Origin of the sequence: Brevibacillus sp. IT-7CA2 (assembly GCF_949767855.1) — a bacterium.
Lineage (GTDB): Bacteria > Bacillota > Bacilli > Brevibacillales > Brevibacillaceae > Brevibacillus.
In genome coordinates, this window is record NZ_CATKQT010000044.1 from 287,481 (window position 1) to 345,151 (window position 57,671).

Genomic DNA, 57,671 nt, shown 5'->3' on the forward strand with positions numbered 1-57,671 from the left:
TTGTCTCGCAAGGACGAGATTTTTTACTCCAAAAGCGGACTGATTACGATCGCAGGTGGAAAATTGACGGGCTTCCGCAAGATGGCCGAGCGCATTGTGGATGTGGTGGTCAAGCAGTTGAGCGAAGAAGAGGGCAGAGCATTTGAGGCTTGCCGGACAGACAAAATCGTTCTCGCTGGCGGAAAATTTGAATCCGCAGCCAAGATTCCTGTATTTGTGAAAGCACAGGCAGAGCGACTTCGCCAATGGGGAATCACCGAGGAACAAATCCGCGTTCTGGTCGGGAAATATGGAAGCAACAGTGAGCAAATCGTAACGATCTGCCAGGAGCTTTTGACACAAAATGCTCAAAATGTGTCTCCGATCGAAGCACTGCTGAAAGCAGAACTGCGCTACGCTGTAAAGGAAGAAATGGTCATGACCATGAGCGATTTTCTGATTCGTCGCAGTGGCAGACTATTCTTCGAGAGGGATACATTGGAGCCCGTGTATCGATTGGTGGGAGAAGAGCTCGCTCAAGAGCTGCAATGGTCGGATGAGAGAAAAGAACATGAAATAAAAGCGTTTGAAGAGGAATATCATCTTGCGAAAACATTTCAATAGGGGTGATTCGTGATTGGCAAACCAGATCAATCAAGTCATACTTCCTGCAGCCCGGACATTAAAAGAATTTGATGAACTCATGGAAAGCTGCTACGAGCGCATTATTTTGCTGAATGCTCATGTAGCGCAAGTAAAGCCACTGGGAAAACGGGCCAGAGCGTTCGGGAAAAAACTGCTGATCCATGCTGATCTCATAGACGGCTTGAAGTCTGATGAATATGCGATGGAGTTTCTTGCGCAAGAAGTACAGCCCGAAGGAATCATTACCACACGGAACAGTGCCATTCTTGCCGCCAAGAAAAAAGGGCTCATTTCTATCCAACGACTTTTTCTCATTGATACGATGGCATTAGATAGCAGCCTTACCCAGCTTGCGAGAACCAAACCGGATTACGTCGAGGTTTTGCCAGGAATCATTCCCCACCTGATCGAAGAAATCACTGTACGAACCAATATTCCGGTTATCGCTGGAGGATTTATTCGTACAAAAGAAGATGTGGATCGTGCTATTCTTGCCGGTGCGACATCTGTAACCACTTCTCGCAGAGAGCTGTGGACGAAATCATAAGGGTATATCAGGGTAGTCAAAAGCCGGTCATTCCTGTTCGTAGGAATACCGGTTTTTTGGTGTTTGTCCGTAAAGAAAATAGGTAGATGACGATGATAGAGGAGGTAGGTAGATACCCTTTTATTTGTATGAAGGTCAGTAGTCTATGCGGATGAACGTCACCGTGCATATACACATATAGTCAGCAAAAATAAGAGGAAAGAAGGCGGTTGCGTGAATTATCAAAGCTCTCAATGGCAATCATCGTATTCTTCGAGGGAAGGGCAGTCTTCTTATTACCCTTGGCAAAGAGATCGGGAACGGCCACCAGGATGGGATCGTGGAGGAGAATGGCAGAGACCTTTCAGGAGTTGGGAGTTTGACCACAGACGGAGATGCCCGGATCATTGTCGTTGGTGCCCTCCTGGCTGCTGCGGACGCTTTCGCTAACAGATAAATAGTAGAACGAGAGCCAAATCTTGAGATGTACTCGAGAGATTTGGCTCTTCTTTTGGGCAAATTGAGAAGGAAAGCGACACTTTATTACAGAAGATTTGACTGTGCTTATATTGTTCTCTCCAGCGGAATATTCGTTAAAACAGCCTTGATCCTCCTGACCCCTTCTTCGATCTGTGCCTCATTGGTATTGCCGTATCCGAGAATGATTTTATCCGTATGATTGCCTTTGACAATGGCGTGTTCCTCGACCGGGTAGACACGCACTCCGGCTTGCTCCAGTGCAGCCAGGACGTCAGGTGTGAAGCAAACCGTTGGAAAAGCAGCTACGATGTGCAGACCAGCAGCCTCCCCCCAAATGTGCATACGATCACCAAAAGCCAGTTGAAGAGCATCAATCAAGCATTGTCGGCGTTTTTTGTACAGCTTTTTTACGCGATTCACGTATTTCTCTAGGTGCCCCTCCTCGATAAAAACCCCTAGGGCAAGCTGATCAATCGAAGGGGCGTGCAAATCGGATAGCCATTTCGCTTGCTGATAGGAAGCTACCAATGCTTTTGGCAGGACGAGGTATCCCTGGCGCAGACCGGGAGAAAGGATTTTGCTAAAGGAACCGATGTAGATGACACGCTCTGAGGCGAGTCCCTGAATGGAACTGATGGGAGCTGTCTCGTAGCGAAACTCGCTGTCGTAATCATCCTCGACAATGTAGCAGTCAGCTTCCCTTGCATAACGAATGAGTTGAAGTCTTCGCTGGATGGGCATGGTGCCGCCGAGCGGGAACTGATGAGAAGGCGTGACAAATACGAAACGGGGGCGATGGGCAGATAATGACGGTAGCTGTTCCATATCCATCCCGTGGGCATCTGTCGGAACAGGCAGTAAGCGAGTGCCTGTCCTGGTGAAAATACTCTGGATATCGTGTGTGATCGGGTCCTCGATGACTACTTGACTATCAGGACGCAGAAGCACGTTGGCAATCAGGGTGAGCGCCTGAGTAGCCCCGGATGTCATAATGATTTGCTCAGGTTCGCATTGCACGCCGCGCGTTCGATACAAATAGCGACACAAAATCGTGCGCAGCTCCGTGCGTCCCTCGGGACGATTATAGCCAAAGACTGACAGTGGCGCTTCCTGACAAACGCGCTGGACGGTTTTGCCCCAGAGGCTGCGAGGAAAGTGCTCCAGAGCAGGAACACCGGAACGAAAATCGATCAGCTTGCTCTCGGCTTCGTTGAGGTGCTGATCCACTTTTGGCAACCCAGTCTCTGTCACCCGGGCGTGCTGTTCCAAATAAATGCCCGAAGCAATAAAATACCCAGAGCCACGTCTGCTCTCGATGTAGCCCTCGGCTAATAGCTGTTCGTACGCCTCTAGCACCACATTGCGAGAGAGGTGCAGTTCACTGGCTACTTTTCGGGTAGAAGGAAGCTTGAAGCCGGCTGTCAGTTCTCCACTCAAAATCTTTGTGCGCAATTCAGAATAGATTTGTCTGATTAACGGAATGGGTTTCTCTCGGTCAATGGTCATCCAGAGCAAGGCGTGTGAGCCTCCTTACGTAACTGGTCCTCTCGAAATAGTGGAAAACTGGACCTAATCCACACAAGCGTACCATGGTAGGGTGATGGAAGAGAAGAGATATGCCACTGCCAAAGGAGAGAGAAGGATGACGCCAGAAGAGAGAAGAACCGCAGAGATTTTGCGTACAATCGCCCGTGATGAACGAATCAAGGAAGCGGTCAGAACATCGCCCTTGCTATATCCGTTGCTTTTGACTGCTGCGAAACGTTATGTGACAGGCGAGACGCGTGCGGATGCAATGAAAATAGCCCAGCGTTTGGAAAAAATGGGCTACCGTCTATCAGTTGAACACATTGGTGAAAATACGCTGGATTTGCAGGTAGTACATGAAGCACAGAGGGAATTTCTGGCGCTAACTGCGGATTGCTCCCAACTACATACCTCAGTCGGAATCTCCTTTGATCTGTCCCATCTCGGCTTGTTACTGGATCAAGAGCTGGCGTTTGCTCACATAGAAGAGTTGGCAGAGCGGGCGAGGCTTAACGGACAGTACTTGATGATCAGCATGGAGGAATCTACGAAAACAGAGGCGATCATCAGCATGTATGAGCGTTTGGCACAGCGACATGAAAATGTGGGCATTACGATTCAAGCGCAGTTGCACCGCTCGTTGGATGATGTGAAACGGGTGCTCGGACTCCCGGGAAAAATTCGCTTGGTCAAAGGCGCATTCAAGGAACCCCAGGAAATCGCTTTGGCGCGTTCAGTGGAGTTGAACGAACGATACCTGGAGCTGGCTGACATGTGTGTGCAAGCTGGGCGCGAATGCTCACTCGCTACCCACGACCAAGCGATTGTAGACGAGCTAGCCCGCCGAGACTATTTGCACCGACCAAATGTAGAAGTCGAGTTGTTATACGGGGTTCGCCCTGAGCTGGCTCATGCCTTGCAAGTAAAAGGGGTTCCGGTGCGCTTGTACCTCACATATGGGACAGAGTGGTACTTGTACTTGTGTCATCGACTGGCGGAGCACCCGCCTCATGTGCATCAGGCGATAGCCGATATGTTTGATCCGGCGAGACTTCAGGATGTAGGGTATGGCATAGGAAATCGTTCAATTTGATGTGGGATGCTGCAAAGGTACGGTAAACCAAAAGGAATGCTGCTTCCCTTGTGACTGCAACCCAACTTTTCCGTTCTGTTGCTCGATAATTTCCTTTACGAGAGATAAGCCTAATCCCGATCCACCTGTATCCCTGCTCCGGGACGAATCTAACCGATAGAATCTCTCGAAAATGAGAGATTCTTTTTCTTTCGGAATCGGCTGGCCGATATTCGTGACGGTAACCTGGTAGGCAGACTCAGTGTGCCCTCCTGTAATAGTCACCCAACCACCCTCGTCATATTGCAGCGCATTCGTCAGGAGATTATGCAACACTTGTTTTAACCCGTCTTCATCTCCGATTACTTTCGCTGTCTCTATATCGGAGGATATCGCTATTTCTTTGTTCCTGAACTCCAAAGAAAAATGCTCGAGACAAGATTTCATTATCTTATCGATAGCGAGTACACTCCTCTTATTATCATTCGATATTTTCTTTCCTTGCCAGACATTTAATTGGTGCAACTGCTCTACCAAACGGGTAATGCGTATGGATTCTTCGTGAAGGGATTGGAACAGCTCGACCGAGCCTTGAATAATTCCAGAGCTTAGTGCTTCCAAATACCCGTTAATATTGGTTAATGGGGTACGCAGTTCATGGGCAATATCAGCCAGCATTTTTTTTCGTAGCTCTTCGACTTGCTTCAATTTCAGGCTTAACTGATTAAAATCATCCGTCAACTGACCGATTTCATCGCGAACACGAATGGTGAGGGGATCAGGCATGTCTCCTTGAGCCATTTGTCGTGTAGCACTTCCTAATTTCTTGAGTGGTTGAAGCAGCTTCTTGACGAAAAAGTAGTGGAAAATCCCAGCAATCACTGCGGTTGCCAAGCTGGCTTTGATCAAAAATGTCTGCATCGTCTGCGTAAATGCAGCACTCTCTGCTGGACTTACAGAGGGGGAGGTTGCAAATAACAAGCAGGCATAGTCTTTTACAGTAACGCCAGCGAGCCAGATCGCGATACCAATCACAGCTGCGTTGATCAAAATAAGCTTCCATAAAATATTGATTCGAACTGGATTATTTTTGATAAGCAACAAAGCGATACCCCATTCCCCGGATGGTTTCAATGAGTTCGCTGTCACCATCCCACTTCAGTTTTTCTCTCAGCTTGCCGATGTGCACATCAATCGTTCTTTCCGTCACGACCTTTTCATTGTGGGGATACAGTTCATCAATGATCTGTTCCCTAGTCAGTATTTGATTGGGGTGCATCATCAAAAAATACAACAGGCGAAATTCATGCTGTGTTAGCGAGATGCTCTCTCCTAGGTAGTGAACTTCCCCGCGTAATGCTTTTATCGTCAAGCCCCGATACGTAATTTTGCTGCATCGTTGGTTTGTCCTGCGCAAAATGGATTCTACCCGTGCTACGAGTTCACCCGGGCTAAATGGCTTCGTCACATAATCATCTGCGCCTGATTTTAAGCCTTCAATCCGGCTTTGTTCCTCGACCTTTGCCGTTAACATGATGATAGGGATATCTTCCTTCCAATCTGCCCGGATGCTTTTGCAAACTTCTTCTCCACTTACTTTTGGGAGCATTAAGTCCAGAATAACAAGGCAAGGGTCGTATTTTCGAAAGGCAACGAGTGCTTCCTCTCCGTCTCCGGCTTCATATACCTCATATCCTTCCTTTTCGAGGTACAGGACAATGAGTTTACGAATCTTCACGTCATCCTCTACTACTAATATTCCGGTCCCCTTGACTGCCATTTTGCATACCTCCCGACTCACTAACGTGTCTGTGCAACCATATTTTCCATCATCTCATAATTCATCGGACCGATTACTTTCTGCTGAATGACGCCATTCGAATCAATGATATAGCTGGAAGGAAGTGCTACGACTTGATAGATATCCGCTACCTCATTTTGTTCATCCAGTACGACCGGGAATGTAATCCCGAATTCATCTAAAAATGCGGGGATACTGTCTACATTTTTCTCTGATGTGGTCATATTTACAGCAAGAATCGTGACATTTTCATCTTTGTATTTCTCGTAAAACTTTTGCATGTCCGGCATTTCTGCTCGACACGGTGGACACCAGGTTGCCCACATATTTACGATGACCTTTTTTCCTCGCAAATCGGAAAGCTTGATACTCTCTCCATCCAGAGTATTTAGCTCGAAGTCAGGCGCTAGGTTGCCTTGGTTAATCCCAACAGTCAGGGAAGAGTCAGTCGTCGCTTGCTCACTGCTCGTTAGTCTTGCTTCACGGACATCATTTTTCTGTATGGTATCGTAAGCTCCCCATCCAACCAATCCGAGCAGGAGTACAATCACGATTATATTTTTCTTCATAGAAAATCATCCTTTCATTATAACACTGGAGCGAATTGCGCCAGCCAGGCACTTAATTTTTGTAATTGCCCCGTAAACAGCAGCAAGCCCATCACAATCAAAATCCAACCATTTATCAGAGACAGCCGTGGCAGCCATTTATTTACTTTTTTCATGACACCTAATGATCTTGTAATCAGTAAAGAAATCAAGAGAAAAGGCACTCCTAAGCCGAGGGAGTAAAACAGCAGCAAAAAGATCCCACTGTACATCGTTTCAGCAGATCCGGCCAAGAGCAGAATCGAAGATAAAGCGAGGCCAACGCAAGGTGTCCAGCCTGTCCCAAAAGCGAGACCGACGACAAATGAATGCCATCCGTTCTTGGGCCCTTTGGTTTCCCACTGCTTTTGAAACATGAGAAAACGTAGGTTTAATAGCCCAGCTGTCTGTAGACCGAATATGATAATGAGCAAGCCTGCGACCTTTTCTAATACCCCTCGATTGGCAGCAAAAAATTGTCCGATCATACTGGCAGAGGCGCCCATCATCATGAAAACTACAGTAAAGCCAAGGATGAAAAGGAGAGAACGAACCATCAGCACTTTTTTGGAAACACTTATCTTGTCGCCGCTCACATAGGAACCCGTAAGATTGGCCACATAAGCGGGCAAAAGCGGAAAAATACAAGGGGAGAAAAACGATAGCATTCCTGCCGCTATAGCAAATAAGATTGAAATTTGATCCATTGAAAAATCCTCCATGCTTACGATTCTTGCAAGCTTCTTTCTTTGCTGAGATTTTGAAAAAACAAACAGCACAGGGTAATGGCTAAAAAGAATAGCTGCTCACTGGATAAACCCAAAAACACCGCGACAGAATGAACTTTCAGAAAGCCGTTAAAAATTTGTCCCATGCTGTACCAAAGGATGAGTTGATTAATGTCACGGGGGTTCCCAACTCTCTCTCTTTTGCGGTACATCCAGATAAGCAGTACGATCGCAAGGACAATTTGGCTGAGATCATACAGGCGTAATTGCAGCGGTTGGTTGAACAAAAGTAGGAACAGAGAATAGACGAATTGATAGGTGAACAAGCCCACCGCCATGACTGCGGCATACAACCAAAAGGAGATGGCGCGCCTTTTGGATTGAATGTACAGAAAAGAAAGGACGACGATTGCAGCTAGCCAAATTCCTCGCTCGCCCCCTGAAAAATAAAGAAGGTAGTAAGGATTGTTCAGCACACTAACGGGATTGAAAAGAATGACACTAAACTTCCAAATCAAGAAAGCCCAGAAAAGCACATTGGATATATCCTCCATAATCGGCTTGCTTACATCGATCTGGTTCTTCACCCAATACTTCATGGCTATATAAGCTGTCAGTGCAGAAAGGGCAATTGCGATCCATTCGTACTTGATAATCAACGGGCCCCAGACGATAGCGTCTTGCATGATGTTCCGCCTCCTTTCTCCCATACAGTAGAACCTGATTGTTAAGATTCATTAAAGAAGCGAAAAAAGCTAAGCTCTCGGTTACGAGAAGGATTTTCCTCAGCCGTGTAAAATCCACTTGTACTTAGTGACCAATCGACTTCATTTTGAAAAAAAATGTAGCTATTTGTCTGGAAATAACGTCAATAACTGTATGAGATGAAAAGATAGGAAGAAAAAAGAATGGTCCGTGGAGGTTTTGAACGAATGAAAACGGCGCAGTGCAAGCGGTGGCTCCTGGCCTTCTGTGCGTTCCTCCTGTTGGTAGCAGGTGTTCCTGTAGAATTAACGGGGACAGCCTTGGCAGAGGGAAACATTCAGCTAGGAGTAACGGTCGGAATTGAAGGGAAGTACAGGCAAACGGGGATGGTTCCCGTTGTCGTCACGGTGAAAAATGGAGGGGCGGATATCGAAGGGGAGCTGTTTGTCGCCACTGGGGAACAGGGAGACAGTCGCTTTGCAGTTGCCAATTATCAGCCGGTTTCGATTGCAAGCGGAGTGACCAAGCAGGTAACGATTCTCGTTCCTGGACCAGAGCTGCATGGCAGTTCTTTTGTGGCCTTGATGCAAAATAACAAAGTGATCGCGCAAACGCCGATAACAGGCCTTTCATACAGCGAAGATACGCTGATGATCGGTGTTTTGGCAGAAAACCCCGACACAGCTAACTTTCTTGGAGTTCTGCCGAAAGGCTCTATTCATAACCCTGTCCAGCTCTTGACGATGAAGGCAGACAATATGCCAGTGACAGGTACACAGCTCCAGATGATGAATATGCTCGTCATCAACAATTTTGCTTTGGATTCATTGAATGAACAGCAGATCAAAGCGATTCGGGATTGGACGAAATCTGGCGGGATGCTGATTTTAGCTGGAGGAGCACAGTACAAGAAATCCGGAGGCGTTTTGGGTGACTTGTCACCAGTAGAAGTGACAGGAGTGACGAGTGTACAGACACTTTCTGGTTTAAAAGTGGATAAGACCAATCCGATCGCACTGACATCCCCCTTTACTGTAAGCAATGGGACAATAAAGGCAGGGAAAGTTCTGTATAGCGAAGGAAATATTCCGCTGATGGCTGTACATAACGTGGGAGCCGGAAAAGTATTGTACGTCGCCTATGATTTGGCGGCGGAACCAGTAGCCAGCTGGGCAGGAAACAGCCGCTTTTGGGCAGATACATTAGTAAAGGCTTTTGGTTCTTCCATCAACGCTTCAAATAGGAGCATGATCGACAACGTATGGCCGCTTCGGGATGCTGCTGATCGCGTCCCATCCTTGAAAATTCCGGAGGTTGGCTGGTTCGCAGTATTTTTCGGAATTTATGCCCTGGTTGTCGGGCCAGTCCTTTTCTATATTTTGCGGAGAGGCCGCAAGCAAAGTTACATGTGGGTGATCGTCCCTGCCCTTTCGGTGTTGGCGGGAATCGGAATCTTCTCGATTGGTGCCATCCAGCGGGGTGTGGGTGTAAAGCTGCACCAGGTAGGTTATGTTGAGCTGCAAAACAACGGACAGGCGAATGCGGTGAGCGTTACCGCATTATTTGTACCGAGTAATGACGACTATCGTTTGACTTTAAAGGGAGAGGGCATGACCCAGCCTGTCATTGAAAGAAATTATACCGATCAAGTTCCGAAAACGTGGATTTCCATACAGCCAGATCAGACCCATATTGATTTCCGTGATGTAGAATTCTGGTCGATGCGCAAGGTTACGACGGAGCAAACCTTATCAGACGTAGGAAAAATAGAATCGAATCTGTCGTATGAGAACGGGGCACTAAAAGGAACTGTGACGAACCATACGAAGTACTCGCTGCGAGATGTGACGATCTCGACAGGTATAACGGTACAAGAGTTTCCGCAGTTGGCGGCTGGTAGCAGTATCGAAGTGAACTTGCCGTTTGCCTCTCAACATCAAGCAAGGCGGAATCAACATCGGATGAATATGGGGAATGCGCTGCCGCAGCACATGCAATCGAATGGCTATGACACAGAAACGCGTGAACAACTCATCGTGGAAATGCTGGACATGCTGGACAGACGTAGCGGTCCGTCTGAAGTGGTAAAACTCGTGGGCTGGACCGATGAGCAAGTTGTTGAGGCTGTCGTACCAAACGAAAATACGGATAACAGCAGCATTGCTATGGTCACTTCGACGCTGCAAGTGAATCCATCCAAGGACGGACACATTTATTATCCGACGGGATCGTTTGATGTGACGATGTCGGGCAGCTCTGTTCCGGTAGATGATTTCGGAGATGGCTTTAGACTTCCTGCCGGGGATATTACGTTTGATATCAATCTGAATCAGGAAGGACAGGAGCTTACCATCAGCAATTTGTATCTGTATACCTGGTCAGAGGACAATACGACATTTGGAAAAGAGGTTTACAACTGGAAGACAAAAGCTTTCGAACCATTTGAAAAAGCATTCATGAACAACGTCATGTCAAGCGACAAGACCACCACTTATGTTTCGGGCGACGGCATTGTCCGCATCAAATTTGCCCACCAGTTTGAGGACGAACGCCACATTGGGGTTCCAAGTGTCAGTGTGGAAGGGAAGGTGAGCAAGAAGTGATCCAGATCCAAAATTTACGCAAGCGCTACGGCAAAATGGAAGCGTTAAAAGGACTTTCGCTCGAAATTGACAAGGGTACCGTTTTTGGTTTCGTCGGTCCGAACGGAGCAGGAAAATCGACGACAATGTCCATTTTGGCGACTTTATTGGAGCCGACCAGTGGGAAAGCATACGTAGGCGGCTACGAAGTGACCAAGCATCCAAAGGAAGTGCGCAAGCTGATCGGCTTCATGCCAGACTTTTTTGGTGTCTACGACAATTTGACAGCAGAAGAGTATCTGGATTTTTATGGCGCGAACTACGATATTCCAGCAGCTGAACGAAAACAAATCATTCCGCAGTTATTAGAGCTGGTGAATCTCACGCACAAGCGGGATGCCTACGTTGACTCGTTGTCGCGGGGGATGAAGCAGCGCCTCGGACTGGCTCGCTCGCTGGTTCACAATCCGGAAGTGCTCATTTTGGACGAACCGGCTTCTGGCTTGGACCCGCGTGCGCGCATCGAGCTGCGGGAGATTCTGAAGGAACTGCGGGATATGGGCAAGACGATTATCATTAGCTCGCACATATTGCCTGAGCTGGCGGAGATGTGCGACGTCATCGGGATTGTGGAGGAAGGCAATCTGGTTGCCTTTGGACGAGTCGATGAGATTTACTCGAAAATGCAAGAACAGCGGGTATTGCGCATTCGCCTCTTAGATCGGGTTGAGGAAGCAATGACGCGCCTGCGTGAGATGCCCGTCATTACCAGGGTGACACGTGAAGGGAACTGGGTCGTTGCAGGCTTTTCAGGCAATGACGAAGAACAGGTTGAGCTGCTACGGGAGCTTGCGGTGTCAGGCTATCCTGTTGCCGCGTTTAATGAGGCAGTTGGTGATTTGGAAGAAATCTTCCTGGAAATTACGAAAGGGGTGGGCTCATGAGCGACTTGAGACGATTTCGCAATCCTGTCTTGTTCAATGAATGGAAAATGCGGATGCGGACCAATCGGTCACCGTGGATCATCCTGCTCTATTTGCTCGTTTTGGGCGCAATGACGCTCACGCTGATTTTCTTTATGACAAACGGCGGCAGCTACTACAATCCGAATGATACACGCGAGCTGTTCATGATGCTGTCTGTGTTTCAGCTCGGGATGATCTGCTTCGTCGTGCCGGGACTAACCTCAGGTGTGATTTCTGGTGAGCGCGAACGCCAGACGTTGAGTGTACTGTTGACCACGAATGTCAGCGCCACACGATTGATTTTAGGTAAATGGCTGGCGTCGCTCAGCTTCATGACCTTCCTGGTCATTGCGACCATCCCGCTCTATGCCATCGTCTTTTTGTACGGAGGAATTTCACCTGCACAAGTGATCAAGGTGTTTGGCTTTTACGTTATTACGATGTTTGGTATCGGCAGTATTGGTGTGCTCATGTCCACGCTGATCAAACGGACAGGTATCGCGACGGTCGTCACTTATGCCGTGGTGTTCGGATATGCGATTGGATCGAGCATACTGGCGGAAATAATCAAAGAGTTCATTCGGTACCAGCGCCGGTCGGGTGGCATGTCCTCCGCGACGATGCCAGACTGGCCAGATCTCCTGCATAATCTCAACCCATTGTTTGCGATGTTAAACATTTTTGAAGAAGGGCCACAGATCAGGATTGGGAATGTAGACCCGTACGCGGTTTACTGCCTGTTTTTCGGGATCATTACCCTGCTCTGCCTTTTACTCTCCATTTATCTCATTCAGCCAGTGAAACCGAGATTTCGCAAAGTAAAAGAGGAGCAATAAGCCATGTTTACCGCTAAATCGAACGACGAGCTGAAGTCACTGCTTGCGCCCATTCGAAAGCAACTGGGCTTGCGTGTATGGATACAGCAGCTAACGGTCTATGGTTTGTGGGGAATGGTGGCGAGTCTGGTGCTCCTCCTCCTTGCCCGCATCTGGCCGATTCCGTTTTACCAATGGATCGCGATCGTGATGCCAGTACTTGTTGTCATTACAGGTCTGGTGCGTGCGCTTTGGTTGCGCCCTACCTGGCTCCAATGTGCACAAGTGGCAGATGGCAATGGTTTGGCCCAGCGAGTCGTCACAGCATGGGAGAATCAAGAGAATCAGTCGATGGTAGCGGGTATGCAGAGGGAAGACGCCCTGCAGCATCTGCGTAAAAATTTGCCGCAAATCGTTGAGCGCGTCCGCATCTGGTCGCTGGTCCAAAAAAAGGTGTATGTCACAAGCAGCTTTCTATTGGTGTGCCTGGTGCTGTTTCTTTGGCCGAATCCGCAAGACTTGCGACTGGCCCAGATGGCTGAGGAAAAGAAAGCAATCGAGCAGGTCGAGGAAGAAGTAGAGGCAATCAAGCAGGACGTGAAAAAGAATACAGGCTTAACTGACGCGCAGAAAAAGCAGCTGGAGGAAATGCTGGAGCAGGCAAAAAAGGCTTTGGCGAAAGCAGACGACCCGGCAGAACGTCAAAATGCACTGCGCGCTGCGGAAAAACAATTGGAGAAGGTCAGAGATGCAGAGCAGCGCAAAGAAAAAGCGCTGCAAGCACTCCAGCGCAGCTTGGGTAATCAAGAAGGGACAAAAGCCGTGGCTGGCGCGATGGAAGCGAAAGATCGACAAGCGATGACTGAGGCCTTGGCACAAATGGCAAAAGCCATGGAAAGCATGCCGCAAAAAGAGCGGGAAGAGATCGCCCGCGAACTCGCAAGTGCAGCAGAGCAATTGAAAAAAGAGGCAGAGTCTGCCGGCTCGAAGGAGCTGGAGGATATCGCTAAACAACTGGCGGAGGCAGCCCAGCAAACAGCCCAAGGACAAGTGCCTCAAGCGATGACTGCGCTCGAGAACAGCTTGATGCAAGCCATGACGGGCATCCAACAATCTCAGCAAGCCATGCTCGCAGCTATACATGCCGCTGCTTCGCTCAATCAGTCGCAAATGACGCTTGCCAGTGCAGGCGCACAAGCTGGAAATGCTGGAGTGAGTGGAGCTGAGGCAGGTACGGCAGCAACAGGCCAGGCGACTCCAGCATCGGGGTCACCCGGGAATCAGCCAACTGCGGCAACACCGGGAACAGGTACCAACCCAAATCAAGGGGCGAACCCGGCAAACCAGCCTGGGAATGGAAATAATGGCTCGGGGCAAGGGAATGGCAACGGCAATGGCAATGGCAATGGCAATGGCAACGGTAATGGCTCTGGCGGTCAAGGTGGCGGGGCCGGGTTAGGAAAAGGCAAACACGAGCTCGTTACCGTCCCGGCAGATCGCATAGGTGGAGACAACGGACCTGTTGATACAGTCGGAGGCCAACTCGGGTCTGGACCTTCGCAGTCGCAGCAAAGCGGAAACACACAAGTTTCCTCAGGTGGCACGCTACCGTACGAGGAAGTGTACGGCCAGTATGAGCAATTTGCCCGCGAGAGTATGGAAAAAGGCAGTATTCCCGGCGATTATCAAGAGATCGTGAAGGATTATTTCAGCAAAATAGAGCCTTAGATCATTCAACAACAGGAAGGAGACACGGCGATGGCGCAGCAAACGCTAGAAGATTGCTTGCAGCGAGTAGAGCTTGTCAGGCAGGAAATTGGAAAGGTATTGGTAGGACAAAAAGAGGTGGTCGAGCAACTTCTGTGGGCCGTGTTTGCAGGTGGACATGCGCTTTTGGAAGGCGTACCCGGATTGGGCAAAACGCTGCTTGTTCGGACACTGTCCCAAGCCTTCGAGCTGTCGTTTCAGCGGATTCAGTTCACACCGGACCTGATGCCGACAGACATTACTGGAACGAACATCCTGTTGGTCGACGAGAAGGGACAGCAGTCTTTCCAATTCCAACATGGTCCGATCTTCGCTCATGTTGTGCTGGCTGACGAGATCAACCGGGCGACGCCAAAAACGCAAAGCGCCCTGTTGGAGGCCATGCAGGAGCGAACCGTTTCAGCCGGGGGAGTGACTCGTCTGCTGCCAGAGCCGTTCTTCGTTCTCGCGACACAGAACCCGCTAGAGCAGGAAGGGACATACCCGTTGCCAGAAGCGCAAATGGACCGCTTTTTATTGAAGATCGATGTGCCGTATCCGACGGAAGAAGAACTGAAAATGATCGTGCGGCAAACGACCACGAGCCAGGTGATCACCGTGGAAAAAGTGGCTTCGGCCGAGCAAATTGCTGAGATTCAGCAGGCAGCGCGTGAAGTGCTGGTGGCTGATGCGGTACTGGATTACGCGGTGAAGCTGCTTTTAGCGACGCATCCGGGCGAACAGGCGATTGCTTCGGTGAACAAATATGTGCGCAACGGCGCAGGTCCGCGTGGCGTGCAGGCGATTGTCTCCTTGGCAAAGGTACGTGCGTTATTGGCTGGCCGATACAATCTGGCGTACGAGGACGTGACAGCAGTTGCTCTGCCAGCGTTGCGCCACCGCATTTTCCTCAATTTTGAAGGAGAGGCAAACGGCATCCGACCAGACCGCGTCATTATGGACATTTTGGACGAACTGGGGACGCAGAAGGTATGAATCAACACCTGCTTGATCCGTCATGGCTCGCCAGACTGGAGCGAATGCAGATGGCTAGTCGCAAAGCGGTCAGCGGCAGCCAGGCAGGAAAGCGAAGGTCGAGACAGCTGGGCAGCTCCATGGAGTTCGCAGACTTTCGGGCGTATGTTCCCGGCGATGATTTGCGGCAGCTCGATTGGAACGCGTATGCCCGTTCAGGCAAGCTGTTTTTGAAAAAGTACTTGGATGAAACAGAGCTTCATGTGAATTTGTATATCGATTGCAGTCGTTCGATGAGCTACGGGCAACCGAACAAAATGGCCCGAGCTGTCGAGATTGCCGCGGCCCTTGGCTATTTGTCCCTGTGCCATCTCGATCATGTGTCGGTCTATGCATTTGACAGCCGCATTACGGCAGCGCTTACCGGGCTGCAAGGAAAGAACCAGGCGCATCGCTTGCTCAGCTTCTTATCTTCCCTGCAAGAAGGGGGAGCAGGTGATATTCAAACGGCAATGCGCCAGCCCGGGGCTGTCAGCGGCAAAGCTAGTACCTCCATCGTGCTGTCGGACTTTTTGTTCGAATCAGGCTATACGGAAGGCATCGCGTATTTGCAGGCGGCCAGACAAGAGGTCACGCTGGTTCAGGTGCTTTCCAAAGAAGAGCTTACGCCCGAGTATGTGGGGGAGCTGCGGTTGATCGATTCAGAGACCGGGCAAGCAAAAGAAGTATCCCTGACCAGCCCTTTGATGGAAGAGTACCACAAGAGCTTGCGAGATTATCAACAAGAACTGTCCGTGTTTGCTTATGGAAGAGGGATCGCCTACGTGTCTGTAGAGGCGGAACAATCGCTGGAATCGATTGTCTTCCATGTCTTTCGTCAGGCCGGCTTGATTCGCTAGAGAGGAGAGAGACAACATGCAGTGGATGGGTTTGGGCAACTTGTGGTTTGCGCTAATTATCCCGGCCATCATCGTCCTCTACCTGCTCAAGCGAAAAGTAGAGGATCGTGTCATACCAAGTACACTCCTGTGGCAGCGCACGATGCAAAACTGGGAAGCAGTGAAACCGTGGGAAAGGCTACGGCGCAACCTGTTGTTGCTGCTGCAATTGCTCGCTGCCTGCTTGCTCGTGCTGGCTTTGATACGACCGGCCGTGCCCACTGAGGGAATCACATCCGACCATACGATTTTGGTCGTGGATACATCAGGGAGCATGATGGCGAAGGAAGGGAACGAGACGCGGCTGGAACGAGCCGTTTCACAGGCAAAAGCACTCGTAGAGAAGCTGGGAAGCAGCCAGACGATGACCCTCATCGAGGCAGGGCGTGAGCCGAATGTTTTGGTCTCCAAAAGTGCTGACAAAGAGCCGCTCTTGCAAGCCATCGAAAAGCTTGCGCCTTTTTCCGGGACATCCGATCAAATCGCAGCCTTGTCATTAGCGGGAGCTATAGCAGAGAATGAGCCAGGCAGTGGAGTGGTTTGGATGGGGGACGGAAGCGGGGAACGCAAGTTGGATGGAGGCTCAGTCCCTGCTTTTTCCGGGAGCTTTCAGTTCATGCAGATGGGGAGCACCCGTGAGAATACTGCAATCGGTGTTTTTGTGACTCAGCCTACGGAAAAAGGGGTAGAGGGACTGCTGCGGGTGGACAATCACGGCAGTATACCTGCGAAAGGAAAAGTCACTGTTTTTGATGAGCAAGACAAGCTGCTGGATACAGATTCTTTTGCGATTGGAGCAGGTAGCTCCCAGACATTTTCGTTTCAGAAGCTGGCGGTGTCTAGCGTCTATCGTGCAGTCATCGAACCGGAGCAGGACTTCCTTTCTCAGGATAATGTCATGTGGAGTGTTCCATTCGCTACAGGGAAAGGAAAAGCTGCGTTGTATTCGCCAGAGGGAAACCGTTTCCTCCATCAAGTATTCCAGACAGTCGGAAGTCTTGAGGTGGAAACGATTCAGCAGGCACCGGATGCTGCGGCGGCTGCGCGTGATCTGTGGGTTTTTGACGGAGTCGTGCCAGACCAGCTGCCAAAAGGAAATATTTTGTTGATTGCTCCGAACAAGAAAACAGAGTGGTTGCCGCTTGCTGGAGAAAAAGAACTGGATCAACAGCCAAGGCCAGTTTCCCCGGATGAACCGCTGCTCAAGCACGTAGATTGGCGGGATGTGCACGTCGCCAAAGGATACGTATTGGATGAGATGCCTGGTATGAAGCCATTGGTACGCGCAGGCGATGTCGATCTGGTCAGAGCCGGGATCATAGACGGTCGACGAATGGTCATCATCGGATTTGATTTGCATGCATCGGACTTCCCGCTGCGTCCTGCTTTTCCGATTTTCATGCAAAATGTCGTCAACTGGCTGTCACCTGGTCAAACAGCCCCAATCCCCACAGCACATCCGGGAGAGGTCTTGACTATCCCACTCTCACCAGGAGCGACGACACGTACCTTGACGTATCCGAATGGACACCAGCAGTCCCTTACGGAGAATGCCACGTCGAAAACGATGCAGCTACCGGAGCTGACCGGATTGTATCGTCTTGACGAAGGGGTAGATACAGGGACCAAAAGTACGTATTTTACTGTCCAAATGAATGAGGAAGAATCGAATATTACACCAAAGTCTGTGAGTGTTGCCCGGAAGAATGCCGAAGAACAAAAGGAGAGTGAGGAAGCAACAGCGACTGACACAACAGGAGCACTGGGAACGAAGGAGTTGACCTATTGGTTGGCGGCGTTTGCTCTCTTGGTGTTATTGGTGGAATGGAGGGTGTATCAGCGTGGGTATTAACTTTATACAGCCGCTATTCCTGTTGCTATTGCTTCCCGTTGCGTACGTCATCATCAGCTGGTGGCGACATCAACAGCAAATGCCAATCGGCAGAAAAGCGACAATTGCAACCATTCGCTCGCTCTTGTTCCTCCTTCTAGTTTTGGCGTTGGCAGGGACACAGCTGTTGACACCTGTTCAGGCGAAAACGATTGTGTTTGTTGTAGATCGATCCGCTTCCATGAAGGACGATCCGCGTGTTCTCTCTTTTTTGCGCGAGGCGATCGGGCAAAAGCAAGAAGCGGATAAGTATGCTGTCATTGCAGTAGGTGCAGAGGCAGCGGTCGATCAACCGTTGACGATACGCCAAGAGGTACAGCCCTTGGGCGTGGATGTCAACCGGAATGCAACCAATTTGGCAGAAGGAATCCGATTGGCGTCTGCCATGATCCCTACCAATGCCAGAGGAAAAGTCGTCTTGCTGACAGATGGTCTGGAAACAAACGGAGATGCGGCACGGCAGACGAGACTGGCGAGGGAGCGAGGAATCGCTGTAGAGGCTGTTTCCTTGCAGCAGCCACACGGGGATGAGGTCGTTCTTACATCTGTACAGGTACCGCAAAGACTGTATGCGGGAGAGGAATACGGCATTACCGTTGATGTGGAGAGTACGATAGCGACCGAGGCAACCCTACGCCTGTATGAAGGCAATCGCGAGGCGGGCCAGCAAACAGTACAGATCGGCAAGGGCAACAACCGATTCGTTTTTTCGCAAAAAGCGATGCAGCAAGGTTTCCATCGCTATCGTGTGGAAATCGAGCCGCGACAAGATACCGTAGCGGCGAACAATCAGGCTACAGCCTATACACAGGTAGCCGGGGCACCAGTCGTACTCGTAGCCGAAGGGCATCCAGGTGCCGCTAGTAACCTCATTCAAGCGCTGGAAGCGGGCAATATCAAGGTGGAGCTGCGCGATCTCGCACTGCTGCCCAAGGAGCTTGAGGGCTACAAGCAATTTGCCTCCATCGTACTGGCAGATGTGCCCGCTACCAGCATGACTGATGCGGATATGGAACGCATGCGGACCGCTGTACGTGATTTGGGTATTGGTTTGATCATGACAGGCGGTAAAGATAGCTTTGGCATGGGTGGCTGGTTCCAGACACCAATCGAAGAGGCATTACCTGTTCACATGGATTTAAAAGGGAAGGAACAGCTCCCTTCGCTCGGACTTCAGCTGGTCATCGACAAGTCGGGTAGTATGAGCTCCGATGCCAGAGGTGCGGATAAGATGGCATTGGCTAGGGAAGCCGCGATTCGAGCGACAACCATGATGAATGCACAGGACCACATCGGAGTGATCGCATTTGACGATGCGCCATGGGATGTCGTAGCTCCACAGTCTGTCACGAAGCTGGATGAAATCCAACAGCAGATCAGCAGAATCCAAGCGGATGGCGGGACCGATATTTTCCCTGCCTTACAACTGGGCTACGAACGTGTAAAGGCGATGAACACGCAGCGTAAGCACGTTATTTTGCTCACAGATGGGCAGTCTGCGCTCGACGACGATTACGAGGGCCTGCTACAACAAATGACGGCTGAAAATATTACCGTTTCAACAGTGGCGCTGGGTGATGATTCGGATAGATCGCTGCTGGAGATGATTGCCGAGTTAGGAAAAGGCAGATATTACTTTGCAAACGATGCCGAATCCATCCCGAAAATCTTCAGTAAAGAAACAGCATTAGCCAGTCGCACGTTTATTGTGGAGAAGCCCCAAGTACCAGGCTATACAGGGGTGGGAGCTTGGCCTACGCTGAAGCAGAATTTGCCTCCGGTGCGTGCGTATATAGCAACGACACCGAAGCAAACAGCAGAATCATCCTTGATGAGTGCTGACGATGATCCGATTCTCACCCGTTGGCAGTACGGTCTGGGGCGTTCTGTCGCCTGGACGAGTGATCTGGAAGGGAAGTGGTCACCGGACTGGGTGGCTTGGGGAGGAAACAGCCGTCTGTGGAACGAAATCGTGGCATGGTCTTTCCCACAAATTACAGAAGGCGCTTGGAAGACGACCACGAGCGTGAACGGCGCAAAAGGCAATGTGAGGGTTACGATGCCAGCTGGTGGAAGCATGCCTCAAGAGATGGAGGCAGTCGTTCTCAATCAAGAGATGAAGCGAGAAGTTATCAAGCTTAAGCCGGTTGCGCCAGGCATCATGGAGGGTGAATTCGAAACAGCCGATCCGGGTACTTACATGATTCAGATCTCACAAAAAAATCAAGGCCGAGTCATGGCGAGCCAAACGACAGGATTGACCGTTTCCTATTCACCGGAATACGGAATACATGCCGATGGAGAGAAAGAACTTCAAGAGTGGCTAAGTGCCGGTGGAGGGAATCAGATCAGCAAACCGGAAGAGGCTTTTGGCGGCAGGCTTCCTGAGAAATGGGACACACAGTCAATCAGTGAGTGGTTGCTGATGTTGGCGGCTTTGCTGCTGCCGATCGATATCGCCGTTCGCCGTCTGCAGTTGCCGGATCAATGGTGGGCAAGGCTATCTAGTTTATGGAGATTGCTCAAGTCCACGTCTGCTGATTCTGAACAACAGGCAGTATTGTCTCGCCTCGGCGAGAAGCGCTCTGCGACAAGACGGACACGCGAAGAGCGGACAGATGACCAGAAAGTCGTATCTGCTCCCCTTATTCATTCCGTAGGGACTGCTGAAAATCGGGTGAAGCCAGCAACAGTCAAGAACGAGCAAACGCAGGCGCAGCCAGACGAAACACTAAACAGACTATTGGCGGCCAAGAACCGGAAAAAGTCTCAGTAACAAATAAAAAGAAAACAGCAGCCTGGCGAAAATCGCTACGGACTGCTGTTTTCTTTTTGGAGATGTTCTTCATACACGAGCGGGATTGCTAGACCAAAAGCAGTTTGACTTTTAGTTAGGCTCTCTTCCATTGATGCACCAGGATTATTCGCGCGGAATGCAACTTCATAGGTTTCACCTGGCGCTACCTGGAGAGTGTCCGTCCACCATGGACTTCCTGTAACCTTTTTGCCGTCCCGACTCAAGATGAGCATGTGGTGACCGTGCAGATACATCGATTGATCCTGGAAGCTGCGGTTGACGAAGGTCAGCTTTATGAGATCACCCTCTTCAATCATCATCCGTGTCTCAGGAAGTAAGTCGCCATTTACGGTCGACAAACGTTCGAATTGACCGTCATAAAATCCGTACTGACTATCAATGAGCAGTTGATATTCCCGATCAAAATGGGAAGAGAGATCAAAAGGAAGCGCAATCGGACTGCCGTAACGTGCAGGGTCAAAGACAGAAAGCTCTGCATCTAAAAAGGGCACAGCATCTTCGGACCCGTCTGGACTTAAGAGCAGCCCTTTGTCATGCTGGTTTGCAGCGGGAGCAAATAGCACGGGACGATTAGGCATCGTAAATTGAATGTCGTATCGACCGCCTGCCCCCGGCTGCAAGGCTTGATTGGCAATCAAATTCGGTTCGTTTACCTCGGTTCCGTCAATCGCTACTACCTGAAAAGGAGTTCCTTGTAGCAAATAAGTGACAGGAGCCTTTTCGGCGTTTATAAAGCGAAGGCGAACCGTTGTGCCAGGAGCAATCGTTTCGATTTTTCGCGTATGTGAGCCGTTTAACGTCGCGCCTGTCTTTTCGTCCTCGTGATGAATCATGGCGATGTCGCGTATAGGTACGCCTGTAGTCGTAGCCTCGGCTGGCTCGATCACAAAGGCGCCGAACAGCCCGTTCACTACTTGCTCAGGAATTTGCTGATGAGAATGATACCAATACGTTCCTGTTTGTTCTGCGCGAAAACGATAAACAGATTTTTCTCCTTTTTCAATGCGATCATAACTAGCGGGAGTCTGCATGCCATGCCAGTGGATGTCTATCCCTTCGGAAATATCCTTGTTCAGAAGGATGATTTCGACGAGTTCACCTTGCTTCATACGCAGCTCAGGTCCGGGATATTGTCCATTCAGGGTCCATGCTTCTACGGTTTTGCCTGATGCTTGACGGATAGTTGTTTTCTGTGCGTTCAGCGAAAACGTTCGATCAGGTGTTTCTTGTTTTAGTTCTGTTGGTCCATCGACACTTCTAAGTTTCCCTGCGGAAGGCATCGAATGGGCACTTGCTTTTACAGGGAAAACAAAATCGGGGAGAGCGTGATCGTCCTGATTCTGACCTCCCAAAGGTGAATGATCGGGCAGTCGACTCGCTATCATCGCTTGATTTCCCCAGATCGTCGCAAGTAAAGCAGTCATAAGGAGAAACGCGGCAAAACGGATAAAGCGGTGCAGGCGGCGTGGTTTCACCCAATTTTCCGCAGTGGAGTGGTATTGATGCTTCCACGATTGCCGAATCCAGAGCAGGGAGACCGCGGCTAATAATACGCCCCAAGCGAGAAACAAAATGGACGGTTCCAGCGTAACAGCTGGAAAAAAGACTTGAAGGAAGAGTGCAATCAGACAGCCCAAGAAGCTTGCTTGCAGTGGAACGAGCAATTCGGGGCAAGATGCGTCTCCTCGCCACTCTGGATCTAATGCGTCGTCTAGATCCGGCGAGTTTGCTTTTGCAGACCTAACATTTTTCTCTTGTAACAAAATGCGGGTATCATCCGTATCTACTTGTGACTGCCTTGACTCTCTGCCGCCTTTCCCGGTCAACTCCCACAATCGTGGAAAAGTAGAGAGAAGGCAAAAGAGTGATGGAACAAAAATAAAAGGTAAAAAGCCAAGCAACGTATCCTTTATGTAAAGCCAACCAAAGGATTCAAACAAAACCCACGTCATCACCAAATGCCCCGCAAATACAAAAAGGGCCGACCAAGAAAAACTTAAAGTGATGCGAGCACTGCTTATGAAAGCCCGTTTCGTTGGACGGTAAACGAGCTGGTTTGCCATGAGTGTCGGGACCAGCATGACGATGAGAAGGACCAGAAACAATCCTTGATGAATCCCGGCAAGCACTTCAAAATCAGCCATGATCAGTTCCTCCTGTTTACTAGTTCGATACTAATGATATAGAGAAACGGCTGAGTACCAAACGTACCGAGGCAGTATTTTCACTCCGCCTTAAGTCGGAGAAGTGCACTTGATCTACATACAGGATATACGTTACAATTTTGGTATTATTTTTTGGTTTATCAGAATATTGGGAAGGGGACTTTTTCTCATGTCCTTTGATTTTGTACAAACATAACAACGTGCTCGAGCTCCTCCTGCCTCGTCTGGTTTGGAAGTGAACAGACTGGTATAAACGAGAGGAGAAGCAGATATGGAAAATAAGGATTGGATCAAAAGCCTTCAAGAGGAAGTGGAGGCACCATTCGCTGGGTGGGATTTTGCCAGATTGACTGCGACAGGCAGGATGCAGGATGCACCACTTGGCTGGAACTACGTCAATATCGTGAAAAAGAACATGCTTGGGATTCGCTCTATGCTGGAAATGGGAACAGGTGGTGGAGAACTGTTTTCTATGCTTGCGCCGTTCCCTTTGGAGACGTATGCCACAGAAGGCTATGCGCCGAATGTAGCGGTGGCAAAAGCCAATCTGGAGCCCTTGGGTGTTCGTGTGTTTCCAGTAGACGGGGAAGAAATATTGCCTTTTGAGGATCAGTCACTCGACTTGATCATCAATCGCCATGAAGCTTATTTGCCGTCTGAAATGAAGCGCCTGTTGAAGCCGGGGGGCACATTTGTTACCCAGCAAGTAGGCGGTCAAGACAATCTCGAGCTGAATCGATTGCTGGACGCTCCGATTCCGCCAGACTACCTGCACTGGAATCTTGCCTATGCAGTGAACGAACTGGAGGAAGCCGGTCTTACGATTGTGGAGCAAAGAGAGGAAATGAGCTTTTCGCGTTTCTACGACATAGGTGCCATTGTTTACTACTTGAAGGCTATCGAATGGCAGATTCGCGACTTTACTGTAGAAAAGTACGCCGATGCCTTGCTCGATCTGCACCAGAAAATCGAAGCGGTTGGGTATATCGATATTCCTACCCATCGATTTCTCACGATTGCCCAACAAAAGTCCTAATTAAATCACTACCGATTGTCGATAAGACTGGTAGGGAGTGTTTAGGAAAAGCACCCTTTTTGGGTGCTTTTTTTATCGAGTAACACCGTGTGAGAACAGCACTGCTGATCCTTTTACGAAAAGGCAAACCCTCCCGAAACAATGCGTCCGCTCCCCGGTGGGGGGTCCGCAGTACACATATCGTAACCGGCGAAGGAGAAGTGAAACAGGATGAGTAAGAGCTTGGCAACACGGGTCGTTGCTCTTGTAGCGGTGATCATTGCCGTCATGATGGCAATCAATATTATCATGATTTACGAAAACAGCGTAACTACTGTTGAAAAGACACTCTCGCGCTCAAGCATCAACACAGCATTGCATATCTCCCAAGGGCTTGACTCAGAGAAGATAGCGAAATTTATATCTCAGCCACAAGAAACCGACGACTATTGGACTATCCGAAATACGTTGCTTGAGTATACCGAAAAAACAGGTGCCCTTTATATTTATATTCTTCATACAGACGGTGAAAAGGTAAAGATTATGGTGGATGGAATGGCGAAAGGAGCAGAGGGAGCTTCTACAATCGGTCAAGAGACGAGCTCTACCGGCATGGATGATATTGCTCCTGCTCTAGAAGGCGGATCGAACAGTACGCCAATCGTCAAAGACCCTGTGTTTGGGGACTACCTAAGTGCATTCGCACCGATTGAAGATCCATCTGGTCAAGTGATTGCGGTGCTGGGTGTGGATACTGCGGCAGACAAAGTGGAGCTGATTAATGATCAGGTTTTGGATGAAACCATGCCACGCATCATTATCGCTATGATCATCGTAACGATTATTGCTTTGGTTGCTGTATTCTTCTTGATCAAGAAGATGTTGCGTCCACTGCAAGTTGTACAAGAGGCGTCTATGCGCATTGCTTCTGGTGATCTCACGTCTACAGAGATTTCTGTTTCCAACAAAAAAGACGAGATTGGCCGAATTGTCGTTGCTTTTGGTGAGATGACGACACAGCTGCGTCAAATCATTGGCGGTGTAAAAGAGACAACCGAGCATATCGACAGCATGGCGAATTCCATTCGGGAAGGTGCCAACTCTGTCCGCGAGCAAAACAAAAATATCGTGGTCACCAGCCAAGAGATTGCGCAGGGAAATGAGCAGACAGCAACTGCGATGGAGATGACGGTGCAAACGGTTCAAGAATTCTTGAGCGAGCTGTCTGAATTGAATACGGCGATTGACGAGATGGATGCAGTATCCAATCAGGTGTCCGATATCGGAGAGAGCAGCTACAAAGTATTGCAAGAGTTTTTGGCAGATGGAACAGAGACGAACAAACAATTTCATGAAGTGCAAAATACAATGGCGATTCTCGAAGAAAAATCAAGCCGAATTAACGACGTGATTGAAACGATTCAGCAAATCGCCGGACAAACCAATCTGTTGGCGTTGAATGCAGCCATCGAGAGTGCGCGTGCTGGCGAAGCGGGCAGAGGCTTCGCTGTGGTAGCGGGAGAAGTTCGCAAGCTGGCTGAACAGACGGGTGCGGCAACCCACGTCATTCAGGAGAGCATCAAAGACATTCAAGATCAGGTAAGACAAGCTACGGAAAAGACAAATGCGACGCTGGATCGCTACAATGCGGGTACAGAGCGTTTGGATTCCGTTACACAAGGCATTACGGCTCTGTCTGACATGACGCATACGTTGAAGACGTCGCTTTCGAATGTCATGGCAAGTGTAGAGACGATGAAGCAAGGTCAGAACAAGGTGAATGAATCCGTGTTGACGGTTACTGCCATCTCGGAACAAACAGCTGCGGCTACCGAAGAAGTATCTGCTACGATGCATGAGGTCAGTGGAAACGTTGATCAGTTCGTGTCTGAAACGGAGCAGGTGACAGACAGCATTCAGGAGCTGCGCAGCAAGGTGGATACGTTCAGACTGTAGACAAATTACTTTATCTATAAATGAAAAACAGCTCTTCTATTGGCAGGATGATGCCGAGAAGAGCTGTTTTTTTGTGGCTGTAGTGGAGGGAAGAAGCGCATTTCCAGTCTACGCTTCGGCCTCCGCCCCGCTGAGGGATGGGACTGGCCGCTCCGGGCTCCAGAGGCGCTTGGACTGGAAATGCGCTTCTTCCAAGCAGCTTTTGATATTAACTACAATAGCCCAATGAGCACAAGCACTACACCGTGCAAACCCAACAGAACCATACGCAGCCAGTTAAAAGCCTGTCTCATATGACTATCCCGAATCGGAAAGATCGAATACCCGTTGCGCTTTTGCTGGTGGCGCCAGATGCTGCCGATCTGGCTGGCTGTCATGAAGAGAAAGAGCAGGCCAGCAATGATTTTTGCATAGGGGCCGGGCAAGATGAGAACGACGAAGCCTGACAGCAGGATGAGTCTGAAATAAATGCCGGCAAAGTCACCAGAGCGAATGAATTTTTTGGTAAACAAATGACGTCCTGCTGTTGATTGACGGTAAGGCAGAGGCTTCGTCAGGGCAATGAGCCATGAGCGTGACTTCACCTGGTGCTGCATGGCAGGGACATCCCTGAAGTTGTTCACGAACTGATAAAAGCGGTGACGCAAGCCGCTTTCGATGGCCAGCAGGCGATACCATTGTATGGAATGTTTTTTCTTATAGGTCAACATTCGTGAATGGAGCCAGATCAAAAGCGCAGCGCATATCAGAACACCAAATGGGATAATACCCAAGCGCAAGAATTGTCCTTCACTCAATACCCAAGCGAGGAGGATATACGAAAAGACAAATCGAGCGAGCGTATAGAATCCGATCTTCTTCTGATCGGGCAAACGCAAGAACGTCCAACTGCTGTAAATATTCCAGCCCTTCAAGAGCAGGGGAATGCACCAATAAACCCACAGTTGCACGCCTTGTGCACCTACGACCTCTGTATACATAGGCATGAGCAGGAGTAGGATGATAAACACCACCATGCTCTGAATGGCAAAATTGTAAACGAGCGCCTTCCGGAAATAGCGATCCAGCCTTACTTCGTGCGGAGTCAAAAAAAGCAAATCCGCTTCCAGCAAAAACGTGCGCAGGGGGCTTCTCACAACGACAATAGCAATCACGAGAGCCATGGCATACGGCAAAGGGAACCAGGGCGGGATCATCGCGATGATGCTGCGGTAGTAGAAGGCGAGCAACCCCATTAAAAAGATCGCGACGAACATCAGGCCGCCATTGGCCATGTACTGGGTATATCGAATGAATTCTACTGAAAAGGCATGGAACCGTTTGCGAAATAATTGATCTACGTCTATTTTCACTGGCCGTCATCCTCTACGATATGCAAGTATATGTCGTCCAAGGAGCTATCTGGGAGCCCTGTAATACGCCGAAGCTCCTCTAGCGTTCCTTGGGCTCTAATCTCGCCTTTGTGCAAAATGATGAATCGGTCACAATGCTTTTCGGCAGTGGCTAAAATATGTGTGGACATCAGAATGCCTGCCCCTTGCTCCTTGCAACGGTTCAACCACGTGAGAAGCGAACGAATCCCCAGAGGGTCCAGACCCAGGATCGGTTCATCCACGATGTACAGAGGCGGTTGTACGAGCAACGCCATCATGATCATGAGCTTTTGTCTCATGCCTTTGGAAAACTGTTGGGGAAATCGGTCTTTCATTTCTTCCATGCGGAATTCTTTTAAGAGAGGACGTGCTCGTTCATAAAAAACTTCCTGGTCCAGCCCATGGCTCATCGCCATTAACTCGATATGCTCCCATAGCGTAAGCTCTTCGTAATAAATGGGAGACTCGGGGATATACCCATAAGACAAACGATAGTTTTCGGGGTCTGATTGAAAAGTCTTCCCCGCAATGCTGATTTCACCTGCGATTGGTTCCAAGAGTCCTAAAATATGCTTGATTGTCGTGCTTTTGCCTGCGCCATTCAGCCCGATTAGCGCCACAATTTCTTTTTCGCGTATGTGAAAGGAGACGTCTTTGATTACAGCGTGGTTGTAAGAGTACCCACCCGTTACTCCTTTTACCTCCAACAAGGTTGTCATGGTATCCTCCTTTATGAATAAACGGTCTTGTCCCCGTTTATTTGAAAGAAATGCTAGATAGTCTTCCATCTATTTTAGCTGAATTCAGGATTTGGAAATACATTTGTTTGCAGCCTTTTTTTACACGAGACTGAACAAAGCGGGATAACCGTACAGGCAATGCTCCTCTCCGCTACATAAACAAGTAGTATAAAGGACGGACGGGGGAGGTGGAATCTATGACAGCGGGACCATATGAAAATCAGAAAAATATAGATCAGCATATACAACGCATCTATTTGAAATTAGACAAATTCGAAGAACGAATCGATCAGCTTGAGGGACAAATGATAGTAGTCACGAAGTGGTTGGAACGAATTGAACATCAGTTGGGACGCATGGAGGATGTGCGTTATGATGTACTGCAAGTTTTGAACAAGCTGCAGACTGAGTTAGAAACGAAAGCAGAGAAGACGGAAAAAGACAAAGATATAATCCTGCAATTACTGGCTAACGATAATCGGGATAAGGAAGCACTCGCTCAGTTTATGGAAGTAGAAAAAGACAGAAAGCAAGAACGTTTTTTACAGGTTTGGGCAGTTTTAGGTCCTGTCATCGCCTCCGTTCTCTCCTCTTTTTTTACCCGATTTTTTATGTAGCGCATAATATGTTTAAAATGTGGAAAAGTTGTGTAATACGCTTTCCATTTTTCTACCATAACTTCTTTCTATACTTGGAGGGCAGATTATAGAAAGAGAGGATATCCAAGTGAAGAAGTTTGATATTTCCATGCTTTCGGTTGCCATATTATTAACGGGGTTAGCTGTTTTAGGTTTTTATCAATCATGGGCAAAAGGCAATGACCCTGTATTGGTAACGGCTGGCGATACCTCCATTACACAAAATCAGCTTTACAGTGAAATGAAGAAAATGTACGGAAAATCAATGATACATGAACTTGTTGCGGAAGCGTTAATCAAGCAGGAAGCCAAGGCGCAAAACGCCGCGGTGACGCAAGAAGATATGGATAAAGAGATTGATTCGATGAAACAACAGGTAGGTTCACCTGAGGCATTCCAAAACTACTTGAAGAGTATGGGAATGACTGAGGCCCAGCTGCGGGATAAGTTGAGCGTGCTCATGACACGGGATAAGTTGTTGGATAAAGCATTCCCGGTTACCGAGGAGCAAATCAAAACCTACTACGATACAAATAAAGAACAGCTGGGGTCACCGGCACCTGAGTTTGATAAAGTCAAAGATCAGATCAAATTGATGCTGACTGACCAAAATCGCAGTCAGAACTACGGAACCTGGTTAAATACGCTTCAGCAAAAACACAAAGTAGAATGGCACGACCCTTCCTTTGACGATGCACCATTGCCAGGTGGTGAACAAACACCTGCTCCATAGTGTAGAACATATACCAAAAGACCTTGTCCTCTTAAATGAGTGCGAGGTCTTTTTCTGTGAAAACGGACATGCACGTTTTGTTTAGTAATGAGAGCAATCGGAGAAACTGTGTTCATAATTGCCGATGTGAGGAGCAATCCGAATGGCTCAGATTGGTTGCAGCTTAGACGACAACGTTCACTATATAAAAGAATCGCTCGGATACAGCAATGACATTGTGATTCGAGAGGTAGTCCTAAATAGCCTAGAACCCGTTCGGGCAGTTGTCTTGTATGCGGATGGCATGGTCGATTCTTACCTGGTACAAGCCGTGTTAATCGATAGCCTTTTATACAAAATGCGCTTGAAGGAATGGGAAGGGATACACGAGGACGAGTTCGTTCCCTTTTTAAAAGAATCCATCCTGACCGTAGGAGATATGGGAGATTTATTCGATTTTCCTACATTGTTTACAGCATTGCTGTCTGGCTGTGTCATCATTCTCGTGGATGGCTGCGCGCAAGGAATTCATATCGGTTTACAGGGGTGGAAGGATAGAGGAGTCACCGAACCGTCATCGCAAACCGTCATTCGCGGTCCGCGGGAGAGCTTCACGGAGACACTTCGCACGAATATTACGTTGCTGCGGAGACGGATTTCCAGTGAAAAGCTGTGGATTGAAATCAACAGAATCGGCGAGGAAACCAAGACAGAAGTCGCAGTTGTGTATATGAAAGGGATAGTTGAAGAGGGTGTTGTAGAAGAAGTACGTAATAGACTGGGTCGAATCTGCATCGATGGCATCATGGAAAGCGGAATGATTGAGGAGCTGATTCAGGACGAAGCCTACACACCTTTCCCCACCATTTCTAACTCGGAGCGCCCGGATGTAGTGGCTGCGAATCTATTAGAGGGACGCGTAGCGATTCTTGTAGATGGGACTCCCTTTGTTTTGACCGTGCCCTCACTCTTTGTGGAGTTTTTCCATTCAGCGGAAGACTACTATCAGCGCTTTGATTTTAGTACGTTGATTCGCATGCTGCGATTCGCCTGTTTTTTAATAGCGTTGCTTGCTCCCTCCCTCTATATCGCCATTACGACCTTCCACCAAGAGATGCTCCCGACACAGCTACTGATCAGCTTGGCGGCACAGCGAGAAGGAGTACCCTTTCCAGCCTTTATTGAGGCGATCATGATGGAAGTGGCTTTTGAGATATTGCGAGAGGCTGGAATCCGCATGCCGCGCGCAGTAGGTCAAGCCATTTCCATCGTGGGAACACTGGTCATCGGACAAGCAGCGGTGGAAGCGGGGATTGTTTCGGCAGCGATGGTCATTGTGGTCTCGATTACCGCAATATCCAGCTTTATTTTCCCAGCGAGCAACATGTCGATTACTGTGAGGATTCTTCGTTTTCCCCTGATGGTTCTGGCTGCTTCTTTTGGCATATACGGAATCATTGTAGGGATGCTTGTCTTAGTGCTGCATTTATGCAGTTTGCGCTCGTTTGGCGTACCGTATATGGAATCGTTTGCTCCGTTTTCCTTGAAAGAGCAAAGAGACTCGATCTTTCGCTTGCCTCGCTGGGCCTTGGACAAACGACCTGAATCGATTACCAAAAACAATTTGCGTCGCCAATCTAAAGGGATAAAGCCATTGCCACCGCAGAAGTGAGAGGCTTTTCACAGCATGTAAAGGAGTGGACACCAGTGAAAGGGATAAAAGTTCTTCTCTGCATCGTGCTCGTTATTATCCTAGCTGGTTGTTGGGATCGAAGAGAACTGAACGATTTGGCGATTGCTGTCGGGATTGGTATTGATAAAGTGCAAGGAGGCTATCAAGTTTCGGTCCAAGTAGTAGACCCCGCAGAGGTCGCGGCCAATAAGGGGAAGCCTGGACGTTCGCCCGTTACGCTCTTTACCATGAATGCTCCGACCATCTTTGAGGCTGTGCGTAAAATGACCACGGTATCTCCGCGTAAAATATACATGGCGCACACCAGGATGCTCATATTTGGCGAAGAGGTGGCCAGGGAAGGGATCTCTCCAATCACTGATTTTGTCTCACGTGACCATGAGTTTCGAACTGATTTTTATATCGCCGTAGCTAGAGGAACAACGGCCCGCAATATCTTGAAAGTGATCACACCGCTTGAACAAATTCCTTCCACAGAAATGTTTGCTTCTTTGGAGACATCTTCCAAAGTATGGGCGCCTACCGCAGCAGTTACGATGGATCAATTGATTACCGACTTTACCAGCAAGGGAAAGCAAGCAGTATTGACAGGTATCCGCTTGACTGGGCCAAGAAGTGAGGGAGACGAACGAAAAAATGTCGAAAAAATAGATACACCTGTCCTGCTTCAATACACGACATTGGCTACTTTCCGGGGTGATAAGCTGATAACCTGGCTGAGTGAAGCGGACAGCAAAGCGTATAGTTACATTACAGGCAAAGTAAAAAGCACGGTCGGAAGCATGCCTTGCAAGGGGGGAGGACTCTTGACGATGGAAGTCATGCGCGCCGACGCCAAAATCGAGGCTACCATGAAAAATGGCGCGCCTGAAGTCATCGTTCACATCGGTTTGGAAAATGATATTGGGGAAGTGCAATGCAAGCTAGATCTGACAGAGAAGAATACGATCAAGGAGCTGGAAAAAGAGGCGGAAAAATCAATGGTAGCATTGGCGACAAAAGCAATTGCCAATGCCAAGAAAAATGGAGTAGACATATATGGATTCGGCGAAGCAATCCATCGAAAATACCCGAAAGTATGGAAGAAGATAGGGAGCAATTGGGAAAAGGAATTTACCAAGCTGCCTGTACATGTCATAGCTGATGTGAAAATCAGACGTTTAGGAACCATCAATAATGCCTTTGATGAAAAGTGATTGTGTAACAGGAGAAGAGGGGGATTTGTATGTCCACATTTGCTGTCATCGTTGTATCGATCATAGTTTGTGCATACGAGCTGCCCCGATTGATTCGAAAGCGGCAGCGCAAAGAGATCGCTGTCTTTCTCGGGTTGCTTGTCATCAGTGTTGGCTTGTACGCAGGAGCCGAAAAAGGGGTTGTCCCCAATCCTGTTTATTGGATGGAAATGGTTTACAAGCCGGTATACGACGGCGTCATGACATGGCTGAAGTAAACGAGGGGCATACTGAGTACACCCCCAGTAAAGGAGAGTAAATAGACGTGGACGGTCTTTTGATGAAGCTGCTCGTTAGTCCGGTGTTGGTCGTTTTGGCAGATGCTCTCTTTCCAGAAGTGAATTTCGCAAATCTATATCAGTCTGTCGGAGTCGGATTTGTTTTGGCAGTCGCCGGATATTTTTTGGATAGGGCGATTCTTACATCAGGGAGTCTTTGGCTGACGACTATGTTTGACTTGATTATCGGCTTTTTGATCGTTTATGGAAGCATTGTATTTTTGCCGACGGCTCAAATCGCTGCAATCGGGGCCGGTTTTGTTGCGATATTTTTTGGCGTAGCTGAATATATCCAACATATTTGGCTGATACGCACAGGACGAACGGAAAGTGTATAGTGTTCAACGCGCAAACACACTCCTTGCGGGGTGTGTTTCTTTTATGGAAAAATCGTCACGATTGCTTTGTTACGATTCGCTCAATCCATGACCACGGAAGCCAATTTTTTGCGGCGATTGTGAGTGCCACGCCTCGGCCAACCGGGTAGCGGAATCGCGGCTTGGGAGTGGTGGCCGCATGGACAATCGTCGAGATGACTGCGTCGGGTGAAGGTGCCTTTTCTATGATCGCTTCTACGTGACGCATCAGTTGTTTCATTTGGGTGGCGTAAGGAGAGGCTTCATCAAGCGGTTGGTCTTGCATTCCTTTCTCCCAGATTGCTGTACGAAAGGAGCCGGGCTCAACAAGGACGACTTGAACGTGAAAGGGTAGCATTTCAAGGCGAAGCGATTCACTGAAGCCTTCGACTGCATGCTTGGATGCGGCATACGGCGAGAGACCGGGGAAACCAAATCGCCCACTGATGCTGCTTACGTTAATAATTCGTCCAGATTGTTGCTGTCGCATATAAGGCAAGACTGCCCGAGTGACGTCGATCAGTCCGAACACGTTTACATCAAACTGCTTGCGCCATTCCTCAGAAGTGACTTCCTCAGCAAAGCCACCCAACGCGTAGCCGGCATTGTTCACCAACAGATCAATGCGCCCATGCTTTGCAATGATGGAGGAGATCGCATCCTGAATTTGTTCCGGAAGCGTAACATCAAGGGAAATGACTTCCAGATGCTCAGGATCTATGTGCATGCTTGCCAATTTGTCAAGAGGGTCTCTTTTTGCTAGATCACGCATAGCAGCAATTACCTGAAAACCAGCCTTGACTAAAGCGACTGATGCGTGTTTACCAAAGCCACTTGAGGTACCAGTGACTAGTGCAATTGGTCTTTTTTGCATAGAATTCTCCTTTAAATTGGATGATCTGGTATAATTTAACGGCAAAGTTCACAAATTTGTTCATAAATTTGTTAACAAAATCATAACAAATAGCCTTTGTATTAAGGAAAATTTATGTATACTTAAATGGTTACCACGCTTGGGTAGAAGTGTGCAACACTGCCCCTTACTTTCCTGTTTGTTTTTGGAATAGCTGCTAATACTTTTCCTGTTTGGGTATTATATTTGTGGAAAGTATTGAATGCGATTTCTTACTGCAGATAGAAAAGTTCGAAAACTTCTAGTTGTAGGCGTGGCTAGAACGTTACCAACACGAAGAAAGAGGGGTTCATTGGTATGAAGGGTTGGCAACAGTATTGGCGTCAGTTTTCCCTGTTTGCTCTGCTGGCGCTAGTGTTAACCGGGTGCGGCAAAGATGAGCTCTCAGCGCTCAAGCCCTCTGGTCCGGTAGCTGCGATGCAGTTTGACCTGATGAAGCTGTCCTCCGCTATCATGATCGGCGTCTTCATTGTCGTTATGGCGATCTTTACGTACGTCCTTATCCGTTATCGTAAGCGTCCCGGACAGCAAGGCATTCCTAAGCAGGTCGAAGGAAATCATGCACTTGAAATTCTTTGGACGGTAATTCCATTCTTGCTCCTCATCATCATGGCGATTCCAACTGTTACTACCGGTTTCGCACTGCACAAGGAGTATCCAAAAGAGGAAGCAGTTCAAGTAAAGGTTACCGCTCACCAATTCTGGTGGGAATTCGAGTATCCTGATCTTGGAGTAGCGACTGCACAAGACTTGGTATTGCCAGTTGGCAAAAAGGTTCAATTCGTATTATCAGCGTCTGATGTTAAGCACGCATTCTGGATTCCTGCATTGGGCGGTAAAATCGATACGAACCCAGGGCAAGAAAACAAAATGTGGCTGCAAGCAGACAAAACAGGCACCTACTACGGTAAGTGTGCGGAGCTCTGTGGAGCGTCCCATGCCTTGATGGACTTCAAGGTAGAAGTGAAGGAACAAGCAGATTTTGACACTTGGGTAGCTAACATGAAGGGCGTTCAGGCAAAAGAACCTGTAGCTGCAACTTCTCCACTGGCTGCAGAAGGTCAACAAATCTTCGATAAGAGCTGTTTGGGATGTCACGCTGTGGCAGGTAAAGGCGGTAAGATGGGTCCAAACCTGACTAACTTTGCAGATCGCGAACGTGTAGCAGGTATCAAAGCACACACGCCTGAAAACATTGCAGAGTGGCTGAAAGATCCGCAAAAAATAAAGCCGGGCAACAAAATGCCTAACCTCAACCTCGATGACACCCAAGTGAAAGCGCTTGTAGAGTACATGGAGACATTGAGCGTGAGCGAGAAAAAGTAAAGTAAAACCTCATAAAACTTATTGCATTGACAATCGTCATAGGCAGTGACGCTTAAAAAGGAGGTAAACCCGTGTCTGCACATGCTTCTCATGCACCAAATCGTTCGGGGCTGTGGGATTATCTTACGACAGTGGACCATAAGAAGATTGCGATCCTGTATCTGATTGCTGGTGGTATTTTCTTCTTGGCCGGTGGTTTGGAAGCCCTGCTGATTCGTTTGCAGTTGATGTACCCAGAGATTGAATTAGTTGGTGCCAAGACTTTTAACGAATTAATTACAATGCACGGCACTACGATGATTTTCTTGGCGGTTATGCCGATCATTTTTGCTTTGATGAACGCGATTGTTCCCCTTCAAATCGGTGCACGCGACGTAGCATTCCCGTTTGTTAACGCACTCGGATTCTGGCTATTCTTCTTCGGGGGAGTGCTACTGAACACAAGCTGGTTCTTGGGTGGCGCACCTGATGCTGGTTGGACATCGTATACAACTTTGGCTTTGAATCAATACAGTGGAATCGGCGTAGACTTCTACGTACTCGGTTTGCAAATTGCCGGTCTCGGAACGCTGATTGGTGGTATTAACTTCCTGGTTACCATCATCAACATGCGTGCCCCAGGTATGACATTCATGCGCATGCCAATGTTCACCTGGTCGTCCTTTATTACATCCGGTTTGATCCTCTTCGCATTCCCTGCGATTACGGTTGGTTTGGTTCTGTTGATGTTTGACCGTTTGTTCGGCGGAAACTTTTTCAACCCTGACGCAGGTGGTAACGTTGTTATCTGGGAGCACTTGTTCTGGATCTTCGGTCACCCCGAAGTATACATTTTGATTCTCCCAGCATTCGGTATCATTTCTGAAGTGGTTTCTACATTCTCAAGAAAGCGTCTGTTTGGTTACAGCTCCATGGTATTTGCAACTGCGCTGATCGGTTTCTTGGGCTTCATGGTGTGGGCTCACCACATGTTCACAACAGGTTTGGGCGCAATTGCCAACACGCTGTTTGGACTTGCAACCATGTTGATTGCTGTTCCTACAGGTATCAAAATCTTTAACTGGCTGTTGACCATGTGGGGCGGTCAAATCCGCTTCCCTACCGCAAACCTGTTTGCAGTAGGATTTATCCCAACGTTTACAATCGGTGGTATGACAGGGGTTATGCTTGCTGTTCCGCCGGCTGACTACCAATACCATGACAGTTATTTCGTAGTTGCTCACTTCCACTACGTTATCGTAGGGGGGCTCGTATTCGGTCTCTTCGCTGGTCTTTACTACTGGTGGCCGAAAATGTTCGGTAAAATGCTGAACGAAACAATTGGTAAATGGAACTTCTGGACGTTCTTCATTGGTTTCCACCTTACCTTCTTCCCGCAACACTTCTTGGGTCTGATGGGGATGCCGCGCCGCGTCTTTACATACCTCAAAGATCAGAACCTGGATATGGGGAACTTTATCAGTACGATTGGTGCATTTGGTATGACGATCGGTACCATCCTATTCTTGATCAACGTAGTCGTTGCAGCGAAAAGCTCCAAACGGGCTCCTGCAGATCCATGGGATGGACGTTCACTCGAATGGGCGATTCCTTCGCCGCCGCCGGAGTACAACTTCGTTCAAACGCCTCTCGTTCGCGGTTTGGATGCGTTGTGGGTGGAGAAAATGGCTGGTAACAAAGGCATGACGCCTGCTGAGCCTATTGGCGACATTCACATGCCATCGCCATCGTTCTTGCCATTCCTGATGTCTCTCGGATTGTTCGTGGCAGGCTATGGCTTTATCTACCACAATTATGTGGTCGTAGTCATTGGATTGCTCTTAACACTCGGCTGCATGTTTACCCGTTCTGTGAAAGACGATCCAGGTTATCACATTCATGAAGATGAACTCGAAGAGAAAGGGGTTAAGGCTTAATGGCTAACCATCACGCGCATGCAGTATTGCCTGACGAACCGGAAAAAGCCACCCTTGAAGGCAAGAATAAGGTTCTTGGCTTCTGGCTCTTCCTCGGTGGGGAGACAGTTCTCTTCGGTTCCTTGTTTGCAACATTTATCGCTCTTCGTGATCAGGCAAATGGCGGACCAACGTCCCAATCGTTGTTTGACATGAATCTCGTTGCCGTGGCAACACTTCTCTTGCTTACCAGCTCGATGACAAGTGTTATGGCAACATTGGCTCTGCACAAGAAAGACCTGAAGAAGATTCAGCTTTGGCTGACCATCACTGTATTGCTCGGTCTCGGCTTCCTTGCTTTGGAGATTTACGAGTTTGTACACTATGTGAATGAAGGACTGAAAATGTCAACGAGTGCATTTGCATCTGCCTTCTACACATTGGTTGGATTCCACGGAGCTCACGTAGCGTTCGGGATTAGCTGGATCATCCTTTTGCAAGTATCTGCGACGAAAAAGGGCCTGACGGTAGTAACTGCACCGAAGTTCTATCTGGCATGTCTGTACTGGCACTTTATCGACGTTGTATGGGTATTCATCTTTACCGTGGTATATCTCATGGGTATGATCGGTGGAAAGGTGGGATAATCTATGGGAGCACAAGCTCATAATGAAGAGGTACGCAAGCCGAAAGTCAAACACGAGGGTCCGAAAAGACACCTAGTTGCTTTCATCGGATCTCTCGTATTGACTGCACTGGCATTCATTGCAGTGGCGTATGAAGCAATTCCATCAGGTTTTACCGTACCATTCATCGTAGCACTGGCCTTTGTTCAAGCGTTCTTCCAGCTGTATGTCTGGATGCACATGGATCAAAAAGGTCATGAGTTTGCACGTATCAGTATTTTTGCAGGGTTATTCGTAATCCTGTTGGCAATTTTCGTCTTTATTTTCTGGGTTTGGATCTAGGAAGTGGAGCGAATAGAAGAGGACAGACATTGGGTCTGTCCTCTTTTTTGTGTTTAAAGGAGCAGTAGTGGAAGGGAAGAAGCGAATTTCCAGTCTACGCCCCGCCAGGGTGGATTCACTGTCCGCTCCGGAAAAAATGGCGGAAGCGCTTCAAACGTAGAAGTTTCGAGGAGGTTTTTCATAAGTGAAGCTGAAATTCCCCGCCATTTTTTCCGGAGCTAGGTCGGGCTCCAGAGGCGCTTGGACTGGAAATTCGCTTCTTCCCAAGCGGCTTTTATTAAGCACGGAGAAGTTGATTCAAGAAAGTCTCGCTGAAATACCCCAACAAATGTTTTGAAAAATCAAAGGCAGCCACAGCTGTACGAAAGTCCTGTCACATGTTTGAAAGGAGACCGCCCGAACGAAGTGAGGATACAGGCGACTGGAAAACATGTGGCAGGGCTTCCCCCGACCACAAAAGCTGGAAGACTCCCATCGAAGCATATTCTGTCAGCCTTTTCCCAGTCATAAACATGAAGAGAAGGGGGGAAAACGATTCGGCAGAGTTTTCTCGCTTTTTGAAAAATACTTGCACCTGTCACAAAGGCTTTATATAATAAAAATATTAACATGCGTTAAAATAACGTTATATGAATTAGTCGTCACACAGCGTGACTATAATCTGAGGAAAGCAGGGATCATGATGGTGAAATTGGTAGCAATTTATCGCAAGCCCGAAGATATCGATGCTTTTGACAAGCATTATTTCGAGGTACATGGCCCATTGGCAGAAAAAATGCCTGGCTTAATCAAAATGGAAGTAAGCAAAATCTACGGAACACCAATGGGAGAATCCGACCTGCATCTGATGGCAGAAATGTACTTTGAATCAAAAGAAGCTTTGATGGAAGCGTTGTCATCCCCAGAAGGTCGCGCAGCAGGAAAAGACCTCCGTGGCTTCGCTGGACCAATTGTGTCCATGCATTTTGCAGAAGTAGTTTAATCATGTCCACGAAAAGATTGATAGACGAACAAGCGCTCCATCAGAAGCATTACGCAGAGATTTGTGAAAAGCTAAAGCAAGATCCATTCGCGCAATTTTTGGGCATCAAGCTGATTGAGCTGGGAGAAGGAACGGCGACTGCGGAAGTCACAGTTGCCGAGCATATGCTAAATGCGCACGGCACCGCTCATGGCGCAATCATCTTCTCCCTGGCAGACTTTGTTTTTGCAGCGGCCTGTAATTCCTATGGCAAAACGTCTGTGGCACTGTCGATGAATATCGGATTTTTGGCTGCTGCCATGAAAGGGAATCGCTTGGTGGCAACAGCGACAGAAGAGAAGAAAAACAATCGCACAGCCTGGTATCGCATCCGCGTAGAAACAGAGCATGGCCTGGTAGCGACACTGGATGCACTAGCTTACCGGAAAAGTGATTACTTCGTCGAAATCGACGAAAACGAATAACTGACAGCGAAAATAAAACGGAGAAAGGATGCCAAAAGCCACGTGCTTAGGCTCCTTTCACTGTTTCAAGACGATACGAGAAAGGGGGCAAAGATGTCAGTGGAGATCCGTAATCGATTCAACCACTACCTGGGCATAGAAGTTGTGCACCGAGATGAACAGGGCTGTAAGGTAGCACTGAAAATTCGCCCCGAGCTGTTCAATAGCATCGAAGGTGTCGTACACGGTGGCGTTACGGCGACATTAGCCGATGTGGCAATGGGGCATGGGGCAGCACCTCATGTGGATGGTGTACAGCAATGTGTGACGGTGGAGAGCAAGATTCAATACCTGCACCCAGCTCGCGGTGAGGTACTCGAGGCACAATCCCATGTATTGAAACAAGGAAAAAGCTTGATCGTGATGGAAGCACGCGTGACTTGTGATGGCAAGCTTGTGGCTTTTGCTACCGGAACGTATGCACGGGTTAACCCGCCTGCACAAGGAGGACGTTGATGATGGAAGAGAGCGTTCGATTTGAACGTGAAGGACATATAGGACTGATTACGCTGAATCGCCCAGATGAGTTGAATGCGCTGAACTACGATACATTGGAGCGCCTGGGAAACTTGATTGAGCAGGTACGTCTGGATGAAAAAGAGATTCGCGTGGTCATCGTGAAGGCAGAAGGGCGAGCATTTAGCGCAGGGGCAGATTTGAAGGAGCGCCGTACACTGACGGAACAGCAGGTACGCCGCAATGTCCGCAAAATCCGCGATGTATTTACAGCGTTGGAGAGGCTTCCGCAGCCGACGATTGCCATGATTAACGGATTTGCGTTTGGCGGGGGTTTTGAACTGGCGCTGGCCTGTGATTTCCGCTATGCCGTTGCAGATGCCAAAATGGGTCTGACAGAGGTGAGCTTGGGCATCATTCCAGGTGCGGGTGGTACGCAGCGGTTGTCTCGCTTAATCGGACCCTCCAAAGCAAAGGAGCTGATCCTGACTGCCAGGCGCATCCAAGCGCAGGAAGCGTATCAAATCGGTTTTGTAAATGCTGTTGCAAAAGATACAGAGGAGCTGCGTGAGCTGGCAATGGGGCTGGCAGACGAGATTTTAGCAAATGCTCCGCTGGCTGTGTATCAGGCAAAATCAGCCATTGATCGCGGAAGCAGTGTCGATTTGCAGACAGGTCTAGATATCGAAACAATGTGTTATGAAGTGATTATTCCCACGACAGATCGTCTGGAAGCATTGGAAGCCTTTCGCGAAAAGCGAAAACCAGTTTTTAAGGGTGAGTAACATTTTCAAACAAGTACTCCTACCGAGTCATAACGCAAGGGGATGAGGGAAGCGACATGATCTTTAATACAGAAATGGAAACGCTACCAAGAGAGAAAATGACGGAACTGCAACTGGCACGCTTGAAAGAAACGGTCAAACGCGTATATGAGCGCGTCCCTTTCCACACAAAGGCGTTCAATGAAGCTGGTGTGAAACCAGAAGATATCCAATCGATCGAAGACATACAGAAGCTTCCATTTATGAAAAAGACAGATTTGCGAGAAAATTATCCATTCAATCTGTTTGCAGTCGAAATGAAGGAAGTAGCACGCATTCACGGTTCATCCGGGACAAAAGGAAAACCGACTGTTGTCGGCTACACCAAAAAAGACCTGGAGAATTGGGCGGAGATCGTGGCGCGCGCCATTTGCTGTGCGGGCGGAGAGCCGGGAGACATTTTCCATAACGCGTATGGCTACGGCCTTTTTACAGGCGGATTGGGTCTGCACAACGGTATCGAGCACATGGGCGCAGTTGCAGTGCCAGTATCCGGTGGCAATACCTCCCGTCAAATTACGTTGATCGAGGACTTCAAGCCACGTGGCATTGCAGCAACGCCATCCTATGTCCTCAACATCGTGGAAGAGATGAAAAAGCAAGGAATCGATCCGCGTGAGACGAGTGTCAAATACGGGATTTTTGGTGCAGAGCCGTGGTCGGAAGAAATGCGCGTACAACTGGAGCATGAGCTCGACATTACAGCGGTGGACATTTACGGGCTGAGCGAAGTGATGGGGCCAGGTGTTTCCATTGAATGTCATGAGGTGCAGGATGGCCTGCATATCGCAGAAGACCATTTTTACGCAGAAATTATCGATCCAAGCACTGGAGAAGTGCTCCCATATGGACAAGAAGGCGAGCTCGTATTCACGTCACTGACGAAAGAAGCATTCCCGGTTGTGCGCTACCGTACGGGTGATATCGCTTCCCTCAATTCTGAGCCCTGTAAGTGCGGACGGACAACCATGCGTATGTCGCGCATCAAAGGGCGTGTAGATGACATGCTCATTATTCGCGGGGTCAATGTGTTCCCGACAGAGATCGAGTCCGTTTTGCTTACGTTCAACCAATTGGCTCCACACTACCAGGTCGTCATTGAACGCGACGGTGCCCTCGACCGTTTTGAGGTGCACTGCGAGCTGACACCAGCATATGCAAATGAGATCAGTGGAAATGACAGCTCTGCTCTCTCGCCATTGGTGAAAGAAATTTGCCATCAGATCAAAAATACGTTGGGCGTGTCCGTGGTGCTGCGGGTGCAACCGCCGAATTCTTTGACGCGCAGCGAAGGAAAAGCGATTCGTGTCGTGGATAACCGGAACAAATCACAGGCAGCTATTTAAACCAACTCCTGTAAAAAAAGGGTGTGACAGTTCATGGCCTATGAATATATTAGCGTAGCCAGTGAAGATGGTGTCGGTATCATTACGTTGAATCGACCGAAGATTCTAAACGCACTGAATTTGCAGCTCGTCGACGAATTGGTTGAACAGATGGAGCAAATGGACCGCGACCCGGATATTCGGGTGATCATCCTGACTGGCAACGCGAGGGCGTTCGCAGCGGGTGCCGACATTAATGAAATGGCGGAAGCATCAGCCATCGACATCATGAAGCGCAATCAGTTCGCGGTTTGGGATCGCATCTCGCTCATCTCCAAGCCGATTATTGGTGCCGTCAGCGGCTTTGTGCTCGGTGGTGGCTGTGAATTAATGATGAACTGCGATATCGTGATCGCTTCGGAGACAGCCGTCATTGGTCAACCGGAAATCAAGCTGGGAGTCATGCCTGGGGCTGGTGGTACACAGCGTCTGACGCGTGTGGTAGGTGAGCGAAAAGCATTGGAGATGCTGCTCACAGGTGAACCGATTTCGGCCAAAGAAGCGTTGAAATACGGACTGGTCAATCGGGTAGTGCCAGTGGAGGCGTACTATCAGGAAGCGCTCAAGCTGGCGAAGCAAATCGCCCAGCAACCGCCGCTCGCGGTACAGGTAATCAAAAAAGCTGTGTACAAAGCTGGTGATCTCCCCCTTCAAGAGGGAATGGATTACGAGCGAAACAGCTTTTATCTTCTTTTGGCAAGTGAAGATCGAAAAGAAGGCATGCAAGCTTTTCTGGAGAAGCGCAAACCCCGGTTTACGGGAAATTAGGAGGCGGCGATGTACGAAACGATTCTTTATGAAGTGTCAGAAGGCGTAGCAGTAGTGACCTTGAACCGTCCAGACAAATTCAATGCGTTTACAGCTGTCATGAACAAGGAAATCACCGATGCGTTGAAGCAAGCGCAGAAGGATGCGGATGTGCGTTGCATCGTTCTTACCGGAGCAGGGCGGGCGTTCAATGCGGGTCAGGATCTCAGTGACGTTTCTGGGGGAGGAGATGTGGATTACGGTGGTTTCTTGCGGGATCGTTATAATCCAATGATCCTCCAGTTTCAAAAAACAGAGAAGCCGATCATCGCAGCGGTTAACGGTGTAGCAGCAGGTGCAGGCATGAGTGTTGCGCTGGCGTGCGATATTCGCTTGGCATCGGAAAAGGCATCCTTCGTCAATGCTTTTGTCAACATCGGACTCGTTCCTGATTCAGGAGGCTGCTACTTCTTGCCGCGCATCGTCGGGATCGGCAAGGCGTTGGAACTGGCGATGACGGGGGAAAAGGTTTCTGCTGAGGAAGCACTGCGAATTGGATTGGTCAATCAGGTGTACTCTGCGGAGAGCTTCATGGAGGATGCGTTGGCGTATGCGCGCAAGCTGGCGTCACTGCCGACGAAGGGGATTGGTTTGATCAAGCGCACGATGTACAAAGGGCTTGAGATGGGGTTGGAAGAGACCTTGGAATATGAAGCTTTTGCACAAGAGGCGGCTGGCAGCACAGCGGATCATAAGGAAGGGGTCACCGCTTTCATGGAAAAACGTGCGCCTCGTTTTACAGGCCGTTAAAGGCGAAGGGAGGCAAGCCCAAGTGAGTATAAAAACAGTAGGCGTCATCGGGGCGGGAACAATGGGAGCGGGGATCGCTCTCGTCTGTGCTCGCAAAGGACATCAGGTCATGCTGCTGGATGCAAATCAGGCGGTGTTGGACAAAGCGCTTGTCTATTTGGAATCGATCCTGACAAAAGACGTGGAGAAAAACAAAATCAGTGAACAAGAAATGACAGAGACCTTAGAGCTGGTCCATCTCGTATCGGAAATAGAGCAGTTGGCAGACTGCGATATCGTCATCGAAGCTGTGCCAGAGCGTCTTGATTTGAAAAAAAGCATTTTCAGCCAGCTTTCTGGGATTTGCAGAGAGGATGCCCTTTTACTAACGAATACTTCCTCTATCTCGATTACGGAGATTGCAGGAGGGCTTTCGCATCCCGAGCGCATTCTCGGATTTCATTTTTTCAATCCGGCACCCGTCATGCCCTTGGTTGAGGTTATTCGCGGGAAAAAATCGAGCGAGGAAAATGTGGAGGTGGCGTATCGATTCGCGCAAGAGTTGGGCAAGGTGCCTGTTCTGGTAACGGATACCCCTGGCTTTATCGTCAATCGAATCGCGCGGCCTTACTATAATGAAGCATTGCGTATCCTAGGCGATCATGTGGCAGGTGTGGAGCAGATTGACCGCATCATGAAGCTGGCTGGCGGATTCAAAATGGGACCGTTTGAGCTGCAAGATATGATTGGCATCGACATCAATTTTGCCACCACCAAATCGGTCTATACCGACTTCTTCCATGAAGGACGATTTAAGCCTAGCCGGATTCAGCAACAAATGGTTCAATCCGGCAGCTTGGGCAGAAAGACGGGGGAAGGCTTCTATGACTACAACAAATAAGGCTGTATTGCTCGTGGGCACAAGCCCGCTGTACGCAGAGTTGAATCATCTGATGGTAGAAAGAGGCTACCAGGTGCTTACGCTTGCAGAAGCGATGGCGGAACCTGAGCTGGTTGAATTGGCTGTGGAAGTGAATAGCGTCGATATGCAGGCCAAAAAGAGGCAGGTACGCGAGCTGGATGACCTATTGCCACCAAACGTACCGATCATCACGACTTCGCTCGCGATTACAGCGACAGAAGTAGCGTCCTGGACACAGCATCCTGAACGCGTTTGCGGATTTGGAACGCTCGTGCCCTTGGTTGAACGGGAGCTGATCGAGATTGCTCCTGCCCTGCAAACGGAGCTGGATACGATTCAAGTAACGGAAGTTTTCTTTCAATCGCTCGGAAAAGCGACGGAAACCGTAAATGACGAGGTAGGTCTCGTGTTCCCGCGCATTTTAACACTCATTATCAACGAGGCTACCTTTACTCTGATGGAAAAAGCAGCAACCGCTACGGATATCGATATCGCGATGAAAAAAGGCACCAACTACCCATACGGCCCTCTCGAATGGGCAGATCGTATCGGGTTGGATGAGATTTTTGCCATTTCGAGAGGCTTGCAGCGCGATCTGGCCGAGGAGCGTTATCGCACTGCGCCGCTATTACGAAAGCTGGTGCTGGCAGGGCGTGTCGGCGTACGCAGTGGGCAAGGCTTTTACACGTACGAAGAAAAAGTAGGTGTAGAGGCATGAGCTTGACTAACAAGGAGGTGTACGTAGCAGCAGCAGTACGTACACCAATCGGAAAGCTGGGCGGAAGTCTGAAGAATACCCCCATCGACGACCTGACAGCCATTGTCTTGAATGGAGCGCTTGCGAAGGCAGGACAATCCGGTGAGATTGTTGATGGGGTCATGATGGGTAACGTCATTTCGGCCGGACCGTTTATTAACATTGCACGCGTTGGTTTGTTGAAAGCAGGGCTTCCTGACACCATACCTGGACTGACTGTGAATCGGGTGTGTGCATCCGGGCTAGAGGCAGTCAATTTGGCTGCGCAGTCTATCCAGGCGGGACATAGTCAGGTCATGCTGGCTGGCGGTGTAGAGAATTTGACTCGTTCACCGTACATCATGGAAAAATTCGAGCAGCCGTATCAACGTGGCGGACAGACACTGATCGAGTCTTTTGGCGGACCACGTTCTGCTCCTGTTTCGCTTTATGGCGATCTGACCATGGGAGATACAGCGGAAAACGTGGCGGAGCAATTCGGCATCAGTCGCGAGGATCAGGATCGTTTTGCAGCAGGGAGTCAGTCTCGGGCTATCAACGCGATAGATGCAGGTCTGTTTCACGATGAAATCATTCCAATCACGTTAAAAGGGAAAAAAGGGGAAGAAACGCTGTTTGATACGGATGAATTCCCAAGAAGAGATTCCAGTGTGGAGTCATTGTCCAAGTTGCGGCCTGCCTTCCGAAAAGATGGTAGCGTCACAGCAGGCAACTCCTCCGGTATCAACGATGGCGCAGCGGCTTTGCTCTTGATGAACGAAGAAATGCTGCAAAAGACCGGCGTTGCTCCTTTGGGGCGCATTGTTCATTTCGTCAGTGCTGGTGTTGATCCGCGCATTATGGGCATTGGTCCGGTCGCTGCGATCCGCAAGCTGCTCGCAGAAACGAACATGACCGTAGATCAAATTGATCTATTTGAGTTAAATGAAGCTTTTGCTTCCCAGTCACTCGCCTGCATGCGCGAGCTGGGACTGGATCCTTTGAAAACAAATGTAAACGGTGGAGCAATCGCGTTGGGTCATCCACTCGGAATGAGCGGTGCCCGACTAGCAGGTACGATTCTTTTCGAGCTGAGACGTCGAAAAAAGAAATACGGAATCGTTTCGTTGTGCATAGGCGGCGGTCAGGGATTGGCCACGTTAGTAGAAGCGCTATAGAAAAAGCCCTAGTGCATGGAAGGAGTGGAAGAATGAGTACACCTGTCATCATAGATGCTGTGCGCACGCCAATCGGCCGTATTGGTGGTGCGTTGAAGGATGTGCGCCCGGATGACCTGGGCGCATTGGTGATACAAAAGCTGCTGGAACGCAACTCCATCGATCCGATGACGATAGATGATGTTATCATGGGCTGCGCCAATCAGGCTGGGGAGGACAACCGCAATGTCGCGCGTATGTCACTTCTGTTGGCGGGGCTACCCGTCGAGGTGCCGGGAGTGACAGTGAATCGCCTGTGCGGCTCAGGTCTTGAGGCTGTGAACCAAAGCGCGAATGCAATCAAAGCCGGAGCAGGTCACGTCTATATCGCGGGCGGTACAGAGAGCATGACGCGTTCTCCGCTGGTGATGATGAAGCCAGGCACGGCTTTTCAGCGTGGCAATCAGCAGTTGGTCGATACGACGTTGGGCTGGCGATTGGTTAACGAAAAAATGAAAGAGATGTACCCACCGATCAGCTTGGGGGAAACAGCGGAGAAGGTAGCGGAGCAATACGGCATTAGTCGTGAAGCGCAGGATGAGTTTGCTTTGCGCAGTCAGCAAAATTACGCACATGCCTTGGCAGAAGGAAAGTGGGAGGCAGAGATCGTTCCCGTAGAGCTGAAAGGGCGCAAAGGCGAGGTTACGCTGTTTGAACACGATGAGCATGCACGTCCGGAGACGACTATCGAACAGCTGCAAAAGCTGAAACCAGCATTCCAAGCAGATGGCAGCGTCACAGCAGGCAACTCCAGCGGTCTAAACGATGGAGCCTGCGCTCTGCTCATCATGGAACAGGAAGCGGCTCTTGCAGCCGGCTTGAAGCCTCGTGCAAGGATCGTCGCATCCGCAGTGGCTGGTGTCGATCCTTCCGTGATGGGAATTGGACCTGTACCTGCTACACGTAAAGTGCTGAAGCAGGCAGGCTTGTCACTTACGCAGATTGATCTGTTCGAATTCAACGAAGCTTTTGCGGCGCAGGCAGTAGCGAGCGTACGCGAGCTGGGGGTCAACCCTGATCTGGTCAACGTAAATGGCGGAGCGATCGCTTTGGGACATCCACTCGGGTGTAGCGGAGCGCGCATCCTTACCACTCTTCTGTATGAAATGGAGCGTCGTGATGCCCGTTACGGGTTGGCAGCGATGTGCATTGGAGTTGGACAGGGCATTGCGACGATTATCGAGCGTGTGTAGCTTGGGTAGATAGGGAGGCAGGTACTCTTGATAGATCGACTGCAGCCGGGTACGACGGAAGAATTTACTGTGACAGTGACAAAGGACATGCTGCCTGTTTTTGAAGGCCAAGTCGTGCATCCCGTGATGTCGACCGTCAGCATGATTTATTACATGGAATGGGCGGGAAGACGCGTTATTTTACCGTACCTGGAAGCCGATGAAGAGGGCTCGGGATTTGCTGTAGATATCAAGCATGTCGGCCCAGCAGTGATTGATCAGGAGGTCACGTTCCGGGCTACCTGTGTGCAGGTTACCGAAAAACGCGTAGTGTGCGAGGTTACAGCGGACACTACGCGTAATCGTGTAGGACTCGGGACGTTCGTCCAGGCCATCTTCAAAAAGGACGAGATCAAGCGTCGATTTGAGGCCTTGCAAGCAGAGATCAACCAGGAAGTAAATGGGAAATGACAAATTTGACAGAATAAATTGACTCTTTTAAAATGTTTTATTATAATTACGTTTAAATTACGTTATACGATTTTATCGTCATATACTCTCGATCGATTCACTCACTTCCTACAGAATATGGTACAATTTCACACAGCTAATAGGTATGAATCGATTTGGGGGTAGAAGAAACGTGAAGCCACAATCCATGCTTTTTACAATTTACGGTGAATACGTCCGCCATTATGGAAGCGAAATCTGGATTGGTAGTCTGACCAAGCTGATGGGGGAATTCGGACTGTCGGAGCCAGCTGTTCGTGCAGCAATCTCCCGGATGCTTCGCCAAGGCTGGCTGGAATCGCGAAAAGTAGGGAACCGCAGCTTCTACTCGGTATCCGAGCGCGGCAAAAAGCGGCTGGAAGAGGCAGCGGCACGTATTTATAAGGTCGAGACAGATGTGTGGGACGGCAAGTGGTGCATTGCCAGCTACAACATCCCAGAGGAGCGTCGAGCGCTGCGTGATCAACTGCGCAAGGAGCTGGGCTGGATGGGCTTCGGGATGCTGACAACCAGCACATGGATCAGCCCGAATAACCTCAGTGATCGCGTGAAGGACCTGACGGAAGCGCACGAGATTACGGAGTATGTCGAGATTTTTACATCAGAGCATATGGGCTGGAGCAATCCGAAGCAGCTCGTACAGAAATGCTGGGATATCGATGAAATCAATGAAAAATACAAGGCCTTCATCGATGCCTACCGAGAAGAATACGAGCAGCTTTCTGCCAAACTCAGCAATGGGGAAGAGGTTCCAGACAGCCATTGCTTCGTGGAAAAGACAAAGCTCGTCCACCAATACCGCAAGTTCTTGTTCATCGATCCTGATTTGCCGCAGGAATTGTTGCCAGAGCTGTGGTTGGGCAAAGAGGCGGATAAGTTGTTCCAAAATTACTACCAGTTATTGAATCCAGGGGCAGTACGATTCTTCGAGACCGTGTATGAAGCTGCGCCATCCGCATAGGCGAAAGCTGCGAAGGAAAGGCCCTAGCACGTCTAGGGTCTTTTTTAATAAATATTTTTCCATTATTCAAAATGTAAGCGTTTTACTTAGGTGTAATTTGGTGGACGCGAATCAAAGGGGGTACAGCACGAATATGACGGAATTGTTGCAGTACGTTGCAAACGGCCTCGTCAGTGGCGGGATTTACGCGATCGTAGCGGTTGGTTTCATCACGATTTACAACGTAAGCAAGGTGATTAATCTGGCGCAAGGTGAATTTTTGATGCTGGGCGGAATGGTCACAGTCGCCTTGATAGGCATGAATCTGCCGTATGGGTTGGCGGCATTGCTCGCGATCCTCATGGTCACTTTGATCGGAGTTTTGATGCAGAAATATGTAATCGCTAACGTAAAAAAAGCTAACCCAATTAGTTTGATTATTTTGACGATAGGCGTTTCGACACTCATTCGCGGCATTGCCAGCTTTATTTGGGGAAAAGATGCGTTTGCACTCGAACCGATTACGAGCAATGAGCCGATCTCGATCGGTGGCGTGATGATCGCACAACAAAGTATCTGGATTTTGGCTGCTGTTCTTATCATTCTTTTTCTACTTTGGTACTTGATGGACAAGACGATTCTCGGCAAAAAAATTAACGCCTGTTCGATCAACCCGATGGCAGCCCGCCTGATGGGGATTAGCCCGACAAAGATGAGTATGCTGGCCTTCGCCATCAGTGGAGCAACAGGAGCGATTGCAGGAATCGTGATCGCGCCGCTTTCCGTAACGTCCTACGATATTGGCGTGCTGCTCGGAATCAAAGGCTTTTCCGCGGCCATTCTTGGCGGACTGGGAAATCCATTGGGTGCAGCCGTAGCCGCCTTTTTACTCGGGATCGTCGAATCGCTGGGTGCTGGTTACATCAGCTCCGGTATGAAGGACGCGATCGCCTTTCTGGTGTTGATCGGCATGCTGTTGATTAAGCCATCCGGCATCTTTGGAGAACGTAGCGTTGGAAAAGGAGGGCTATGATGAAGCAGATCATCGATAAGTGGGGAAAAAGCATAGGAATCTACCTGTTTTTGATGATTCTTTTCCCATTCGTTATGCCGGATGAATACTATCGTTCTGTCGGAATTATTATCGGTCTTCAAGCAATCGTAACCATCGGGCTATGCCTCGTGATGGGACTGGCGGGACAAATTTCGCTGGGACAAGCAGCGTTTTGGGGGATAGGTGCCTATACCTCGGCAGTATTGACGACGAAGTACGGTTTGCCGCCATTTATTGGCCTCATAGCGGCTGCGATTGTTCCAGGGTTATTCGCCTTTATCCTCGGGCGGGCGATAGCGGGGCTGCAAGGCTACTACCTCGCGATGGCGACACTCGCATTTGGTTACATCGTCCAGATCGGGATTACGGAATGGGAGTCGGTCACCGGGGGAGCAAACGGGATGATCAGCATTCCGCAGATGACTTTCTTCGGTGGAAGCGAGCTATCCATGTACTTTCTGATTTGGGGAGTCGTCACCTGTGTGCTGCTCTTCTCACTCAACCTATTGAATTCACGCGTCGGCAGAGCGTTTCGGGCAATTCACAAAAGTGAGATTGCCGCGACCTCGATGGGAATTGATGTCCGCAAGTTCAAACTGAATGCTTTTGTGGTAAGCGGCATGTTCGCTGGCATTTCCGGCGGCCTGTACGCCCATTACATGGGAATTCTCGATCCGCAGCCGTTCGGACTGCACGAGTCGATCAAGTTTCTCACGATGGTCGTCATCGGCGGGATGACAAGCATCTGGGGCGCTTTGATCGGGACGATCCTGATTGGCTTTATCAGTGAAGGGCTGGTCCTCTTGAGTGAAGTGGTGCCGGGCTTGCAGGGGGATGTGGACACGATTGTATTCGGTGCGATTCTCGTGCTGATCGTTATGTTCATGCCAGAAGGATTGGTTCCGCGCATCCGGGCTACTTTCGAAAAAGGGCAGGCGAGAAAGGCGAAGGCCATGGCTGACGAAGCACAGCGAAAGCAGCAGGTGGAAAGGAAGGCTGCAACATGACAACACTTTTGGATGTGCAAAAGCTCTCTCGTGATTTTGGCGGTGTACGGGCAGTGAATCAAGTAGATTTTCAGGTGCGGGAAGGAGAGATTCTCGCGCTGATCGGTCCGAATGGCGCTGGGAAAAGCACCGTGCTCAACATGGTGTCGGGTGTGATCCCGCCTTCGGAAGGAGAGATTCACTTCAGCAGCCAGCCGTTGACACGTGTACAAGGCTACGAATATGCCGGAATGGGTATCACGCGAACCTTTCAAAACCTCCAGACCTTTGACGATATGACCGTCTTGGAAAACGTGAAGGTCGGCATGCATACCAAGACAAGCGCGAGTCTCTTTTCTTGCGGCATGAATCTCGCAAAGTCCCGCAAGGAAGAGAAGCTGATGCAGGAACAAGCACAGACGTGGATAGAGAATGTTGGGCTGGCAGAGGTAGCGTCCTCGCTGGCTGGGAGCTTGCCATACGGGAAGCTGCGGCTGATGGAAATTGCCCGCGCGATGGTAGCCAAGCCGCGGCTGCTCTTGTTGGACGAGCCTGCTGCGGGTCTGAATCATACAGAGACGGCGGAGATGAGCCGCATGTTTTGCGAGATTCGAGACAACGGAACGGCTATTTTGCTAGTGGAGCATGACATGGACATGATCATGACGATTGCGGACCGCATCGTTGTATTGGATCAAGGATCAAAAATCGCAGAAGGAACCCCGCGTGAGATTCAGGAGAACCCACGAGTGATTGCGGCGTATCTGGGTGCAGAATGAAGCGCGAAAGAGGTGGAACATGATGGGGAAGACAGTCCTTACAGTAGACAACATCACGGCTCGCTACGGTCCGGTAGAAGTGCTGCACGGCATTACTCTACAAGTGAACGAAGGCGAGATCGTCTCCCTGTTAGGCGCAAATGGGGCAGGAAAAACGACGCTTTTGAACTGTATCTGCGGTCTGCACGGCGACAAGGAAGGGAAGATTTGGTTTCGTGACGCGGACATTACGCGTGTCCCTGCGGAGCTGGTGGTACCCCGGGGCATGGCGCATGTACCGGAGCGCAGACAAATTTTTTCGACGCTGACCGTGGAGGACAATTTGTGGCTGGGTGCTTCGCATCGGATGCCAAAGACGAGCAAAAAGGAAATTGCCAAAGAAATGGAGACGGTGTATGAGCGTTTTCCCATTTTGGCAGAGCGGAAATGGCAGCTCGGGGGAACGCTTTCCGGGGGGCAACAGCAGATGCTCGCCATTGGCAGAGCGCTCTTGTCGCGACCACAGCTCCTCTTGTTGGACGAGCCTTCGCTAGGATTAGCTCCACTGATTGCCAAAGAAATCCTGACGATTGTGCAGGAGATTCGCTCGGAGTGGGGCACCACGGTGCTGTTGGTCGAGCAAAATGCTCGCGCAGCGCTCGCTATTTCCGACCGGGCTTACGTACTGAGTACGGGAACCGTCATGCTGGAAGGGAAGGCAGACGAGATTAGCAATGACCCGCGTGTACAATCTGCTTATTTGGGAAGCTCACATGAAGCTGTTTGACAAAGATAAACCACATACATGAGGGGGAACACCCATGAAAAAACGAACATTCAAAAAATGGCTATTTCCAGCAGCAGTCGCTTCGCTCGTATTCTTGAGCGCCTGTGGAGGCGGCGCTACGCCAGCAGCAGAGTCAGGCACTGGTGGCGCCAGTAAGGACCCGATCAAGGTCGGCGCTATTTTCTCGCTGACTGGTCCGAACAGTCCGCTCGGCGTACCGGAGAAGCAAGCGGTAGAGCTGTTGGTAAAAGAAATCAACGGCGCAGGCGGTGTGGATGGACGACCGGTGGAAGTCATTTTTGAAGACGACAAGTCTGACAATACGGAAGCGGTAAAAGCGATCAAAAAGCTCGCTTCGAAAGAAAAAGTCGTAGCTGTACTCGGCTCCTCAGGCAGTGGTCCGTCTCTCGGGATGGCTGAATATGCCGCAGCAGAAAAGCTCCCGCTGATCTCGATGGCAGCGGCAGACCAAATCACCAATCCGGTTCGTGCAGGCATCTACAAAACACCGCACACGGACGTACACGGAACGAAACGCATCTTCAAATATTTGAAGGAAAAAGGCATTACGAAAATTGCTACGCTCAATGACAGTAATCCATACGGAAGTGGCTGGACGACGCAGTTGCAAAAATATGCGCCTGAATACGGAATTACGATTGTAGCGGAAGAAAAATACGGCACAAAAGATCCGTCCATGAGCTCCCAATTGACCAAGATCAAAGGGACTGATGCGCAGGCACTGATTGTGGCAGGTACAAACCCTGGACCCGCTACAATTGTGAAGGAAGCCAAGCAACTGAACCTCACTATTCCGATTATTAGCAGCCATGGCTCTGCGAACAGCAAATTCCTCGAACTGATTGGAGACGCAGGCGAGGGTGTCCTGATGGTAGCTGGAAAACTGCTCATTCCTGAACAAGTAGCGGCAGACGATCCGCAATCTGCGATCATCAAAAAATTCGTGGATGGCTATCAAGCTGCCTACAATACACAGCCAGACGGCTTTGCGGGATACGGATATGACGGCTTGAATTTGCTCGTGGAAGGCTTGAAGCAAGCAGGCGGAGACGCTTCTAAACTGGGCGAAGTATTGGAAAAGGTAAAATACGTAGGGGTAACCGGAGAATTCAAGTTCACGGCTGATGATCATAACGGTCTGACAGAAGACAGTATGATCATGGTTGAAGTGAAGGATGGAAAATTCCAGCTCGTTAAATAAGTGAAAGAAGTTCGTTCCCTCCGCGTACTGAAGAAGAATGCGGGGGGAATCGTTGTTTTCATCACAAGGGTAGGAGGATCATGCATGTCTCAATTGCTGAATAGCGTCTTAATGGTCGCACCGATTTTACAAAAGGCATTTTTGTCCGAATGTATGGTAGGAGTCACCGACAAAGAGAAGTTTCTCGCCTATTATCCGGCACAGGGCTTGAACTTGGGAATTCGAGTAGGAGACGAATTGCGCCTGGGGAGTATCAATGCGACGGCGGTAAAAGAGGGCAAGCGGGTCGTGAAGAAGATTTCCAAAGAGCTCTACGGCATTCCTTATATCGCAGTTGGTTATCCGCTTGTCGAAAACGGACAAGTAGTTGGTTGCTTGGCGACAGGCGTGACAACCGATCAAGAGGATCGCTTACACGGCTTGGCTCAAAACTTGACTGAAGCGCTGGAAAATATCGCGCAGCACACAGAAAGTCTGGCAAAGGACGCGGACAATCTAGCGCAAGCGAGCCACACACTGAGCGATGCAGCCGGTCAATTAGGGCTGAAAATTGCAGAAACGACCCAGATTAACGAATTGATCCGCAATATCTCCACACGTTCCAATGTACTCGGCTTGAATGCTGTTCTCGAAGCGGCACGTGCAGGTGTTGCTGGTCGCGGCTTTTCCGTGGTCGCAGAGGAAATCCGTCAGCTTTCCCAGACGACCGCTACTTCAGCGAAGGGCATTTTCAGTCTATTAGATGAAATGAATGCACTCGTCGGGACGGTAACGGGCGAAATGGAGAAGACGATGAATCACAGCGTACAGCAGTCGACGCGAATACAGGAGCTGGATGCAGTCATGCAAGAGCTGCGGCATATGACCGAGCAATTGAAAAAGGCAGCAGAAATAACTGGGCGTGGAGAATAGGAGAGTCCCTATGTAAGCGTATTGCAAAAACGTATGACGTTATGATATTATTGCGTTATAAAAACGTATTATAATTTTATCATAATGCATATCTGATAAAAGGAGGGTGTTCTCCATGCAAATGAGGCTCGAACATGCCGATCTGACTGAAAACGAAAAGTTGGAAGCGTTTTTAGCGAGAATCGATCGCGGGGAAAAAATAGAGGCAGACGATTGGATGCCAGACGACTATCGCAGCCAGTTGATCAAGCTGATCTCGATGCATGGCATCAGTGAGATCATGGGTGCCTTGCCGGAAAAAGAATGGGTACCAAAGGCGCCGACACTGCGCAGAAAGCTGGCGATTATGGCGAAGGTCCAGGACGAGATGGGGCATGGTCAATTGCTGCTTCGCGTCGCAGAAGACTTGCTTGAGCCATTGGGCAAGACGCGCGAGGATATCATGAATGATTTGTTTTCGAAAAGACTGAAATTTCACAATGTATTCCACATGGAAGCGCCTACCTGGGCTGATGCTGGTGTGATTGGCTGGCTGGTTGACGGAGCAGCTATCATTACGCAATCGATGTCCCTCGATACATCTTATGCACCTTATGCCCGGGCTCTGCATCGGATCTGTGCGGAAGAAAAGTTCCACGCCCAGCACGGGGAGAGCATCGTCTTGGAGTTGGCAGAAGGCACCGATGAACAGCGCCAAATGCTGCAAGATGCCATTCATCGCTGGTGGCCAGCACTCTTGATGTTTTTCGGACCGCCGGAAAACGGCAACATTACGAGCAATCAGGAAGCCAACATGCGCTACAAGATTCGTACACAGACCAATGAAGAATTGCGCCAAGTATTCCTGAAAAAGTATTTGCCGCGTATTTTTCACCTTGGCTTCACAGTGCCAGACGATACGATTTACTTCGACGAGGCAGAAGACAAATGGGTCTACCAACAGCCTGACTGGGAAGAGTTCAAGCAAATCGTCAAGGGGAACGGACCTCGCTCTGCTCACCGTCTGAATCTTCGGGTAATGTCTTATGAGGAAACCAAATGGGTGCGCGACGCAATTATGTCGTACGGCCGACAAGTAGGGTAGGTGAATGTGGATGAGCAACGAGAACTTTTTCATATACGAAGTATTCAGCCAAAAAAGCGTAAATGCTCCGTTCGTCCAACAGTTCAGTTTGTTGGCACCCAATAAAGAAGTCGCATTGAGCATGGCGAGGGAGAATTTCTTACGCCGTGAGCCTTGTTTTAATTTGTGGGTAGTCAAGCGCGACGACATTTTTGGACTGCCGCCAGAGGAGCGCCCTTTCCTAGAAAGACTCGACAACAAGAGCTATCGGGAGACCAAAGGGTACGGCGACTTGCAGTCGAGATGGCGCAACCATCGCGAGCAGTATGAAGAAAAACAGAAGCATGCAGGCAACGGCAGTTAAGCAGGAGGGATACAATCATGGGCGACCGTTTACATGTAGAAACAGTGGAAGCAGCAAAACAAAACCCGTCATTTGCAAAAGCCTTGACCGACCTGTTGTTCCAGCTTGCTGATGACGATTTTATATTGGCGTATCGCGGATCGGAATGGCTTGGGCTTGCTCCGCATATTGAAGAAGATGTGGCGTTTTCGTCGATGTCTCAGGACATGATGGGCCATGCCGTGATGTTTTATGAAATGCTTGAGCAACTAGGGGTTGGCAAAGCAGACGATCTCGCACAGCTGCGCGAGGCGAAGGCGTTTTCCAATGCGATCTTGATAGAGCGTAAAAACGGCGACGGCGAATACAACGATCATCCTCATTACGATTGGGCTTATGCGATTGTTCGCAGCTATGTATACGGCTTATACAAGCAGGTTCGCTTGGAGGCACTTACGCAGTCGTCATACACACCACTCGCGCTGGTCAGTCGCAAAATGATGACAGAGCATCGCTATCATCTGATGCACTGGCAAGTTTGGTTGAAGCAATTGGCGAACAGTACGTCTGATGCGCGTCAGAAGCTGGAGGCAGCCATTGCAGAAGTTTGGAAGGATGCCGGGGAGCTGCCTCATCTTGGACCAAACGAGGGCGATATCGTTCAATTTGGCCTGATTGCAGAAGAAGAGCAACTGAAACAAAAATGGCTGACACTGACCAAAGACATTTTCGAAAAAGCAGGACTCAACTGGTCGGGTGAGCCAGGAGTGCCACAAGAACGCGGCCGTCACGGTGAACATACTGCTGATCTGGTGCAAGCTTTGGCTACCTTGTCTGAAGTGTATCGCATTGATCCGGCTGCAGGCTGGTAAAAAGGAGTGATTCTCTCATGGCGCAAGAAGAACTGCAACTGCATGAAGGGCTTGAAGCGACATGCTGGGAACTGCTGCAGCAAGTAACGGATCCCGAAATTCCGGTGATCAGCATGGTGGAGATGGGGATGATTCACAAAGTGCGCGTCGAGGCAGACGTCGTACACGTCGAGGTGCTCCCTACCTTTGTCGGCTGTCCGGCACTCGAGATCATGAAGAAGAACATCACAGAAAAGCTGGTGGAGGCAGAAGGAATCAATCAGGTTCAGGTAGCGTTCGTCTATGATCCAGCCTGGACATCAGATCGTATCGCCTTGGATGCTCGCGATAAGCTGAAAAGCTTTGGCATCGCGCCGCCACCGCTTGACTTCAAACCGGGAGATACATGGGAAGTGGCCTGTCCCTATTGTGATTCCCCGTATACACAAATGGAAAATTTGTTTGGCCC

At 49.3% G+C, this 57,671-nt stretch carries 56 protein-coding genes (2 of these 56 cut by a window edge); 46 read left to right on the top strand and 10 right to left on the bottom strand.

What is annotated here, in order from left to right:
- Both ACM6JA_RS21055 and ACM6JA_RS21060 read left to right on the top strand, forming a co-directional pair.
- Positions 1 to 603: the 3' end of an FAD-dependent oxidoreductase gene (locus tag ACM6JA_RS21055; protein WP_414853905.1), read on the top strand. 1,068 nt of this gene lie to the left of the window's left edge; the window shows 603 of its 1,671 coding nt (coding positions 1,069-1,671); its start codon lies beyond the left edge, outside the window; it ends in the stop codon at positions 601 to 603.
- A gap of 13 nt (positions 604 to 616) precedes the next feature.
- Positions 617 to 1,171 (top strand): glycerol-3-phosphate responsive antiterminator, encoded by a 555-nt coding sequence (locus tag ACM6JA_RS21060; RefSeq protein ID WP_414853906.1) that lies wholly within the window; start codon positions 617 to 619, stop codon positions 1,169 to 1,171.
- A gap of 543 nt (positions 1,172 to 1,714) precedes the next feature.
- Here the strand turns inward: ACM6JA_RS21060 and ACM6JA_RS21065 are convergent.
- The gene (locus ACM6JA_RS21065) at positions 1,715 to 3,145 is read right to left on the bottom strand and encodes a PLP-dependent aminotransferase family protein (RefSeq protein WP_414853907.1); all 1,431 of its coding nucleotides are present in this window, start codon (positions 3,143 to 3,145) and stop codon (positions 1,715 to 1,717) included.
- Between the two features lie 127 nt (positions 3,146 to 3,272).
- Between ACM6JA_RS21065 and ACM6JA_RS21070 the strand changes: the two genes are divergently transcribed.
- Positions 3,273 to 4,250: a proline dehydrogenase family protein gene (locus ACM6JA_RS21070; RefSeq protein ID WP_414853908.1), complete on the top strand. Its 978-nt coding sequence runs from the start codon at positions 3,273 to 3,275 to the stop codon at positions 4,248 to 4,250.
- Here the strand turns inward: ACM6JA_RS21070 and ACM6JA_RS21075 are convergent.
- Genes ACM6JA_RS21075 through ACM6JA_RS21095 form a run of 5 tightly spaced genes read right to left on the bottom strand, consistent with a single transcriptional unit; the run spans position 4,242 to position 8,031 of the window.
- Complete coding sequence (locus tag ACM6JA_RS21075; protein WP_414853909.1) at positions 4,242 to 5,363, bottom strand: sensor histidine kinase; 1,122 nt, start codon at positions 5,361 to 5,363, stop codon at positions 4,242 to 4,244. The two genes, ACM6JA_RS21070 and ACM6JA_RS21075, sit on opposite strands and share 9 nt — an antisense overlap.
- Positions 5,314 to 6,009 carry a response regulator gene (locus ACM6JA_RS21080; protein WP_414853910.1) on the bottom strand — a complete coding sequence of 232 codons (696 nt, stop codon included), beginning with the start codon at positions 6,007 to 6,009 and terminating at the stop codon, positions 5,314 to 5,316. Before ACM6JA_RS21080 ends, ACM6JA_RS21075 begins: the two co-directional genes overlap by 50 nt.
- A gap of 20 nt (positions 6,010 to 6,029) precedes the next feature.
- Entirely contained in the window at positions 6,030 to 6,599 is a 570-nt protein-coding gene (locus ACM6JA_RS21085) for a peroxiredoxin family protein (RefSeq protein ID WP_414853911.1), read from the bottom strand.
- Between the two features lie 17 nt (positions 6,600 to 6,616).
- Positions 6,617 to 7,324, bottom strand: a complete 708-nt coding sequence (locus tag ACM6JA_RS21090; RefSeq protein WP_414853912.1) for a cytochrome c biogenesis CcdA family protein — start codon at positions 7,322 to 7,324, stop codon at positions 6,617 to 6,619.
- Between the two features lie 17 nt (positions 7,325 to 7,341).
- A complete protein-coding gene (locus tag ACM6JA_RS21095; protein ID WP_414853913.1) occupies positions 7,342 to 8,031 on the bottom strand; it encodes a hypothetical protein in 690 nt (229 codons plus the stop codon).
- A 246-nt stretch (positions 8,032 to 8,277) separates the two neighbouring features.
- Between ACM6JA_RS21095 and ACM6JA_RS21100 the strand changes: the two genes are divergently transcribed.
- From ACM6JA_RS21100 to ACM6JA_RS21135, 8 genes are read left to right on the top strand one after another with little or no spacing between them, the layout of a single operon-like run.
- On the top strand, positions 8,278 to 10,653 hold the full coding sequence (locus ACM6JA_RS21100) for a hypothetical protein (protein ID WP_414853914.1): 2,376 nt from the start codon (positions 8,278 to 8,280) through the stop codon (positions 10,651 to 10,653).
- Positions 10,650 to 11,576: an ATP-binding cassette domain-containing protein gene (locus ACM6JA_RS21105; RefSeq protein ID WP_414853915.1), complete on the top strand. Its 927-nt coding sequence runs from the start codon at positions 10,650 to 10,652 to the stop codon at positions 11,574 to 11,576. Before ACM6JA_RS21100 ends, ACM6JA_RS21105 begins: the two co-directional genes overlap by 4 nt.
- The gene (locus ACM6JA_RS21110; protein ID WP_409175772.1) at positions 11,573 to 12,433 is read left to right on the top strand and encodes an ABC transporter permease; all 861 of its coding nucleotides are present in this window, start codon (positions 11,573 to 11,575) and stop codon (positions 12,431 to 12,433) included. Before ACM6JA_RS21105 ends, ACM6JA_RS21110 begins: the two co-directional genes overlap by 4 nt.
- 3 nt (positions 12,434 to 12,436) lie before the next feature.
- Positions 12,437 to 14,140 (top strand): hypothetical protein, encoded by a 1,704-nt coding sequence (locus tag ACM6JA_RS21115; RefSeq protein ID WP_414853916.1) that lies wholly within the window; start codon positions 12,437 to 12,439, stop codon positions 14,138 to 14,140.
- A 30-nt stretch (positions 14,141 to 14,170) separates the two neighbouring features.
- Positions 14,171 to 15,154, top strand: coding sequence for an AAA family ATPase (locus ACM6JA_RS21120; protein WP_007718374.1), 984 nt, complete (start codon positions 14,171 to 14,173; stop codon positions 15,152 to 15,154).
- Positions 15,151 to 16,032: a DUF58 domain-containing protein gene (locus ACM6JA_RS21125; RefSeq protein ID WP_414853917.1), complete on the top strand. Its 882-nt coding sequence runs from the start codon at positions 15,151 to 15,153 to the stop codon at positions 16,030 to 16,032. The genes ACM6JA_RS21120 and ACM6JA_RS21125 overlap by 4 nt, the downstream gene beginning before the upstream one ends.
- 16 nt (positions 16,033 to 16,048) lie before the next feature.
- Positions 16,049 to 17,923, top strand: a complete 1,875-nt coding sequence (locus ACM6JA_RS21130) for a vWA domain-containing protein (protein WP_414853918.1) — start codon at positions 16,049 to 16,051, stop codon at positions 17,921 to 17,923.
- Positions 17,913 to 20,738: a VWA domain-containing protein gene (locus ACM6JA_RS21135; RefSeq protein WP_414853919.1), complete on the top strand. Its 2,826-nt coding sequence runs from the start codon at positions 17,913 to 17,915 to the stop codon at positions 20,736 to 20,738. The genes ACM6JA_RS21130 and ACM6JA_RS21135 overlap by 11 nt, the downstream gene beginning before the upstream one ends.
- A gap of 35 nt (positions 20,739 to 20,773) precedes the next feature.
- Here the strand turns inward: ACM6JA_RS21135 and ACM6JA_RS21140 are convergent, their stop codons facing one another.
- Positions 20,774 to 22,924 carry a multicopper oxidase family protein gene (locus ACM6JA_RS21140; RefSeq protein WP_414853920.1) on the bottom strand — a complete coding sequence of 717 codons (2,151 nt, stop codon included), beginning with the start codon at positions 22,922 to 22,924 and terminating at the stop codon, positions 20,774 to 20,776.
- Positions 22,925 to 23,216: 292 nt separating this feature from the next.
- On the opposite strand from ACM6JA_RS21140, the gene ACM6JA_RS21145 reads away from it, so the two are divergent.
- Together ACM6JA_RS21145 and ACM6JA_RS21150 are read left to right on the top strand one after the other, a co-directional pair.
- Positions 23,217 to 23,981: a class I SAM-dependent methyltransferase gene (locus ACM6JA_RS21145; protein WP_414853921.1), complete on the top strand. Its 765-nt coding sequence runs from the start codon at positions 23,217 to 23,219 to the stop codon at positions 23,979 to 23,981.
- Between the two features lie 210 nt (positions 23,982 to 24,191).
- Positions 24,192 to 25,916 carry a methyl-accepting chemotaxis protein gene (locus tag ACM6JA_RS21150; RefSeq protein ID WP_414853922.1) on the top strand — a complete coding sequence of 575 codons (1,725 nt, stop codon included), beginning with the start codon at positions 24,192 to 24,194 and terminating at the stop codon, positions 25,914 to 25,916.
- A gap of 212 nt (positions 25,917 to 26,128) precedes the next feature.
- Here the strand turns inward: ACM6JA_RS21150 and ACM6JA_RS21155 are convergent, their stop codons facing one another.
- Together ACM6JA_RS21155 and ACM6JA_RS21160 are read right to left on the bottom strand one after the other, a co-directional pair.
- Positions 26,129 to 27,268, bottom strand: coding sequence for an ABC transporter permease (locus tag ACM6JA_RS21155; RefSeq protein ID WP_414853923.1), 1,140 nt, complete (start codon positions 27,266 to 27,268; stop codon positions 26,129 to 26,131).
- On the bottom strand, positions 27,265 to 28,008 hold the full coding sequence (locus tag ACM6JA_RS21160) for an ABC transporter ATP-binding protein (protein ID WP_007723346.1): 744 nt from the start codon (positions 28,006 to 28,008) through the stop codon (positions 27,265 to 27,267). Before ACM6JA_RS21160 ends, ACM6JA_RS21155 begins: the two co-directional genes overlap by 4 nt.
- A 218-nt stretch (positions 28,009 to 28,226) precedes the next feature.
- Between ACM6JA_RS21160 and ACM6JA_RS21165 the strand changes: the two genes are divergently transcribed.
- The 6 genes from ACM6JA_RS21165 (at position 28,227) to ACM6JA_RS21190 (ending at position 32,923) form a co-directional block, all read left to right on the top strand.
- Complete coding sequence (locus tag ACM6JA_RS21165; RefSeq protein ID WP_390235190.1) at positions 28,227 to 28,646, top strand: hypothetical protein; 420 nt, start codon at positions 28,227 to 28,229, stop codon at positions 28,644 to 28,646.
- A gap of 109 nt (positions 28,647 to 28,755) precedes the next feature.
- Complete coding sequence (locus ACM6JA_RS21170) at positions 28,756 to 29,400, top strand: SurA N-terminal domain-containing protein (protein WP_414853924.1); 645 nt, start codon at positions 28,756 to 28,758, stop codon at positions 29,398 to 29,400.
- 142 nt (positions 29,401 to 29,542) lie between these two features.
- Positions 29,543 to 31,051: a spore germination protein gene (locus ACM6JA_RS21175; RefSeq protein ID WP_414853925.1), complete on the top strand. Its 1,509-nt coding sequence runs from the start codon at positions 29,543 to 29,545 to the stop codon at positions 31,049 to 31,051.
- Between the two features lie 35 nt (positions 31,052 to 31,086).
- Positions 31,087 to 32,268: a Ger(x)C family spore germination protein gene (locus ACM6JA_RS21180; protein ID WP_414853926.1), complete on the top strand. Its 1,182-nt coding sequence runs from the start codon at positions 31,087 to 31,089 to the stop codon at positions 32,266 to 32,268.
- A gap of 29 nt (positions 32,269 to 32,297) precedes the next feature.
- Positions 32,298 to 32,525, top strand: a complete 228-nt coding sequence (locus ACM6JA_RS21185; RefSeq protein WP_017251587.1) for a hypothetical protein — start codon at positions 32,298 to 32,300, stop codon at positions 32,523 to 32,525.
- A gap of 47 nt (positions 32,526 to 32,572) precedes the next feature.
- The gene (locus ACM6JA_RS21190) at positions 32,573 to 32,923 is read left to right on the top strand and encodes a hypothetical protein (RefSeq protein WP_414853927.1); all 351 of its coding nucleotides are present in this window, start codon (positions 32,573 to 32,575) and stop codon (positions 32,921 to 32,923) included.
- Between the two features lie 55 nt (positions 32,924 to 32,978).
- Here the strand turns inward: ACM6JA_RS21190 and ACM6JA_RS21195 are convergent, their stop codons facing one another.
- Complete coding sequence (locus ACM6JA_RS21195) at positions 32,979 to 33,815, bottom strand: oxidoreductase (RefSeq protein WP_414853928.1); 837 nt, start codon at positions 33,813 to 33,815, stop codon at positions 32,979 to 32,981.
- 336 nt (positions 33,816 to 34,151) lie between these two features.
- On the opposite strand from ACM6JA_RS21195, the gene coxB reads away from it, so the two are divergent.
- The 27 genes from coxB to paaD all read left to right on the top strand — a co-directional run.
- The gene (gene coxB / locus ACM6JA_RS21200) at positions 34,152 to 35,180 is read left to right on the top strand and encodes a cytochrome c oxidase subunit II (RefSeq protein WP_414853929.1); all 1,029 of its coding nucleotides are present in this window, start codon (positions 34,152 to 34,154) and stop codon (positions 35,178 to 35,180) included.
- A gap of 71 nt (positions 35,181 to 35,251) precedes the next feature.
- Entirely contained in the window at positions 35,252 to 37,096 is a 1,845-nt protein-coding gene (gene ctaD, locus ACM6JA_RS21205; protein WP_173616707.1) for a cytochrome c oxidase subunit I, read from the top strand.
- Positions 37,096 to 37,722: a cytochrome c oxidase subunit 3 gene (locus ACM6JA_RS21210; protein WP_007723382.1), complete on the top strand. Its 627-nt coding sequence runs from the start codon at positions 37,096 to 37,098 to the stop codon at positions 37,720 to 37,722. The genes ctaD and ACM6JA_RS21210 overlap by 1 nt, the downstream gene beginning before the upstream one ends.
- 3 nt (positions 37,723 to 37,725) lie before the next feature.
- The gene (locus tag ACM6JA_RS21215) at positions 37,726 to 38,043 is read left to right on the top strand and encodes a cytochrome C oxidase subunit IV family protein (protein ID WP_007723383.1); all 318 of its coding nucleotides are present in this window, start codon (positions 37,726 to 37,728) and stop codon (positions 38,041 to 38,043) included.
- Between the two features lie 682 nt (positions 38,044 to 38,725).
- Entirely contained in the window at positions 38,726 to 39,025 is a 300-nt protein-coding gene (locus ACM6JA_RS21220; RefSeq protein WP_007723387.1) for an EthD family reductase, read from the top strand.
- A 2-nt stretch (positions 39,026 to 39,027) separates the two neighbouring features.
- Entirely contained in the window at positions 39,028 to 39,489 is a 462-nt protein-coding gene (locus tag ACM6JA_RS21225) for a PaaI family thioesterase (protein ID WP_007723389.1), read from the top strand.
- Positions 39,490 to 39,582: 93 nt separating this feature from the next.
- Complete coding sequence (locus tag ACM6JA_RS21230) at positions 39,583 to 39,984, top strand: PaaI family thioesterase (protein WP_016741459.1); 402 nt, start codon at positions 39,583 to 39,585, stop codon at positions 39,982 to 39,984.
- Positions 39,984 to 40,769, top strand: coding sequence for an enoyl-CoA hydratase-related protein (locus ACM6JA_RS21235; protein WP_414853930.1), 786 nt, complete (start codon positions 39,984 to 39,986; stop codon positions 40,767 to 40,769). The genes ACM6JA_RS21230 and ACM6JA_RS21235 overlap by 1 nt, the downstream gene beginning before the upstream one ends.
- Positions 40,770 to 40,825: 56 nt before the next feature.
- Positions 40,826 to 42,154 (top strand): phenylacetate--CoA ligase PaaK, encoded by a 1,329-nt coding sequence (gene paaK / locus ACM6JA_RS21240; protein ID WP_414853931.1) that lies wholly within the window; start codon positions 40,826 to 40,828, stop codon positions 42,152 to 42,154.
- A 33-nt stretch (positions 42,155 to 42,187) separates the two neighbouring features.
- The gene (locus ACM6JA_RS21245) at positions 42,188 to 42,961 is read left to right on the top strand and encodes an enoyl-CoA hydratase-related protein (protein WP_069849035.1); all 774 of its coding nucleotides are present in this window, start codon (positions 42,188 to 42,190) and stop codon (positions 42,959 to 42,961) included.
- 9 nt (positions 42,962 to 42,970) lie between these two features.
- Positions 42,971 to 43,750 carry an enoyl-CoA hydratase-related protein gene (locus ACM6JA_RS21250; protein WP_414853932.1) on the top strand — a complete coding sequence of 260 codons (780 nt, stop codon included), beginning with the start codon at positions 42,971 to 42,973 and terminating at the stop codon, positions 43,748 to 43,750.
- A gap of 22 nt (positions 43,751 to 43,772) precedes the next feature.
- Complete coding sequence (locus ACM6JA_RS21255) at positions 43,773 to 44,630, top strand: 3-hydroxyacyl-CoA dehydrogenase family protein (protein WP_144619243.1); 858 nt, start codon at positions 43,773 to 43,775, stop codon at positions 44,628 to 44,630.
- Positions 44,614 to 45,369 carry a 3-hydroxyacyl-CoA dehydrogenase family protein gene (locus tag ACM6JA_RS21260; protein WP_414853933.1) on the top strand — a complete coding sequence of 252 codons (756 nt, stop codon included), beginning with the start codon at positions 44,614 to 44,616 and terminating at the stop codon, positions 45,367 to 45,369. The genes ACM6JA_RS21255 and ACM6JA_RS21260 overlap by 17 nt, the downstream gene beginning before the upstream one ends.
- The gene (locus ACM6JA_RS21265) at positions 45,366 to 46,565 is read left to right on the top strand and encodes a thiolase family protein (protein WP_414853934.1); all 1,200 of its coding nucleotides are present in this window, start codon (positions 45,366 to 45,368) and stop codon (positions 46,563 to 46,565) included. The genes ACM6JA_RS21260 and ACM6JA_RS21265 overlap by 4 nt, the downstream gene beginning before the upstream one ends.
- A 32-nt stretch (positions 46,566 to 46,597) precedes the next feature.
- On the top strand, positions 46,598 to 47,797 hold the full coding sequence (locus ACM6JA_RS21270; protein ID WP_414853935.1) for a thiolase family protein: 1,200 nt from the start codon (positions 46,598 to 46,600) through the stop codon (positions 47,795 to 47,797).
- A gap of 27 nt (positions 47,798 to 47,824) precedes the next feature.
- Entirely contained in the window at positions 47,825 to 48,247 is a 423-nt protein-coding gene (locus ACM6JA_RS21275) for a thioesterase family protein (protein WP_414853936.1), read from the top strand.
- 172 nt (positions 48,248 to 48,419) lie between these two features.
- Positions 48,420 to 49,247: a phenylacetic acid degradation operon negative regulatory protein PaaX gene (gene paaX / locus ACM6JA_RS21280; RefSeq protein ID WP_414853937.1), complete on the top strand. Its 828-nt coding sequence runs from the start codon at positions 48,420 to 48,422 to the stop codon at positions 49,245 to 49,247.
- Between the two features lie 133 nt (positions 49,248 to 49,380).
- Positions 49,381 to 50,259: a branched-chain amino acid ABC transporter permease gene (locus tag ACM6JA_RS21285; RefSeq protein WP_414853938.1), complete on the top strand. Its 879-nt coding sequence runs from the start codon at positions 49,381 to 49,383 to the stop codon at positions 50,257 to 50,259.
- Positions 50,259 to 51,287, top strand: coding sequence for a branched-chain amino acid ABC transporter permease (locus tag ACM6JA_RS21290; RefSeq protein WP_414853939.1), 1,029 nt, complete (start codon positions 50,259 to 50,261; stop codon positions 51,285 to 51,287). The genes ACM6JA_RS21285 and ACM6JA_RS21290 overlap by 1 nt, the downstream gene beginning before the upstream one ends.
- Positions 51,284 to 52,045, top strand: a complete 762-nt coding sequence (locus tag ACM6JA_RS21295) for an ABC transporter ATP-binding protein (protein ID WP_414853940.1) — start codon at positions 51,284 to 51,286, stop codon at positions 52,043 to 52,045. Before ACM6JA_RS21290 ends, ACM6JA_RS21295 begins: the two co-directional genes overlap by 4 nt.
- A 22-nt stretch (positions 52,046 to 52,067) precedes the next feature.
- Positions 52,068 to 52,811: an ABC transporter ATP-binding protein gene (locus ACM6JA_RS21300; protein ID WP_016741472.1), complete on the top strand. Its 744-nt coding sequence runs from the start codon at positions 52,068 to 52,070 to the stop codon at positions 52,809 to 52,811.
- A 34-nt stretch (positions 52,812 to 52,845) separates the two neighbouring features.
- A complete protein-coding gene (locus ACM6JA_RS21305; protein WP_414853941.1) occupies positions 52,846 to 54,033 on the top strand; it encodes an ABC transporter substrate-binding protein in 1,188 nt (395 codons plus the stop codon).
- 84 nt (positions 54,034 to 54,117) lie between these two features.
- Positions 54,118 to 54,945 (top strand): methyl-accepting chemotaxis protein, encoded by an 828-nt coding sequence (locus tag ACM6JA_RS21310; RefSeq protein ID WP_414853942.1) that lies wholly within the window; start codon positions 54,118 to 54,120, stop codon positions 54,943 to 54,945.
- A 115-nt stretch (positions 54,946 to 55,060) separates the two neighbouring features.
- The gene (gene paaA, locus ACM6JA_RS21315) at positions 55,061 to 56,029 is read left to right on the top strand and encodes a 1,2-phenylacetyl-CoA epoxidase subunit PaaA (protein ID WP_007728167.1); all 969 of its coding nucleotides are present in this window, start codon (positions 55,061 to 55,063) and stop codon (positions 56,027 to 56,029) included.
- A gap of 10 nt (positions 56,030 to 56,039) precedes the next feature.
- Positions 56,040 to 56,372 carry a 1,2-phenylacetyl-CoA epoxidase subunit PaaB gene (paaB, locus tag ACM6JA_RS21320; RefSeq protein WP_039961367.1) on the top strand — a complete coding sequence of 111 codons (333 nt, stop codon included), beginning with the start codon at positions 56,040 to 56,042 and terminating at the stop codon, positions 56,370 to 56,372.
- A gap of 17 nt (positions 56,373 to 56,389) precedes the next feature.
- Positions 56,390 to 57,223 carry a 1,2-phenylacetyl-CoA epoxidase subunit PaaC gene (gene paaC, locus ACM6JA_RS21325; protein WP_414853943.1) on the top strand — a complete coding sequence of 278 codons (834 nt, stop codon included), beginning with the start codon at positions 56,390 to 56,392 and terminating at the stop codon, positions 57,221 to 57,223.
- Between the two features lie 17 nt (positions 57,224 to 57,240).
- Positions 57,241 to 57,671 carry the 5' portion of a 1,2-phenylacetyl-CoA epoxidase subunit PaaD gene (paaD, locus tag ACM6JA_RS21330; protein WP_106656177.1) on the top strand. Its footprint extends 73 nt past the window's final position, so the window shows 431 of its 504 coding nt (coding positions 1-431); it begins with the start codon at positions 57,241 to 57,243; the stop codon falls past the right edge of the window.

Bases quoted from the DNA above. Each gene is read 5' to 3' on its own strand.
- ACM6JA_RS21250 (WP_414853932.1), top strand. From the start codon at position 42,971: ATGTACGAAACGATTCTTTATGAAGTGTCAGAAGGCGTAGCAGTAGTG.
- ACM6JA_RS21305 (WP_414853941.1), top strand. From the start codon at position 52,846: ATGAAAAAACGAACATTCAAAAAATGGCTATTTCCAGCAGCAGTCGCT.
- ACM6JA_RS21235 (WP_414853930.1), top strand. From the start codon at position 39,984: ATGATGGAAGAGAGCGTTCGATTTGAACGTGAAGGACATATAGGACTG.
- ACM6JA_RS21185 (WP_017251587.1), top strand. From the start codon at position 32,298: ATGTCCACATTTGCTGTCATCGTTGTATCGATCATAGTTTGTGCATAC.
- ACM6JA_RS21095 (WP_414853913.1), bottom strand. From the start codon at position 8,031: ATGCAAGACGCTATCGTCTGGGGCCCGTTGATTATCAAGTACGAATGG.
- paaC (WP_414853943.1), top strand. From the start codon at position 56,390: ATGGGCGACCGTTTACATGTAGAAACAGTGGAAGCAGCAAAACAAAAC.
- ACM6JA_RS21090 (WP_414853912.1), bottom strand. From the start codon at position 7,324: ATGGATCAAATTTCAATCTTATTTGCTATAGCGGCAGGAATGCTATCG.
- ACM6JA_RS21230 (WP_016741459.1), top strand. From the start codon at position 39,583: ATGTCAGTGGAGATCCGTAATCGATTCAACCACTACCTGGGCATAGAA.
- ACM6JA_RS21145 (WP_414853921.1), top strand. From the start codon at position 23,217: ATGGAAAATAAGGATTGGATCAAAAGCCTTCAAGAGGAAGTGGAGGCA.
- ACM6JA_RS21310 (WP_414853942.1), top strand. From the start codon at position 54,118: ATGTCTCAATTGCTGAATAGCGTCTTAATGGTCGCACCGATTTTACAA.
- coxB (WP_414853929.1), top strand. From the start codon at position 34,152: ATGAAGGGTTGGCAACAGTATTGGCGTCAGTTTTCCCTGTTTGCTCTG.
- ACM6JA_RS21195 (WP_414853928.1), bottom strand. From the start codon at position 33,815: ATGCAAAAAAGACCAATTGCACTAGTCACTGGTACCTCAAGTGGCTTT.
- ACM6JA_RS21265 (WP_414853934.1), top strand. From the start codon at position 45,366: ATGAGCTTGACTAACAAGGAGGTGTACGTAGCAGCAGCAGTACGTACA.
- ACM6JA_RS21120 (WP_007718374.1), top strand. From the start codon at position 14,171: ATGGCGCAGCAAACGCTAGAAGATTGCTTGCAGCGAGTAGAGCTTGTC.
- ACM6JA_RS21210 (WP_007723382.1), top strand. From the start codon at position 37,096: ATGGCTAACCATCACGCGCATGCAGTATTGCCTGACGAACCGGAAAAA.
- ACM6JA_RS21140 (WP_414853920.1), bottom strand. From the start codon at position 22,924: ATGGCTGATTTTGAAGTGCTTGCCGGGATTCATCAAGGATTGTTTCTG.
- ACM6JA_RS21245 (WP_069849035.1), top strand. From the start codon at position 42,188: ATGGCCTATGAATATATTAGCGTAGCCAGTGAAGATGGTGTCGGTATC.
- paaB (WP_039961367.1), top strand. From the start codon at position 56,040: ATGAGCAACGAGAACTTTTTCATATACGAAGTATTCAGCCAAAAAAGC.
- ACM6JA_RS21300 (WP_016741472.1), top strand. From the start codon at position 52,068: ATGGGGAAGACAGTCCTTACAGTAGACAACATCACGGCTCGCTACGGT.
- ACM6JA_RS21290 (WP_414853939.1), top strand. From the start codon at position 50,259: ATGAAGCAGATCATCGATAAGTGGGGAAAAAGCATAGGAATCTACCTG.
- ACM6JA_RS21260 (WP_414853933.1), top strand. From the start codon at position 44,614: ATGACTACAACAAATAAGGCTGTATTGCTCGTGGGCACAAGCCCGCTG.
- ACM6JA_RS21285 (WP_414853938.1), top strand. From the start codon at position 49,381: ATGACGGAATTGTTGCAGTACGTTGCAAACGGCCTCGTCAGTGGCGGG.
- ACM6JA_RS21080 (WP_414853910.1), bottom strand. From the start codon at position 6,009: ATGGCAGTCAAGGGGACCGGAATATTAGTAGTAGAGGATGACGTGAAG.
- ACM6JA_RS21225 (WP_007723389.1), top strand. From the start codon at position 39,028: ATGTCCACGAAAAGATTGATAGACGAACAAGCGCTCCATCAGAAGCAT.
- ACM6JA_RS21215 (WP_007723383.1), top strand. From the start codon at position 37,726: ATGGGAGCACAAGCTCATAATGAAGAGGTACGCAAGCCGAAAGTCAAA.
- ACM6JA_RS21175 (WP_414853925.1), top strand. From the start codon at position 29,543: ATGGCTCAGATTGGTTGCAGCTTAGACGACAACGTTCACTATATAAAA.
- paaK (WP_414853931.1), top strand. From the start codon at position 40,826: ATGATCTTTAATACAGAAATGGAAACGCTACCAAGAGAGAAAATGACG.
- ACM6JA_RS21115 (WP_414853916.1), top strand. From the start codon at position 12,437: ATGTTTACCGCTAAATCGAACGACGAGCTGAAGTCACTGCTTGCGCCC.
- ACM6JA_RS21070 (WP_414853908.1), top strand. From the start codon at position 3,273: ATGACGCCAGAAGAGAGAAGAACCGCAGAGATTTTGCGTACAATCGCC.
- ACM6JA_RS21125 (WP_414853917.1), top strand. From the start codon at position 15,151: ATGAATCAACACCTGCTTGATCCGTCATGGCTCGCCAGACTGGAGCGA.
- ACM6JA_RS21150 (WP_414853922.1), top strand. From the start codon at position 24,192: ATGAGTAAGAGCTTGGCAACACGGGTCGTTGCTCTTGTAGCGGTGATC.
- ACM6JA_RS21110 (WP_409175772.1), top strand. From the start codon at position 11,573: ATGAGCGACTTGAGACGATTTCGCAATCCTGTCTTGTTCAATGAATGG.
- ACM6JA_RS21270 (WP_414853935.1), top strand. From the start codon at position 46,598: ATGAGTACACCTGTCATCATAGATGCTGTGCGCACGCCAATCGGCCGT.
- ACM6JA_RS21295 (WP_414853940.1), top strand. From the start codon at position 51,284: ATGACAACACTTTTGGATGTGCAAAAGCTCTCTCGTGATTTTGGCGGT.
- ACM6JA_RS21165 (WP_390235190.1), top strand. From the start codon at position 28,227: ATGACAGCGGGACCATATGAAAATCAGAAAAATATAGATCAGCATATA.
- ACM6JA_RS21130 (WP_414853918.1), top strand. From the start codon at position 16,049: ATGCAGTGGATGGGTTTGGGCAACTTGTGGTTTGCGCTAATTATCCCG.
- ACM6JA_RS21100 (WP_414853914.1), top strand. From the start codon at position 8,278: ATGAAAACGGCGCAGTGCAAGCGGTGGCTCCTGGCCTTCTGTGCGTTC.
- ACM6JA_RS21160 (WP_007723346.1), bottom strand. From the start codon at position 28,008: ATGACAACCTTGTTGGAGGTAAAAGGAGTAACGGGTGGGTACTCTTAC.
- ACM6JA_RS21220 (WP_007723387.1), top strand. From the start codon at position 38,726: ATGGTGAAATTGGTAGCAATTTATCGCAAGCCCGAAGATATCGATGCT.
- ACM6JA_RS21085 (WP_414853911.1), bottom strand. From the start codon at position 6,599: ATGAAGAAAAATATAATCGTGATTGTACTCCTGCTCGGATTGGTTGGA.
- paaA (WP_007728167.1), top strand. From the start codon at position 55,061: ATGCAAATGAGGCTCGAACATGCCGATCTGACTGAAAACGAAAAGTTG.